At 73.0% G+C, this 47,885-nt stretch carries 49 protein-coding genes (1 of these 49 cut by a window edge); 32 read left to right on the top strand and 17 right to left on the bottom strand.

The features are described from left to right. Nucleotides 1–186 precede the first annotated feature (186 nt). From AB0P06_RS12720 to era, 12 genes are all read left to right on the top strand, one after another. Entirely contained in the window at nucleotides 187–936 is a 750-nt protein-coding gene (locus tag AB0P06_RS12720) for a 16S rRNA (uracil(1498)-N(3))-methyltransferase (RefSeq protein ID WP_363607246.1), read from the top strand. A gap of 116 nt (nucleotides 937–1,052) precedes the next feature. Continuing rightward, a complete protein-coding gene (locus tag AB0P06_RS12715) occupies nucleotides 1,053–4,301 on the top strand; it encodes a PDZ domain-containing protein (protein ID WP_363607245.1) in 3,249 nt (1,082 codons plus the stop codon). Between the two features lie 216 nt (nucleotides 4,302–4,517). Next, complete coding sequence (locus tag AB0P06_RS12710; protein ID WP_363607244.1) at nucleotides 4,518–4,871, top strand: histidine triad nucleotide-binding protein; 354 nt, start codon at nucleotides 4,518–4,520, stop codon at nucleotides 4,869–4,871. 4 nt (nucleotides 4,872–4,875) lie between these two features. Next, a complete protein-coding gene (locus tag AB0P06_RS12705) occupies nucleotides 4,876–5,799 on the top strand; it encodes a ribonuclease Z (protein WP_363607243.1) in 924 nt (307 codons plus the stop codon). A gap of 290 nt (nucleotides 5,800–6,089) precedes the next feature. Further along, nucleotides 6,090–7,109, top strand: coding sequence for a PhoH family protein (locus AB0P06_RS12700; protein ID WP_363607251.1), 1,020 nt, complete (start codon nucleotides 6,090–6,092; stop codon nucleotides 7,107–7,109). Between the two features lie 14 nt (nucleotides 7,110–7,123). Then, a complete protein-coding gene (gene ybeY, locus AB0P06_RS12695; protein WP_363439878.1) occupies nucleotides 7,124–7,618 on the top strand; it encodes an rRNA maturation RNase YbeY in 495 nt (164 codons plus the stop codon). Nucleotides 7,619–7,637: 19 nt separating this feature from the next. Next, nucleotides 7,638–8,963: a hemolysin family protein gene (locus AB0P06_RS12690; RefSeq protein WP_363607241.1), complete on the top strand. Its 1,326-nt coding sequence runs from the start codon at nucleotides 7,638–7,640 to the stop codon at nucleotides 8,961–8,963. Between the two features lie 32 nt (nucleotides 8,964–8,995). Next, on the top strand, nucleotides 8,996–9,232 hold the full coding sequence (locus AB0P06_RS12685) for a hypothetical protein (RefSeq protein WP_363607239.1): 237 nt from the start codon (nucleotides 8,996–8,998) through the stop codon (nucleotides 9,230–9,232). Between the two features lie 73 nt (nucleotides 9,233–9,305). Next, the gene (locus AB0P06_RS12680; RefSeq protein ID WP_363607238.1) at nucleotides 9,306–9,845 is read left to right on the top strand and encodes a DUF4383 domain-containing protein; all 540 of its coding nucleotides are present in this window, start codon (nucleotides 9,306–9,308) and stop codon (nucleotides 9,843–9,845) included. A gap of 51 nt (nucleotides 9,846–9,896) precedes the next feature. Next, nucleotides 9,897–10,250, top strand: coding sequence for a cytidine deaminase (locus AB0P06_RS12675; protein ID WP_363607236.1), 354 nt, complete (start codon nucleotides 9,897–9,899; stop codon nucleotides 10,248–10,250). Between the two features lie 143 nt (nucleotides 10,251–10,393). Next, the gene (locus AB0P06_RS12670) at nucleotides 10,394–10,555 is read left to right on the top strand and encodes a hypothetical protein (protein ID WP_363607234.1); all 162 of its coding nucleotides are present in this window, start codon (nucleotides 10,394–10,396) and stop codon (nucleotides 10,553–10,555) included. A gap of 61 nt (nucleotides 10,556–10,616) precedes the next feature. Next, the gene (era, locus tag AB0P06_RS12665; RefSeq protein WP_363607233.1) at nucleotides 10,617–11,546 is read left to right on the top strand and encodes a GTPase Era; all 930 of its coding nucleotides are present in this window, start codon (nucleotides 10,617–10,619) and stop codon (nucleotides 11,544–11,546) included. Between the two features lie 79 nt (nucleotides 11,547–11,625). Here era and AB0P06_RS12660 read toward each other — a convergent pair whose 3' ends face one another. Together AB0P06_RS12660 and AB0P06_RS12655 are read right to left on the bottom strand one after the other, a co-directional pair. After that, a complete protein-coding gene (locus AB0P06_RS12660; RefSeq protein ID WP_363607231.1) occupies nucleotides 11,626–11,892 on the bottom strand; it encodes a protealysin inhibitor emfourin in 267 nt (88 codons plus the stop codon). A gap of 79 nt (nucleotides 11,893–11,971) precedes the next feature. Beyond that, nucleotides 11,972–12,991, bottom strand: coding sequence for a M4 family metallopeptidase (locus AB0P06_RS12655; RefSeq protein ID WP_363607229.1), 1,020 nt, complete (start codon nucleotides 12,989–12,991; stop codon nucleotides 11,972–11,974). 327 nt (nucleotides 12,992–13,318) lie between these two features. Here AB0P06_RS12655 and leuA point away from each other — a divergent pair, with 327 nt between their 5' ends. The 4 genes from leuA to AB0P06_RS12635 all read left to right on the top strand — a co-directional run bounded on the left by leuA (nucleotide 13,319) and on the right by AB0P06_RS12635 (nucleotide 17,916). Next, complete coding sequence (leuA, locus tag AB0P06_RS12650; protein ID WP_363607228.1) at nucleotides 13,319–15,115, top strand: 2-isopropylmalate synthase; 1,797 nt, start codon at nucleotides 13,319–13,321, stop codon at nucleotides 15,113–15,115. Between the two features lie 251 nt (nucleotides 15,116–15,366). Beyond that, on the top strand, nucleotides 15,367–16,059 hold the full coding sequence (locus AB0P06_RS12645; RefSeq protein WP_363607226.1) for a TerB family tellurite resistance protein: 693 nt from the start codon (nucleotides 15,367–15,369) through the stop codon (nucleotides 16,057–16,059). 233 nt (nucleotides 16,060–16,292) lie between these two features. Continuing rightward, entirely contained in the window at nucleotides 16,293–17,039 is a 747-nt protein-coding gene (recO, locus tag AB0P06_RS12640) for a DNA repair protein RecO (protein ID WP_363607225.1), read from the top strand. A gap of 4 nt (nucleotides 17,040–17,043) precedes the next feature. Then, complete coding sequence (locus AB0P06_RS12635; protein WP_363607223.1) at nucleotides 17,044–17,916, top strand: isoprenyl transferase; 873 nt, start codon at nucleotides 17,044–17,046, stop codon at nucleotides 17,914–17,916. Between the two features lie 58 nt (nucleotides 17,917–17,974). On the opposite strand, the gene AB0P06_RS12630 is transcribed toward AB0P06_RS12635, so the two are convergent. The 4 genes from AB0P06_RS12630 to AB0P06_RS12615 are packed head-to-tail and all read right to left on the bottom strand — an operon-like array spanning nucleotide 17,975 to nucleotide 21,073. Further along, nucleotides 17,975–18,385 (bottom strand): Fur family transcriptional regulator, encoded by a 411-nt coding sequence (locus AB0P06_RS12630; protein WP_363607222.1) that lies wholly within the window; start codon nucleotides 18,383–18,385, stop codon nucleotides 17,975–17,977. Nucleotides 18,386–18,420: 35 nt separating this feature from the next. Next, on the bottom strand, nucleotides 18,421–19,341 hold the full coding sequence (locus AB0P06_RS12625) for a metal ABC transporter permease (protein ID WP_363607220.1): 921 nt from the start codon (nucleotides 19,339–19,341) through the stop codon (nucleotides 18,421–18,423). After that, a complete protein-coding gene (locus AB0P06_RS12620; RefSeq protein ID WP_363607219.1) occupies nucleotides 19,338–20,102 on the bottom strand; it encodes a metal ABC transporter ATP-binding protein in 765 nt (254 codons plus the stop codon). Before AB0P06_RS12620 ends, AB0P06_RS12625 begins: the two co-directional genes overlap by 4 nt. 17 nt (nucleotides 20,103–20,119) lie before the next feature. After that, nucleotides 20,120–21,073, bottom strand: a complete 954-nt coding sequence (locus AB0P06_RS12615) for a metal ABC transporter substrate-binding protein (protein ID WP_363607217.1) — start codon at nucleotides 21,071–21,073, stop codon at nucleotides 20,120–20,122. A gap of 200 nt (nucleotides 21,074–21,273) precedes the next feature. Here AB0P06_RS12615 and AB0P06_RS12610 point away from each other — a divergent pair, with 200 nt between their 5' ends. Next, nucleotides 21,274–22,656, top strand: a complete 1,383-nt coding sequence (locus tag AB0P06_RS12610; protein ID WP_363607215.1) for a glycine--tRNA ligase — start codon at nucleotides 21,274–21,276, stop codon at nucleotides 22,654–22,656. A gap of 78 nt (nucleotides 22,657–22,734) precedes the next feature. Here the strand turns inward: AB0P06_RS12610 and AB0P06_RS12605 are convergent, their stop codons facing one another. From AB0P06_RS12605 to AB0P06_RS12585, 5 genes are all read right to left on the bottom strand, one after another. Further along, complete coding sequence (locus tag AB0P06_RS12605) at nucleotides 22,735–24,063, bottom strand: hypothetical protein (RefSeq protein ID WP_363607214.1); 1,329 nt, start codon at nucleotides 24,061–24,063, stop codon at nucleotides 22,735–22,737. A 67-nt stretch (nucleotides 24,064–24,130) separates the two neighbouring features. Continuing rightward, complete coding sequence (locus AB0P06_RS12600; protein ID WP_363607212.1) at nucleotides 24,131–25,285, bottom strand: hypothetical protein; 1,155 nt, start codon at nucleotides 25,283–25,285, stop codon at nucleotides 24,131–24,133. Then, complete coding sequence (locus AB0P06_RS12595; protein ID WP_363607210.1) at nucleotides 25,282–25,860, bottom strand: NADAR family protein; 579 nt, start codon at nucleotides 25,858–25,860, stop codon at nucleotides 25,282–25,284. Before AB0P06_RS12595 ends, AB0P06_RS12600 begins: the two co-directional genes overlap by 4 nt. Nucleotides 25,861–26,198: 338 nt before the next feature. Next, entirely contained in the window at nucleotides 26,199–27,512 is a 1,314-nt protein-coding gene (locus AB0P06_RS12590; protein WP_363607209.1) for an ALF repeat-containing protein, read from the bottom strand. A gap of 170 nt (nucleotides 27,513–27,682) precedes the next feature. Further along, nucleotides 27,683–29,023 (bottom strand): hypothetical protein, encoded by a 1,341-nt coding sequence (locus AB0P06_RS12585; RefSeq protein WP_363607207.1) that lies wholly within the window; start codon nucleotides 29,021–29,023, stop codon nucleotides 27,683–27,685. A gap of 211 nt (nucleotides 29,024–29,234) precedes the next feature. Here AB0P06_RS12585 and AB0P06_RS12580 point away from each other — a divergent pair, with 211 nt between their 5' ends. Together AB0P06_RS12580 and AB0P06_RS12575 are read left to right on the top strand one after the other, a co-directional pair. Further along, nucleotides 29,235–29,726, top strand: a complete 492-nt coding sequence (locus AB0P06_RS12580) for an ATP-binding protein (protein ID WP_363607205.1) — start codon at nucleotides 29,235–29,237, stop codon at nucleotides 29,724–29,726. 63 nt (nucleotides 29,727–29,789) lie between these two features. Further along, complete coding sequence (locus tag AB0P06_RS12575) at nucleotides 29,790–30,017, top strand: hypothetical protein (RefSeq protein ID WP_363607204.1); 228 nt, start codon at nucleotides 29,790–29,792, stop codon at nucleotides 30,015–30,017. Nucleotides 30,018–30,100: 83 nt separating this feature from the next. Here AB0P06_RS12575 and AB0P06_RS12570 read toward each other — a convergent pair whose 3' ends face one another. Together AB0P06_RS12570 and AB0P06_RS12565 are read right to left on the bottom strand one after the other, a co-directional pair. Beyond that, nucleotides 30,101–30,574, bottom strand: a complete 474-nt coding sequence (locus tag AB0P06_RS12570) for a hypothetical protein (protein WP_363607203.1) — start codon at nucleotides 30,572–30,574, stop codon at nucleotides 30,101–30,103. Between the two features lie 22 nt (nucleotides 30,575–30,596). Beyond that, nucleotides 30,597–31,841: a helix-turn-helix transcriptional regulator gene (locus AB0P06_RS12565; RefSeq protein WP_363607202.1), complete on the bottom strand. Its 1,245-nt coding sequence runs from the start codon at nucleotides 31,839–31,841 to the stop codon at nucleotides 30,597–30,599. Here AB0P06_RS12565 and AB0P06_RS12560 point away from each other — a divergent pair. Further along, nucleotides 31,758–32,540, top strand: coding sequence for an ATP-binding protein (locus AB0P06_RS12560; protein ID WP_363607200.1), 783 nt, complete (start codon nucleotides 31,758–31,760; stop codon nucleotides 32,538–32,540). The two genes, AB0P06_RS12565 and AB0P06_RS12560, sit on opposite strands and share 84 nt — an antisense overlap. Before the next feature lie 149 nt (nucleotides 32,541–32,689). Further along, complete coding sequence (locus tag AB0P06_RS12555; RefSeq protein WP_363607199.1) at nucleotides 32,690–33,199, top strand: DUF3592 domain-containing protein; 510 nt, start codon at nucleotides 32,690–32,692, stop codon at nucleotides 33,197–33,199. 14 nt (nucleotides 33,200–33,213) lie between these two features. Here the strand turns inward: AB0P06_RS12555 and AB0P06_RS12550 are convergent, their stop codons facing one another. Next, on the bottom strand, nucleotides 33,214–34,704 hold the full coding sequence (locus tag AB0P06_RS12550; protein ID WP_363607198.1) for an MFS transporter: 1,491 nt from the start codon (nucleotides 34,702–34,704) through the stop codon (nucleotides 33,214–33,216). Between the two features lie 89 nt (nucleotides 34,705–34,793). On the opposite strand from AB0P06_RS12550, the gene AB0P06_RS12545 reads away from it, so the two are divergent. Next, nucleotides 34,794–35,678, top strand: a complete 885-nt coding sequence (locus AB0P06_RS12545) for a helix-turn-helix transcriptional regulator (RefSeq protein WP_363607197.1) — start codon at nucleotides 34,794–34,796, stop codon at nucleotides 35,676–35,678. Here the strand turns inward: AB0P06_RS12545 and AB0P06_RS12540 are convergent. After that, on the bottom strand, nucleotides 35,618–36,082 hold the full coding sequence (locus tag AB0P06_RS12540) for a hypothetical protein (protein ID WP_363607196.1): 465 nt from the start codon (nucleotides 36,080–36,082) through the stop codon (nucleotides 35,618–35,620). The two genes, AB0P06_RS12545 and AB0P06_RS12540, sit on opposite strands and share 61 nt — an antisense overlap. Further along, entirely contained in the window at nucleotides 36,079–36,792 is a 714-nt protein-coding gene (locus AB0P06_RS12535; protein WP_363607195.1) for a hypothetical protein, read from the bottom strand. Before AB0P06_RS12535 ends, AB0P06_RS12540 begins: the two co-directional genes overlap by 4 nt. 134 nt (nucleotides 36,793–36,926) lie before the next feature. On the opposite strand from AB0P06_RS12535, the gene AB0P06_RS12530 reads away from it, so the two are divergent. The 9 genes from AB0P06_RS12530 to AB0P06_RS12490 all read left to right on the top strand — a co-directional run bounded on the left by AB0P06_RS12530 (nucleotide 36,927) and on the right by AB0P06_RS12490 (nucleotide 46,733). After that, the gene (locus AB0P06_RS12530; RefSeq protein WP_363607193.1) at nucleotides 36,927–38,156 is read left to right on the top strand and encodes a sensor histidine kinase; all 1,230 of its coding nucleotides are present in this window, start codon (nucleotides 36,927–36,929) and stop codon (nucleotides 38,154–38,156) included. Beyond that, on the top strand, nucleotides 38,144–38,788 hold the full coding sequence (locus AB0P06_RS12525) for a response regulator transcription factor (RefSeq protein ID WP_363607192.1): 645 nt from the start codon (nucleotides 38,144–38,146) through the stop codon (nucleotides 38,786–38,788). Before AB0P06_RS12530 ends, AB0P06_RS12525 begins: the two co-directional genes overlap by 13 nt. Before the next feature lie 2 nt (nucleotides 38,789–38,790). Continuing rightward, nucleotides 38,791–39,567 carry a DUF4097 family beta strand repeat-containing protein gene (locus tag AB0P06_RS12520; protein ID WP_363607191.1) on the top strand — a complete coding sequence of 259 codons (777 nt, stop codon included), beginning with the start codon at nucleotides 38,791–38,793 and terminating at the stop codon, nucleotides 39,565–39,567. Between the two features lie 95 nt (nucleotides 39,568–39,662). Further along, the gene (gene dusB, locus AB0P06_RS12515) at nucleotides 39,663–40,832 is read left to right on the top strand and encodes a tRNA dihydrouridine synthase DusB (protein ID WP_363607189.1); all 1,170 of its coding nucleotides are present in this window, start codon (nucleotides 39,663–39,665) and stop codon (nucleotides 40,830–40,832) included. Nucleotides 40,833–41,395: 563 nt separating this feature from the next. After that, nucleotides 41,396–44,104 carry a pyruvate, phosphate dikinase gene (ppdK, locus tag AB0P06_RS12510; RefSeq protein ID WP_363607188.1) on the top strand — a complete coding sequence of 903 codons (2,709 nt, stop codon included), beginning with the start codon at nucleotides 41,396–41,398 and terminating at the stop codon, nucleotides 44,102–44,104. A 210-nt stretch (nucleotides 44,105–44,314) separates the two neighbouring features. Further along, nucleotides 44,315–44,866, top strand: coding sequence for a ribonuclease (locus AB0P06_RS12505; protein ID WP_363607187.1), 552 nt, complete (start codon nucleotides 44,315–44,317; stop codon nucleotides 44,864–44,866). A gap of 71 nt (nucleotides 44,867–44,937) precedes the next feature. Next, a complete protein-coding gene (locus tag AB0P06_RS12500; protein ID WP_363607185.1) occupies nucleotides 44,938–45,408 on the top strand; it encodes a hypothetical protein in 471 nt (156 codons plus the stop codon). After that, a complete protein-coding gene (locus tag AB0P06_RS12495) occupies nucleotides 45,408–45,761 on the top strand; it encodes a transcriptional regulator (protein WP_363607184.1) in 354 nt (117 codons plus the stop codon). The genes AB0P06_RS12500 and AB0P06_RS12495 overlap by 1 nt, the downstream gene beginning before the upstream one ends. A 54-nt stretch (nucleotides 45,762–45,815) precedes the next feature. Further along, entirely contained in the window at nucleotides 45,816–46,733 is a 918-nt protein-coding gene (locus AB0P06_RS12490; RefSeq protein ID WP_363607183.1) for a hypothetical protein, read from the top strand. On the opposite strand, the gene AB0P06_RS12485 is transcribed toward AB0P06_RS12490, so the two are convergent. Next, nucleotides 46,675–47,691, bottom strand: a complete 1,017-nt coding sequence (locus tag AB0P06_RS12485) for a hypothetical protein (protein WP_363607181.1) — start codon at nucleotides 47,689–47,691, stop codon at nucleotides 46,675–46,677. The genes AB0P06_RS12490 and AB0P06_RS12485 overlap by 59 nt on opposite strands. A 109-nt stretch (nucleotides 47,692–47,800) precedes the next feature. Between AB0P06_RS12485 and AB0P06_RS12480 the strand changes: the two genes are divergently transcribed. Further along, nucleotides 47,801–47,885, top strand: partial view of an ADP-ribosylglycohydrolase family protein gene (locus AB0P06_RS12480; RefSeq protein WP_363607180.1) — the 5' portion only. It continues 1,175 nt past the right edge of the window; 85 of the gene's 1,260 nt are visible here — the first part of the coding sequence; it begins with the start codon at nucleotides 47,801–47,803; its stop codon lies beyond the right edge, outside the window.

Below are 47,885 nucleotides of genomic sequence, written 5' to 3'. Positions count from 1 at the left end.
GCCGACCAGGGCTGGTGCCAGACCGCGGCCACGGGCGGCCAGCCGGTCGGCGCTCCAGCCCCCGCCGGGGGCGGCCGGCCTGCCGGTCCGCGCGCTCCCCGCGCCCCGTTCGCGGCCGCCGGCCCGCGCGGGGTCTCCCGCGCCGGCCGTCCGCCGGCCCCGTACCAGTCCCGGAGGGAAAGCCCCATGACCGCGCCCGTGTTCGTCGTCGAGACCGAGCGGATCGCCGCCGCCGTGCCCGGTGCGGTGGTCCGGCTGGACGGTCCCGAGGGGCGGCACGCCGCCGCCGTGAAGCGGCTGGAGCCGGGGGAGGCGGTGACGCTCGCGGACGGGCTGGGGCTCGGCGTGGACGGCACCGTCGCGGCGGTGCACGGCAAGGACGCCATCGAGGTGACCGTGGCCGCCGTCCGCCGGGAGCCCGAGCCGGCGCCGCGGATCGTCGTCGTCCAGGCGCTGCCCAAGGGCGACCGCGGCGAGCTGGCGGTGGAGACCATGACCGAGGTCGGTGTCGACGTGGTGATCCCGTGGGCCGCCTCCCGCTGCATCACCCAGTGGAAGGGCGACCGCGGCGCCAAGGCGCTCGCCAAGTGGCGGGCCACCGCCCGGGAGGCCGGCAAGCAGTCCCGCCGGCTGCGCTTCCCCGAGGTCCGCGACCCGATGACCACCCGGCAGCTGGCCCCCGTCCTGGCCGGCGCCGCGCTCGCCGCCGTGCTGCACGAGGAGGGCGCCCAGCCGCTGGCCGCGGCCGCGCTGCCCGCCGCCGGGGACATCGTGCTGGTGGTCGGCCCCGAGGGCGGCGTCTCGCCGGAGGAGCTGGCCGCCTTCGCCGAGGCCGGGGCCGCGCCCTACCGGCTCGGCCCGTCGGTGCTGCGCACCTCCACCGCCGGGGTCGCCGCCGGGGCCCTGCTGCTCGGCCGCAGCGGCCGCTGGGGCTGACCGGCGGGATCCGCCGGGCGGGTCGCGGAGGGTCGTGGCGGACCCGGTGGGTCGCGGCGGGTCGTGGTCCGTAAAAACCGGGGCGCGATGCCAGGGTCGGTGCCTAGGCTGACCGCGTGAGCGAACCTCGGAGCACCCCAGCGGGCGCGTACCTGCGCCACCCTCATCTGCACGGTGACCTGATCACCTTCGTCGCCGAGAACGACGTCTGGCTGGCCCCGCTGGACGGCGGCCGGGCCTGGCGGCTGACGGCCGATCACGTTCCGGTCCGCCGGCCGCGGTTCTCCCCGGACGGGCGGCACATCGCCTTCACCTCCACCCGGGACGGCGCGCCCGAGGTGCACGTCGCGCCGGTGGACGGCGGCCCGTCGCGCCGGCTGACGTACTGGGGCAGCGGCCAGACCCAGGTCCAGGGCTGGACGGCCGACGGCCGCCCGGTCGCCACCACCACCGCCGGGCAGGCCACCCTGCGCCGCACCTGGGCGCACGCGGTGCCGCTGGACGGCGGCGAGCCGGTCCGGCTGCCGTACGGGCCGATCGGCGGCCTGGCCCAGGAGCCGGGCGGGGAGCGGACGCTGCTGGTCTCGGCGTTCGGCGCGGAGCCCGCCTGGTGGAAGCGGTACCGGGGCGGCCGGGTCGGCAAGCTCTGGATCGGCCGGGACGAGTTCGCCCGGGTGCACGAGGCCCTGGACGGGCACATCGAGTCCCCGCTCTGGGTCGGCGGGCCGGACGGCTCCCGGATCGCCTTCCTCTCCGACCACGAGGGCGTCGGAGCGCTGTACTCCAGCCTTCCGGACGGCGGCGACCTGCGCCGCCACACCACCTCCCCGGACGGCTTCTACGCGCGCGGCGCCGCCACCGACGGCAGCCGGGTGGTCTGGCACAGCGCGGGCGACCTCTGGCTGCTGGACGACCTCGAAGGCGCCGAGCCGCGCCGCCTGGACATCCGGCTGGCCGGGCCGCGGGCCGGCCGCCGCCCCCGCCCGGTGGCGGCCGCGCACTGGCTGGAGAGCGCCGCCCCGGACCGCACCGGCCGGGCCGGCGCCGTGGTGGTGCGCGGCAGCGTGCACTGGCTGACCCACCGCGAGGGCCCGGCCCGGGTGCTGGCCGAGACGCCCGGGGTCCGCGGCCGGCTGGCCCGGGTGGTGCCGGGCGAGGACGGCGGGCAGGGCGTGCTCTGGGTGACGGACGCCGAGGGCGAGGACGCCCTCGAGTACGCCCCGGCGGTACTGGGCACCGAGCGCCGCAGGCTGGCCGCCGGGCGGCTGGGCCGGGTGCTCGGGCTGGAGGTCTCGCCGGACGGCAAGCAGGCGGCGGTCGCCGCGCACGACGGCCGGGTGCTGCTGGTCACGCTCGCCGACGGCACCGTGCACGAGCTGGCCCACAGCCGGGACGGCGAGGTCAGCGGGCTGGTGTTCAGCCCGGACTCGGCCTGGCTGGCCTGGTCCCGGCCGGTCCCCGGCCTGGGGTCGTGGTCGCTGCGGCAGATCGCGCTGGCCAACCTGGCCACCCGGACGGTCGGCGAGGTCACCCAGCAGCGGTTCGTCGACACCTCGCCGGCCTTCACCGCCGACGGGAAGCACCTGGCGTTCCTCTCGGTGCGCAGCTTCGACCCGGTCTACGACTCGCACGCCTTCGACCTGTCCTTCCCGAACGGCTGCCGCCCGTACCTGGTCACGCTGGCCGCCGACACACCGTCGCCGTTCGGGCCGCAGCGGGCCGGCCGCCCGGTCGGAGGCGAGGAGGAGGAGCCCAAGGGAAAGAAGGCGGACGGCGAGGAGGGCGCCGCCGACGCACCGCCCGCCACCCGGGTCGACCTGGACGGCATCGCCGACCGGATCGTGCCCTTCCCGGTCGAGGGCGGCCGGTTCGGCGACCTGAAGGCCGCCAAGGACGGCGTGCTCTGGACCAGGGTCCCGCTGATCGGTGAACTCGGCGACGAGGCGGCTTCGCTGGAGGACGAGCGGCCGCGCCCCACGCTGGAGCGGTTCGACTTCCGCAAGCGCCGCGCCGAGCAGCTGGTGGACGGCCTCGACTCCTTCGAGGTCAGCGGCGACGGCACCCGGCTGGCCGTCCTGGACGAGGGCGAGCTGCGGATCCTGCCCGCCGACCACAAGGCGTCCGGCGAGGACGACGAGATCGGCGTCGACCTCGCCCGGCTGCGGGTGACCGTCGATCCGGCGGCCGAGTGGCGGCAGATGTACGAGGAGAACGGCCGCCTGATGCGGGACAACTTCTGGCGTCCGGACCTCGGCGGGGTCGACTGGGCCGGCGTGCTGGAGCGCTACCGGCCGCTGCTGGACCGGCTCGGTTCGCACGACGACCTGGTGGACCTGCTCTGGGAGGTGCACGGCGAACTGGGCACCTCGCACGCCTACGTCCTGCCGCGCGGCATCCACGCCGAAGCCGCCCGCTGGCAGGGGCAGCTGGGCGCCGACCTGGTCAAGGACGGGGACGTCTGGCGGATCGCCCGCATCCTGCCCGGCGAGTCCTCCGACCCGCGGGCCCGCTCGCCGCTGGCCGCGCCGGGCGCCGCCGTCCGCCCGGGGGACGCCGTCCTGGCCGTCAACGGCCGCCCGGTGGACGCGGTCACCGGGCCCGCACCGCTGCTGGCCGGCACCGCCGGGCAGCCGGTCGAGCTCACCGTGGCGGGCAAGGACGGCACCGACCAGCGCCACCCGGTGATCGTCCCGCTCACCGACGAGGAGCCGCTGCGCTACCACGACTGGGTGGCCGGGCGGCGGGCCGCGGTGCGCGAGCTGTCCGGCGGGCGGCTCGGCTATCTGCACATCCCCGACATGCAGAGCGCCGGCTGGGCCCAGATCCACCGCGATCTGCGGTCGGAGATGGCCAAGGAGGGCGTGATCGTCGACATCCGGGAGAACCGCGGCGGCCACACCTCGCAGCTGGTGATCGAGAAGCTGGCCCGCCGGATCGTCGGCTGGGACGTCGCCCGGGACATCGCCAGCCCGGTGCCGTACCCGGGCGACGCCCCGCGCGGACCGATCGTGGCGCTGGCCAACGAGTTCTCCGGTTCGGACGGCGATGTCGTCAACGCCGCCATCCAGGCGCTCGGGCTCGGTCCGGTGGTCGGCACCCGGACCTGGGGCGGTGTGATCGGCATCGACAGCCAGTACAGCCTGGTCGACGGCACCCTGGTGACCCAGCCCAAGTACGCGTTCTGGACGGAGGGTTACGGCTGGGGCGTGGAGAACCACGGGGTCGACCCGGACGTCGAGGTGCCGATCGCCCCGCACCAGTGGGCGGCGGGGGAGGACCCGCAGCTGGCCGAGGGCGTGCGGATCGCCCTGGCCGCGCTGGCCGAGACCCCGGCGAGGACCGCGCCGCCGCTGCCCTGGGAGTGACCGCCGGGCGGCTCCGGCGGGGGACCGGCCCGGTCGGTCCCCCGCCGGGGGCGGTGCGGCCGCAGGACTACCAGCAGGCGACCGGGCGGCTCGGCTAGCATGCGGCCGTACGCCCGGACGGCGAACGCCCCGACGGCGCACCCGCCGGCGGCGGACGCCCCGACACCGCAAGCCCCGACACCGCAAGCCCCGACCTGCGAACACGAGGAGACCCCGATGGCCGGCGAGCCGCAGCCCGACTGCCTGTTCTGCAAGATCGTGGCGGGCGAGATCCCGGCCACCGTGGTGCGCAAGACCGAGCGCACCCTCGCCTTCCGGGACATCAGCCCGAAGGCCCCGACCCACGTCCTGGTCATCCCGCACGTCCACTACCCGAACGCCGCCGCCCTGGCCGCCGCCGAGCCGGAGATCGCCGGTGAACTGCTCGCCGAGGCCGGCGAGGTGGCCAGGGAGGAGGGCATCGAGGACTACCGGCTGATCTTCAACACCGGTGCGGGCGCGGGCCAGACCGTCTTCCACGCCCACGTCCACGTGCTCGGCGGCAAGCCGATGACCGAGCGCATGGTCTGACGACGTGTCGCAGCGCGAACTCGTCGTCCTCGGCACCGCTAGCCAGGTGCCCACCCGGCACCGCAACCACAACGGCTACCTGCTGCGCTGGGACGGCGAGGGCCTGCTGTTCGACCCCGGCGAGGGCACCCAGCGCCAGATGCTGCACGCCGGGGTCTCCGCCACCCAGCTCACCCGGATCGCCGTCACGCACTTCCACGGCGACCACAGCCTGGGCCTCGCCGGGGTCATCCAGCGGATCAACCTGGACCGCGTCCCGCACCCGGTGGACGTCTACTTCCCGGCCTCCGGCGAGGTCTACTTCGAGCGGCTGCGGTACTCCACCGCCTTCCACGAGACGGCCGTGCTGCGCCCCCGCCCGATCGAGGAGTCCGGCCCGCTGCCCGCGCCCGGTGCCCGCTTCGCGCTGGACGCCGTCCGGCTCTCGCACCCCGTCGAGTCCTTCGGCTACCGGCTCACCGAGCCCGACGGCCGCCGGCTCGTCCCCGAGCGGCTCGCCGCCTTCGGCATCGCCGGCCCGGACGTCGGCCGGCTCCAGCACCACGGCGTGATCGAGGCGGACGGCCGGCGGATCACCCTGGACCAGGTCAGCGAACCCCGGCCCGGGCAGCGGTTCGCCTTCGTGATGGACACCCGGCTCTGCGAGGGCGTCCACGAACTCGCCGAGGGCGCCGACCTGCTGGTCATCGAGTCGACCTTCACCGACGCCGACACCCGGCTCGCCGAGGACCACGGCCATCTCACCGCGGGCCAGGCCGCCAAGGTCGCCGCCGAGGCCGGGGTCCAGACCCTCGTCCTGACCCACTTCTCGCAGCGCTACCCCGACCTCGGACAGCATCTCGCCGACGCCCGCAAGCACTTCGACGGCACCGTGGTGCTCGCCGAGGACCTCACCCGGGTACCCGTACCGGCCAGACGCCGGCCGTGACCGGACGCGAGCGGGCCCGGGCCCGGCCGGAAAACCGCTCGCGCCGTCCCCCGATCTGCCGCAGCATCGACGCGTGCGGCCCCGCCGCCCGCCGCAGCGATCACGCTCGCGGCGTACCCTGGTGCCCCGGAGAGACCGAGCGGCACCACGAGACACGGATGGGATGAGGCAGGCCCCAGCGCCGACCTATGAGTGACACATCGCAGACCCGTACGAACGGACTGTCGCGCCCCGAACCGGCCGACGACGACCGCACCAGCGCCCGGATCGTCATCCCCGAGAAGCATCCGATGGTCACCCTGCTCGGCACCGCGGACTCGCTGCTGCGCGTGATCGAGCGGGGCTTCCCCGCCGCCGACATCCACGTCCGCGGCAACGAGGTGACCGCCACCGGGGAGCGCGCCGAGGTCGCCCTCGTCCAGCAGCTCTTCAGCGAGATGATGCTGGTGCTGCGCACCGGCCAGCCCCTGACGGAGGACTCGGTGGAGCGTTCCATCGCCATGCTCCGGAGCGCCGTGGACAATCCGGACAGCCCGGCGCCGTCCCAGGTGTTCACCGCGAACATCCTGTCCAACCGCGGCCGCACCATCCGCCCCAAGACCCTCAACCAGCAGCGTTACGTCGAGGCGATCGACCGGCACACCATCGTCTTCGGCCTCGGCCCGGCCGGTACCGGCAAGACCTACCTCGCGATGGCCAAGGCCGTCCAGGCCCTCCAGGCCAAGGAGGTCAACCGGATCATCCTGACCCGCCCGGCCGTCGAGGCGGGGGAGCGGCTGGGCTTCCTGCCCGGCACCCTCTTCGAGAAGATCGACCCGTACCTGCGCCCGCTCTACGACGCGCTGCACGACATGATGGACCCGGACTCCATCCCCCGCCTGATGGCCGCCGGGACGATCGAGGTCGCCCCGCTCGCCTACATGCGCGGCCGTACCCTCAACGACGCCTTCATCATCCTGGACGAGGCCCAGAACACCTCGCCCGAGCAGATGAAGATGTTCCTCACCCGCCTCGGGTTCAACTCCCGGGTGGTGGTCACCGGCGACACCAGCCAGATCGACCTCCCGGGCGGCACCCGCAGCGGCCTCAAGGTCGTCCAGGAGATCCTGGCCGACGTGCCCGACATCCACTTCTCCGTCCTCACCAGCACCGACGTGGTCCGCCACAAGCTGGTCGGCCGGATCGTGGACGCGTACGAGCGCTGGGACGCCCGGCAGGAGACCGACGAGAACGTTCCGTCGGCCCCCCGCAAGCCCACCCAGCGGCGCGGCTCACGCGCACCCCGACAGTCCCATCGCACCGAAAGCTGAGTAACCAGCCCGTCATGTCGATCGACATCGCCAACGAGTCCGGTTGGGACGCTGACGAGGAAGCCATCCTCGACGTCGCCCGCTACGCACTGGACAAGATGCGGATCCACCCGCAGTCCGAACTGTCCGTGATCCTGGTGGACGGTGCGGCGATGGAGGAGCTGCACATCCAGTGGATGGATCTCCCGGGCCCCACCGATGTGATGTCCTTCCCCATGGACGAGCTGCGCCCCGGCAAGGAGGGCGAGGAGCTGCCGCAGGGCCTGCTCGGCGACATCGTGCTCTGCCCCGAGGTCGCCGAGCAGCAGGGCAAGGCGGCCCCGTCCAAGCACTCGATGGACGAGGAGCTGCAGCTGCTCACCGTCCACGGGGTGCTGCACGTCCTCGGTTACGACCACGAGGAGCCCGAGGAGGAGGAGGAGATGTTCGCCCTCCAGAAGCGGATCCTGGACGACTGGCGGGCGGGCCGCGGCCTCGGCGGCATCTCGCCGGCCCCCACCACCCACTGAGCGGGGAGCCCGAACCCCTGTGAGTGGTGAGAGTACGAGCTTCATCATCGGTGCCGTGCTGCTCGTCGTCCTCGGCTGGCTGGCCGCGTGCGCCGAGGCGGGCATCTCCCGGGTCTCCCGGTTCCGGGCCGAGGAGGCCGTCCGGGCCGGGCGGCGCGGCTCGGCCCGGCTGCTGACCCTGGCCTCCGACCCGATCCGCTACCTCAACCTGGCCACCCTGATCCGGGTGGCCAGCGAGATGGCCGCGGCCGTCCTGGTCACCGTGGTCTGCGTGCGCAACCTGGAGACCACCTGGCAGGCCGTGCTGCTGGCGTTCGGTGTGATGGTGCTGGTGTCCTTCGTGGCGGTCGGCGTCTCGCCGCGCACGATCGGGCGCCAGCACCCGCTGACCACCGCCACCGCGGCCTCCTTCGTGCTGCTGCCGCTGGCCGGCGTCCTCGGCCCGATCCCGCGGCTGCTGATCCTGCTCGGCAACGCGCTCACCCCGGGCAAGGGGTACCGGGAGGGGCCGTTCGCCTCCGAGGCGGAGCTGCGGGCGCTGGTGGACCTCGCCGAGAAGAACGACGTGATCGAGGACGAGGAGCGCCGGATGGTGCACTCCGTCTTCGAGCTCGGTGACACCATCGTGCGCGAGGTGATGGTGCCGCGCACCGACCTGGTGATGATCGAGCGGCACAAGACCGTCCGGCAGGCGCTCACCCTGGCGCTGCGCTCCGGCTTCTCGCGCATCCCGGTGGTCGGCGACAACGAGGACGACGTGGTCGGCATCGTCTACCTCAAGGACCTCGTGCGGCGCACCCACATCAACCGGGACGCCGAGTCCGAGGAGGTCGGCGACGCGATGCGGCCGGCCGTCTTCGTCCCGGACTCCAAGCCGGCCGCCGACCTGCTGCGCGAGATGCAGCAGCGGCGCTCGCACGTGGCGATCGTGATCGACGAGTACGGCGGCACGGCCGGGCTGGTCACCATCGAGGACATCCTGGAGGAGATCGTCGGCGAGATCACCGACGAGTACGACCGGGAGATCGCGCCGGTCGAGGACCTCGGGGACGGCTCGTACCGGATCACCGCCCGCCTGCTGGTCGAGGACCTCGGCGAGCTGTTCGGCATCGAGCTGGAGGACGAGGACGTCGAGACCGTCGGCGGCCTGCTGGCCAAGCACCTCGGCCGGGTGCCGATCCCGGGCTCGTCCTGCGAGATCCCGCTGCCCGAGGACGCGGCCACCGGCCTCACCGCGATCAGGCTCACCGCCGAGAGCTCGGCCGGGCGCCGCAACCGCATCGGCTCCATGGTCGCCATCCCGGTCCGCGGGGCGGGCGAGGGCACCCCGGAGGCCGGCGAGTAGCGGGGGTGCCGCAGCGGGGCGACGATGGCGTCATGACTCATCTACTGCGTGCGGAGTACGGCCCGCAGGGGCGGTCGGCCGGGGCGAGGTCCTGGCACGTCGTCCGGGCCGCCGAACCCGCGACGGCCCTCTGCGGCCGCACGATGGACACCGACGCCGAGACGCGGCCGGAGGAGGAGTGGGGTACCGGCCTGCGGTGCTGCCAGCAGTGCGGCTCGCTGTACATGCACGAGGTGCCGCACATGCAGGGGGAAAACCCGTACAGCTAGGCCCGCCGTGCGCGGCTCCGGGAGCGGAGTAGCGTGGAGTGCGGCCGTCTGACGTCCCATGGTGGAGGTCACCATGAAGCTGCAAGACGAACTGCCCGTCGACCACCGGCTCGCCGTGGTCTGGCGGATCGGCGCGGGGCTCGGCGGGATCTTCCTGATCGTGTTCGGGATCCTGGGGCTGCTGAACCATCCGGGCTTCCTGTCCACCCACGGCAACGAGGTGGCCGGGCTGTCGACCAACGGGGCGCTGAGCATCCTCTCCATCGTGATGGGCGGTGTCCTGCTCGCCGGTGCGATGATCGGCGGGAACTTCGCCTCCAACCTGAACATGGCGGTCGGCGGGCTCTTCGTGCTCTCCGGCTTCTACGGTCTGACGGTGCTCGGCCGGCCGGAGGCCAACATCCTCAACTTCCGCATGTCCAACGTGCTGTTCGCGTTCATCTTCGGGCTGGTCGTGCTGAGCTTCGGCATGTACGGCAGGGTCAGCAGTCATCTGCCGCACGACAACCCGTACTGGCGCCGGCGCAGTGACGAGGAGGAGCCGATGCCGTCCGGGCCGAAGACCTTCGTCAAGGTCATGAAGCCGGGGCCGTCCAACCCGATCGGCCACTGACGGCCGGGAGCGGCGGGTTTCCGCCGGGGGCCACGCCCTATGCTCGGCGGCATGAGTGACATCGTCGAGCTCGACCCCGAAGACAAGAAGATCATCACCCTGGCCCGCTCCGCCCGCGCCCGCAACGGCGTCCCGGAGGGGGCCGCGGTGCGCGACGAGACCGGCCGCACCTATGTGGCCGGGACGGTGGCGCTGGAGTCGCTGCGGCTCAGCGCGCTCCAGACGGCGGTGGCGATGGCGGTGGCCAGCGGCGCGAAGTCGCTGGAGGCGGCGGCCGTGGTGAGCGCGGCGGAGCAGCCCGCCGAGGCCGACCTGGCCGCCGTGCGGGACCTCGGCGGCGCCGGGACGCCGGTGCTGCTGGCCGGGCTGGACGGGGCGCTGAAGGTGGCGGCCGAGGCCCGCTGAGCGGCGTTGCCGAAAGGCGCCCGGGTGGGGACCCGGGCGCCTTTCGCATGAGCGGTGGCACCGGCCGAAGGCCCACCAAATTCGGCGGATAATCTCACCGGGGACGGGGTCGGGGTGAGGGTCGTGCCGAGGGGGCTGGGGAGATGGGGCCGTTCGCGTTCTTCGCGGGGCTGCTGCTGGGCGTGATGGGGATGGGCAAGTGGCAGGAGACCGGCTCGCCGTACTGGCTCTGGGGCTCGGTCGCGTTCCTGTCGCTCGTGCTGATCATGGGATTGGCCTCGCTGCGCGGCGGCAGGAAGGGCTGACCGCGGGCCCGGCGGGGCGGCCGGTCCGTTCCGGTCCCGGTGATCAGGGAGAATGGAGCGCATGAGTGCCCCTTCCTCCTCGTACCGCTCCGGCTTCGCGTGCTTCGTCGGCCGGCCCAACGCGGGCAAGTCGACCCTGACCAACGCCCTGGTGGGGACGAAGGTCGCGATCACCTCCGACCGCCCGCAGACCACCCGGCACACCGTTCGCGGCATCGTGCACCGCCCGGACGCCCAGCTGATCCTGGTCGACACGCCCGGCCTGCACAAGCCCCGCACCCTGCTCGGCGAGCGGCTCAACGACCTCGTCCGCAGCACCTGGGCCGAGGTCGACGTGATCGGCTTCTGCCTCCCCGCCGACCAGAAGCTCGGCCCCGGCGACAAGTTCATCGCCAAGGAACTCGCCGAGATCAAGAAGACCCCCAAGGTGGCCATCGTCACCAAGACCGACCTGGTCGACTCCAAGCGCCTGGCCGAGCAGCTGATCGCCGTCCACCAGCTCGGCGAGGAGCTGGGCATCGAGTGGGCCGAGATCATCCCGGTCTCGGCAGTCGGCGGCAAGCAGGTGGAGCTGGTCGCCGACCTGCTCACCAAGCTGCTCCCGGAGGGCATGCCGCTCTACCCGGACGGCGACCTCACCGACGAGCCCGAGCAGATCATGGTCGCCGAGCTGATCCGGGAGGCCGCGCTGGAGGGCGTCCGGGACGAACTGCCGCACTCGCTGGCCGTGGTGGTCGAGGAGATGCTCCCGCGCGAGGACCGCCCGGCGGACCGCCCGCTGCTGGACATCCACGCCAACGTCTACGTCGAGCGGCAGAGCCAGAAGGCGATCGTGATCGGCGCCAAGGGCTCGCGACTCAAGCACGTCGGCACCACCGCCCGCAAGCACATCGAGGCGCTGCTCGGCACGCCCGTCTACCTGGACCTGCACGTCAAGGTGGCCAAGGACTGGCAGCGCGACCCGAAGCAGCTGCGCAAGCTGGGCTTCTGAGCCACCGGCCGTGAGGGCCCGTCCGGACACCGTCCGGGCGGGCCCTTCGCATGGCGGAACGATGGTCGCCGCGCCGGTGCTACGCGCCCTCGCGCAGCACCAGCGAGACCAGCTCGCGTTGCGACTCGGTGAGTTTCGGGTCGGCGCAGTGCACCGTCCGGCCGTCGACGGTGATCTCGTAGTGGAAGCCGTCCGGCACCCCGTACGAGGGCGACCGCAGCCCGCCCGCGACGGCCTCGCGGGCGAGCGCGTGGACGTGCGGGGCGTCCGTACGCTCGGTGGTGTCGAGCTCCGCGCGGCGGACGTGTCCCGCGAAGCCGCCGGTCCGGGTCACCTGGATACGCATGGTGTCCATGGTGCTACGCAGGGATGGCGTTTGCCGGGCTTTTCCCGGACCGTGACCTTAGGGAGAACCTAAGCGCGGCTCAACCCGTGCTGATGCCGACCTGCGCCCAGGCCGCCGTCACGGTGTCGGCCACCGAGTGGTCGGGATAACGGCTCGCGGCGGCCGCGACGGTGGCCCGGGCGAAGGTGGCGAAGTCGGCGTCGGCGGGCAGGTGCCCGCCGGTCAGCGTGTCGTACCAGATCCGCCCGGCGCGCTCCCAGGCCGGGCCGCCGAGGGCGGTGGCGAGCAGGTAGAAGGCGTGGTTGGGGATGCCGGAGTTGATGTGCACGCCGCCGTTGTCCCCGGCGGTGTGGACGTAGTCGCGGAAGTGGGCCGGCTGCGGGTCCTTGCCGAGCCGGGGGTCGTCGTACGCGGTGCCGGGCGCCCTCATCGAGCGCAGCGCCACGCCCTGGACACCGGGCGCGAGCAGCCCGGCGCCGATCAGCCAGTCCGCGGCGGCCGCGTCCTGGTGCAGCGCGTACTGCTTGACCAGCGAGCCGAACACGTCGGAGACGGACTCGTTGAGCGCGCCGGGCTGGTCCTGGTAGTCCAGGCCGGCGGTGAACTGGGTGACACCGTGGGTGAGTTCGTGGCCGATCACGTCGACGCAGGCGGTGAAGTCGCCGAAGATCACGTTGTCGCCGTCGCCGAACACCATCCGGTGCCCGTCCCAGAAGGCGTTGTCGTAGTCCCTGCCGTAGTGCACGGTGGCGTCCAGGCGCAGGCCCTGGTCGTCGATCGAGCGGCGGCCGTAGACGTCGGCGTACAGCGCGAAGGTGGCGCCGAGGCCGTCGTAGGCGTGGTTGACGGACTGGTCGGAGACGGGGCTCTGGCCCTCCCGGCGGACGGTGCGGCCGGGCAGTCGCTCGGCGTGCCCGGCGTCCGCGATCACCCGCTCCAGGCGGGCCGGGCCGGGTTGCGCCGGAAGGGCGGTGAGGCGGGCCGTGCGGTGCACGGCGTCCAGGGCGAGTGAGCGGGCGGCGGGGGCGTGACCGTCCTCGGCGAGGCGGTCCAGGACGTACGGCGGCACGATCGCGCAGAGCGGCGCTATACCTGTCATGTGACCAAGGGTGAGGCAACAGTGACGTGTTGTCACCGGTGTGGACGAAAATACCCGCCGTCTCAAGGGGTGGAAAGGTGGGTGGGCTCGCTTCGGGGGCGCGCGGCCCTGGGTTACGCTGGGGAACATCATGCGCAACGGGCTGCTCCTTCTTAGCTGCCGCGTCGAGGGCCTGTAGTCCACTGGGGCCGGCTCCCTCGCCGCGGGGATGTGCTGCGCGTTGAATCGGTCGGCCCGACGAGGGGCCGCGAGCGGCAGCAGGCCGGCCAGTCGGGTGTTCATCCACCCCGACCAGCCCCGCACCACAGGAAGCCGAGAGTCACCTCCATGACCGAGCAGAACTCCACCGCGTCCGTCCCCGCCGCCCGCGCCTTCGCCGGCCGCCCGACCCCGATCACCGCCGCCACCGCGCGCCAGCGGCCGTCGGGCATGCGCCACGGCCGCTACCTGCCGTTCGGCACCGTCGACCTGCCGGACCGCACCTGGCCGTCGAAGGTGATCACCAAGGCGCCGCGCTGGCTCTCCACCGACCTGCGGGACGGCAACCAGGCGCTGATCGACCCGATGTCCCCGGCCCGCAAGCGCAAGATGTTCGACCTGCTGGTCGCGATGGGCTACAAGGAGATCGAGGTCGGCTTCCCGTCCTCCGGCGCCACCGACCACGCCTTCGTCCGCTCGCTGATCGAGGAGGGGGCGATCCCCGAGGACGTCACCATCTCGGTGCTGACGCAGGCCCGCGAGGAACTGATCGAGAAGACCGTCGAGTCGCTGGTCGGCGCCCCCCGGGCGACCGTCCACCTGTACAACGCGACCGCGCCGCTCTTCCGCCGGGTGGTGTTCCGCAACGACAAGGCGGCCACCAGGGCGATCGCCACCGACGGCACCCGGCTGGTGATGGAGTACGCGGAGAAGCTGCTGGGCGACGACACCGTCTTCGGCTACCAGTACTCGCCGGAGATCTTCGTCGACACCGAGCTGGACTTCGCGCTGGAGGTCTGTGAGGCGGTCATGGACGTCTGGCAGCCCGGCGAGGGCCGCGAGATCATCCTGAACCTGCCGGCCACCATCGAGCGGGCCACCCCGAACGTCCAGGCCGACCAGTTCGAGTGGATGTCGCGCAACCTGTCGCGCCGCGAGCACGTCTGCCTGTCGGTGCACCCGCACAACGACCGCGGCACCGCCGTCGCCTCCGCCGAACTGGCCTACATGGCGGGCGCCGACCGCATCGAGGGCTGCCTGTTCGGCCAGGGCGAGCGCACCGGCAACGTCGACCTGGTCACCCTGGGCATGAACCTGTTCTCCCAGGGCGTCGACCCGCAGATCGACTTCTCCGACATCGACGAGGTGCGCCGCACCGCCGAGTACTGCAACCAGATGGAGGTGCACCCGCGCCACCCGTACGCCGGCGACCTGGTGTACACCTCCTTCTCCGGCTCGCACCAGGACGCCATCAAGAAGGGCTTCGACACCCTGGAGGCGGACGCCAGGGCGGCCGGCGTGCCGGTGGAGGAGCACACCTGGGGCGTGCCGTACCTGCCGATCGACCCGAAGGACGTCGGCCGCACCTACGAGGCGGTCATCCGGGTCAACAGCCAGTCCGGCAAGGGCGGGGTGGCGTACGTCCTGAAGAACGACCACAAGCTGGACCTGCCGCGCCGGATGCAGATCGAGTTCTCCCGGATCATCCAGGCCAAGACCGACGCCGAGGGCGGCGAGGTCACCCCGGCCGCGATCTGGGCGGTCTTCCAGGACGAGTACCTGCCGACCACCGACAACCCGTGGGGCCGGATCGCGCTGAGCGGCTCGCGCAGCCTGACCACCGAGGACGGCCGGGACGCGCTGAGCGCCGAGGCCCAGGTGGACGGTGCGCCCGTCACCCTGACCGGTACCGGCAACGGCCCGGTCTCCGCCTTCGCCGACGCGCTGGCCCAGATCGGCGTGGACGTACGGGTGCTGGACTACGCCGAGCACGCGCTGAGCGAGGGCGGCGACGCCCAGGCCGCCGCGTACGTCGAGTGCGCCGTGGACGGCAAGGTGCTGTGGGGCGTGGGCATCGACGGCAACACCGTGCTGGCCTCGCTGAAGGCGATGATCAGCGCCGTCAACCGGGCGCAGCGCGGGTAGTTCGTACGAGTGGTAGTCGACGGGCCGTCCTCCGGGGCGGCCCGTCGCCGTCGAGGTCCGGGCTCCGGCGGGCGGTTGTGTCCTGCACCACATTTTTTCGTGACGGAAGCCGTTCGGGGTACTGACACGTGCCGGTAACCATGGCAGCATCGATCCACCGGAAAACCGGGTCGGTGGGACGGCCTCGGTGTCCGGTCGCGTGACCTGCCCATTGTTGAGCAGGCCGCCTGCCATGTCTGGGGAGTGGCGCCGTGACAGGGTTGTGGGGAGTCCGCCCGCGGTGGCGGACCGACGTTCTCGGTGACTTCTTCTGTCCAGGCTGCGGCGGGGACCGCAACTACCGCCGGCAGCACGGCCGGCGGTGGCTGCGGCTGCTGGGTACACCGGTGCTCCCGCTCGGCCCGGTCGTCGGCAGTGTGCAGTGCACCTCCTGCCGTGGCCGGTACGGGGTGGAGAGCCTCGAACAGCCCACCTGCGTCCGGCTCGGCGGGATGCTGCGGGACGCCCAGTACACGATCGCGCTCGCCCTGCTGGCGGCCGGCGGCACCGCGCACCGGGCGGCCCGCGAGGCGGCCTGTGCGGCCGTCCGGGAGGCCGGCTTCGAGGACTGCGGCGAGGCCCAGGTGCTGGCCGCGCTCGCCGCGCTCTCCGGCCTCGGCGGCGAACTCTCCGAGGCCCACGACCTGGGGGCACCGCCCGGCCGGGGGCTGGGGGAGGTCGGCGGCCTGGCCGCGGAACTGCACGCGGTGCTCGAACCGCTCGCCCCGTACCTGGCCCACCAGGGCCGGGAACGGCTGCTGCTGCAGGGCGCGGCGATCGCCCTGGCCGACGGGCGCTACCTGCCGCACGAGCGCGACGCGCTGGCCGCGGTCGGGCGCTGCCTCGACCTGCCGCAGGCGCGCGTCGGGGCGCTGCTGGAGGCGGCCACCCGCGCTCCGTACTAGGGCCCGGCGCCGCCCCGGCGCCGCCGCACGTGCGGCACCCCGAAGACGAGACCCTCGGCACCAGTCACCCTCAGACCCCCACAAACCGGGCCCACCCCCCCTCCGGGCCCGCCGTGTCCCGCACCGACCGGTCACCCCCCCCACGACCGCGGTGCGGGCACACGGCTGCCGTCGTTCCTGGGGGACAATGGGGGGATGTCCACACTGTTCGACGGCCGCGGCGAGGCCGTGGCATGAGCCTGTTCCGGGACGACGGCGTGGTGTTGCGGGCCCAGAAGCTCGGCGAGGCCGACCGGATCATCACCCTGCTCACCCGCCAGCACGGCAAGGTGCGCGCGGTGGCGCGCGGGGTGCGCAGGACCAAGTCCAAGTTCGGCGCCCGGCTGGAGCCGTTCTCGCACGTGGACGTCCAGTTCTTCAGCCGGGGGAGTGAGCTGATCGGCCGCGGGTTGCCGCTCTGCACCCAGGTGGAGACGATCGCCCCGTACGGCGGCTCGATCGTCACCGACTACGGCCGCTACACGGCCGGGACGGCCATGCTGGAGACGGCGGAACGGTTCGCCGAGAACGAGGGCGAACCGGCCGTCCAGCAGTATCTGCTGCTGGTCGGGGGGCTGCGGACGCTCGCCGCCGGGCTGCACGAGTCGCACCTGGTGCTGGACGCCTTCCTGCTGCGCTCGCTGGCCGTCAACGGCTACGGCGCGAGCTTCACCGACTGTGCCAAGTGCGGCCTGGACGGCCCGAACCGGTTCTTCTCGCTCCAGGCGGGCGGCGTGCTCTGCGGGGACTGCCGGGTCCCCGGATGTGCCGTACCCTCCCCTGAGACACTGGTACTGCTCGGGGCGCTGTTGTCAGGGGACTGGCAGACGGCCGACACCTGCGAGCCGAGGTACTGGCGGGAGGGCAGCGGCCTGGTCGCGGCCTATCTGCAGTGGCACCTGGAGCGGGGCATCCGCTCGATGAGATACGTGGAGAAGTGAGCACATGGCAGCGCGACGGCTCTTCGGCGGCGGCAAGCAGAGGGACTACCTCCCCCCGACCCCGCATCCCAGTGGAGCCCAGCCCCCCAAGATCCCCGGTGAGCTGGTCCCGGGCCACGTCGCCATCGTGATGGACGGCAACGGCCGCTGGGCCAAGGAGCGCGGGCTGCCGCGCACCGAGGGCCACAAGGTCGGCGAGTCCGTGGTGCTGGACGTGCTCAAGGGCGCGATCGAGCTGGGCGTGAAGAACATCTCGCTGTACGCGTTCTCCACCGAGAACTGGAAGCGCTCGCCCGACGAGGTGAAGTTCCTGATGAACTTCAACCGGGACGTCATCCACCGCCGCCGCGACGAGATGGACGCGATGGGCGTCCGGGTCCGCTGGGCCGGCCGGATGCCCAAGCTGTGGAAGAGCGTCGTCCAGGAGCTCCAGGTCGCCGAGGAGCAGACCAAGGACAACGACGCCGTGACGCTCTACATGTGCGTCAACTACGGCGGCCGGGCCGAGATCGCGGATGCCGCGGCGGCCATCGCGGCCGATGTCGCGGCCGGGAAGCTGGACCCGAAGAAGGTCAACGAGAAGACCCTCGCCAAGTACATGTACCACTCGGACATGCCGGACGTGGACCTCTTCCTGCGCCCCAGCGGCGAGCAGCGCACCTCCAACTTCCTGCTCTGGCAGTCCGCGTACGCCGAGTTCGTGTTCCAGGACGTGCTCTGGCCGGACTTCGACCGCCGCGACCTCTGGCGGGCCTGCGAGCAGTACGCGATGCGCGACCGCCGCTTCGGCGGCGCGCAGCCCAACGAGCTCCCGGCCGACGGAACGGCCGACGAGACGGCCGACGAGACGGCCGCCGGGCTGCCCGCCCAGCGCTGACGCGGTACGCCGAAGGGCCCGTGGGACGTGTCCCACGGGCCCTTCGGCGTGGTGCGGATCAGATCTTCTTGGCGCACTCCGAGCAGGTGCCGAAGATCTCCAGGGTGTGCGCGATGTCGCTGAAACCGTGCTCCGCGGCGACCGAGTTGGCCCAGCGCTCCACGGCCGGCCCCTCGACCTCGACGGTCGCGCCGCACTGCCGGCAGACCAGGTGGTGGTGGTGCCCGCTGCTGCACCGCCGGTAGACCGCCTCGCCGTCCGCGGTGCGCAGCACGTCCACCTCGCCCGCGTCGGCGAGCGACTGGAGGGTGCGGTAGACCGTGGTCAGACCGACCGAGTCACCGCGGTGCTTCAGCATGTCGTGGAGCTCCTGCGCGCTGCGGAAATCCTCGATCTCGTCCAGGGCCGCCGAGACGGCGGCACGCTGCCGGGTCGATCGGGCGCGCGGCGACGGGCCTGCGGTGGTCACCGTGGGTCCTCCTGGGGGTGTGGGCGTCGAACACCTCATTGTGCCAGCCCCGCCCCCCGGTCAGGACTGGTCGCGTCGGACGTACCGGGCCCGGGCAGTTGGACGTCGCAGACCTCCGGTCCGCGGTCGGCGGCGGTCCGGTGCCGGCGGCGGGCGAGCGGGGCGGCGATCACGCTGAACACCGCGAACACCGCGATGGCGAGCAGCACGATGGCCGGACCCGAGGGGACGTCCAGCTGGTAGGAGCCGGTGACGCCGGCCAGGGCGACCACCACGCCGAGCCCGATCGAGGCGGCCTGGGTGGCGGCGAACGAGCGGGTGAGCTGCTGGGCGGCCACCACCGGCACCACCATCAGGGCGCTGACCAGCAGCAGCCCGACCACGCGCATGGCGACGGTGACGGTGACCGCGGCCATCACCGCGAGCAGCAGGTTGAGGAAGCGCACCGGGAGGCCGGTCACCCGCGCGAAGTCCTCGTCCTGGCAGATCGCGAAGAGCTGGCGGCGCAGGCCCACGGTGACGGCGATGACCACGGCGCCGAGCGCCGCGATGGTGGCGAGGTCGGCGGGGGCGACGGTCAGGATGGAGCCCCAGAGGTAGCTCTCCAGGCTGCCGGCGCCGGCCTGGGCGGACATCGAGACCAGCAGCTTGCCGCAGGCCATGCCGCCGTAGAAGAGCATCGCCAGGGCGATGTCGCCGCGCTGGTTGCCGCGCGAGCGGACCAGCTCCATGGTGACGGCGCCGAGCACGCAGACCAGCACGGCCATCCAGACCGGGCTGGTCTGGAAGATGAAGCCGAGGCCGACACCGGTCATCGCGACGTGGCCCATGCCGTCACCCATCAGCGCCTGCCGCCGCTGCACCAGGTAGATGCCGACGGCGGGCGCGGTGACACCGACCAGGACGGCGGCGAGCAGGGCGCGCTGCATGAAGTCGTAGGAGAGCATCTCGGTCATGCGAGCAGCCTCGGCGGGGTGTGGTCGGCGTGCGGGTGGACGTGGTCGTGGCCGGGCAGGGCGTGCAGCCCGGTGTTCGGGACCGGCGGGCCGTCGTGTGCGACGCAGCCGTCGCGCAGCACCACCGCGCGGTCGATAAGCGGCTCCAGCGGCCCGAGTTCGTGCAGGACCAGCAGGACGGCGGCGCCGCGGCCGACCTCGGCGCGCAGCGTCTCGGCGAGCACCTGCTGGCTGGCGGCGTCCACCCCGGCCATCGGCTCGTCCATGATCAGCAGGTCGGGGGTGCCGACCAGGGCGCGGGCGATCAGCACCCGCTGCTGCTGGCCGCCGGAGAGGTCGGCGACGCCGTCGCCGGCCCGGTCCAGCATGCCGACGGCGGTGAGCGCGCGGTCCACCGCCTCGCGGTCCCGGCGGCGGAACGGCAGCAGCCGGTGCTGCGGCAGCCGTCCGGTGGAGACCACCTCGCGCACGGTGGCGGGGACGCCGGAGGCGGCGGTGGTGCGCTGCGGCACGTAGCCGATCCGGTGCCAGGCGCGGAACCTGGCGAACGGGGTGCCGAACAGCTCCAGGTCGCCGCGCTCCAGCGGGACGGAGCCGATCACGGTCTTGACGGTGGTGGACTTGCCGGAGCCGTTGGCGCCGAGCAGGGCGACCACCTCGCCGGGCCGCACCGTGAGGTCGATGCCGCGCAGTACGGGCCGGCCGCCGCGCGAGGCGACGGCGTCGCGGAGGCGGACGGCCGGGGGTATCGGGTCGTTCATGGCGTGCTGTCGTCCCGTCAGCCGGTGGTGGTGCCGAGCGCGGCCCGCAGGTTGGCGAGGTTCTGCCGCATCACCGTCAGGTAGTCGTCCTTCGAGGGGTCCTTGACGCCCTCCAGCGGGTCCAGGACGGCGGTCTTGAGTCCGAGGTCCTTCGCCACCGTCTCGGCGAGCTTGGGGCTGACCAGGGTCTCGAAGAAGATCGTGGTGACGCCGTTCTCCCCGGCGGCCTTCTGCACCTCGGCCAGCCGGGCCGGGGTGGGCTCGGACTCCGGGTCCACGCCGTTGATGGCGACCTGGGTGAGGCCGTAGTGCTCGGCGAGGTAGCCGAAGGCGGCGTGGCTGGTGACGAAGGTCCTGGTCTTCGCGTCCTTCAGGCCGTCCCGGAACTCCTGGTCCAGGGTGGTCAGCCTGCCGACCAGCTCGTCGGTGTTCTTCTGGTAGTCGGCCGCGTGCGCCGGGTCGGCCTTGGCGAACTCGGCGCCGACGCTCTTGGCGACCGCCGCGTAGCGGGTCGGGTCGAGCCAGATGTGCGGATCCCCGGCCGGGCCCTCGTGGTGGTGGCCGTCGGCCTCCTCGGTGTCCTCGTCGAGGTGGTGGTCGACCAGCGGGGCGGCGGCGGTGGCGTCGACCACGTGCTTGGCCTTGGACTGGTCGACGGCCTGGTCCACGGTGGGCTGGAGGCCCTTGAGGTAGACGATCGCGTCGGCCTTCTGGACGGCGCCGACCTGCTTGGCGGTGAGCTCCAGGTCGTGCGGCTCGACGCCGGCCGCGGTCAGATCGGTGACCTTGACGTGCTCGCCGCCGATCTGCGCGGCGAGGAACTCCATCGGGTAGAAGGAGGCGACGACATCCAGCTTGCCGTCCGTCCCCTTGGCGCTGCTGCTTCCGCCACAGGCCGTGAGCAGGAGGGTGGCGGAGAGGGCGGTGGCGGTCAGGGCTATGGAGCCGCGGGCATGTCGTCGGATCATCATGACAACCATTCTCATCTTCAGTGGAAATGATTGTCAACTCACTCGGGCGGCGTAGCGCCCGGGCCGCCGGACGCGGCGCGCCGCTGGTCGGGACGGCGATACCGAGTTGAACCCGGTACCCGTTCGGCCGGTAACCTGAGGTATTCGGGTACGCGCAACCAGCCGTGCCCTGACCGTGCCGTCGTACTGAAGAGAGCACTGTGGCCGCCGACAAGATCGAGACGATCGTCAGCCTGAGCAAGCGCCGTGGCTTCGTCTACCCCTGCAGCGAGATCTATGGCGGCACGCGTGCCGCCTGGGACTACGGACCGCTGGGTGTCGAGCTGAAGGAGAACATCAAGCGCCAGTGGTGGCGCGCGATGGTCCAGGCTCGGGAGGACGTCGTCGGACTCGACTCCTCGGTGATCCTCGCCCGTGAGGTCTGGGAGGCATCCGGCCACGTCGCCACCTTCAACGACCCGCTGACCGAGTGCCTCTCCTGCCACAAGCGCCACCGGGCCGACCACCTGGAGGAGAAGTACGAGGCCAAGCACGGCCACCTGCCGGCCAACGGCCTCAAGGACATCAACTGCCCCGACTGCGGCACCAAGGGCTCCTTCACCGAGCCCAAGGAGTTCTCGGGCATGCTGAAGACCCACCTCGGCGTCACCGAGGAGGCCGGCAGCCTGGCGTACCTGCGCCCGGAGACGGCCCAGGGCATCTTCACCAACTTCAAGGCCGTCCAGACCACCTCGCGCAAGAAGCCGCCGTTCGGCATCGCCCAGACCGGCAAGAGCTTCCGCAACGAGATCACCCCCGGCAACTTCATCTTCCGCACCCGCGAGTTCGAGCAGATGGAGATGGAGTTCTTCGTCAAGCCGGGCGAGGACGAGCAGTGGCACGAGTACTGGCTCCAGCAGCGCTGGGACTGGTACGTCGACCTCGGCCTGCGGACCGAGAACATGCGCTTCTTCGAGCACCCGAAGGAGAAGCTCTCCCACTACGCCAAGCGCACGGTGGACATCGAGTACCGCTTCAACTTCGGCGGCCAGGAGTTCTCCGAGCTGGAGGGCCTCGCCAACCGCACCGACTACGACCTGCGGGTGCACAGCGAGGCCTCCGGCCAGGACCTGAAGTACTTCGACCAGGAGTCCGGCGAGCGGTACTTCCCGTACGTCATCGAGCCGGCGGCGGGCCTCAACCGCGCCATGCTGGCCTTCCTGCTCGACGCCTACTTCGAGGACGAGGCGCCGAACGCCAAGGGCGTCCTGGAGAAGCGCGTCGGCATGCGGCTCGACCCGCGGCTGGCCCCGGTCAAGGTGGCCGTGCTGCCGCTGTCGCGCAACGCCGACCTCTCGCCGAAGGCCCGCGGCCTGGCCGCCGACCTGCGCACCGCGTGGAACGTCGAGTTCGACGACGCGGGCGCGATCGGCAAGCGCTACCGCCGCCAGGACGAGATCGGCACGCCGTTCTGCGTCACCGTCGACTTCGACACCCTTGAGGACAACGCGGTGACCGTGCGCGAGCGCGACACCATGTCGCAGGAGCGCGTCTCGCTCGACCAGGTGAAGTCCTACCTGGCCGCCCGCCTGATCGGCTGCTGACGACCGTCGGCTCCGGGAGCCCCCGTTCGCCCTCGGGCGGACGGGGGCTTCCTCGTGCGGCGGCCTGGCCCCGCGGGCTCAGCCGTGGCGGCGGCCCCAGCGGAAGCGCCGCGGTTCGGCGGGGGTGGTGGGCAGACCGGCCGTGCGGAGCGCGGCGAGGGTGGTCCGGTGGCGGTCCACATCGGCGGTCAGGGCGGCCAGCAGCTCGCCGTACAGCTCCGGGCGGCCGTCCAGCGCGGCCGCGAGCCGGACCAGTTCGCCCGGCGGGCGCGCCGCCGCGAGCTCGCGCAGCAGGACGGCGGGCAGGGGGCCGGCCAGCGAGACCGCCAGCGCGGCGAGGTCGGCGGTGGGCCGGCCGGCGGCCTGGCGGAGCAGGGTGCGGGCGTCGGCGGACCGGCCGGACCCCTGCAGCGCGGCGGCCAGCGCGGCGACCTCGGCGGTGGGAGCGGAGCCCCACTCCCAGAGCAGGGTGGCGCCGTCGGCGAGCTGCCCGGCGCGCTCCAGCGCGGCCAGCAGGGCGGGCAGGGCGTCGGCCGGGTAGGACCAGAGGGCGTGGAACAGCTCGGCCGCCTCCTCGGCCAGCCCGGCCCGGCGCAGCTCGGCGAGGGTGCCGACGGCCTGCTCCGGGGTGCCCCGGGCGGCGCCGCGGGCCAGCCGGACGGAGGCGCCGGGCGGGCCGCCCCGGGCGAGCAGCCCGGCCAGCCGGGTGGTGTCGGGCGGGGGCAGCAGGACGGCGGCCTGGGCGACCAGGTCGGCCGACTCCTCGGTGGCGCCCCGGCGGTGCAGGGCGGTGATCCGCTCGGCGAGGGCGGTGAGTTCGGCGGGGGAGCGGCGGCGGGGCGGCTCGGGCGGGGGTGGCGGTGTCGGCGGGATCGGTGCCGATGGTGGCGCTGGTGGTGTGGCGGGAGCGTGCGCGTCGTCGAAGCGCGCCCCCATGGGCTGCCGAGGCATGGGCTGCCGGGGCATGGAGTGCCGGGGGCCGGGGTGCTGCTCCGGTCGCTGCGGGTCTGGTCGCTGCGGGCCGGGCAGCGGGGTGTCGGATTGCCCGGGAACGGATTGCCCGGGAACGGATTGCCGGGGAACGGACTGGCCGGGGGCGGGTTGCCTGGGGGCGGGTTGCCGCAGCCGGTCCTCCAGCGCCTGGAGCTGCTCGCTCAGTTCCAGGCACCGCGCGCCGAGCCCCTCGCGCAACGTCCGGGCCTGGGCGAGCTGCCGCAGCAGCTCCGGGTCCGGGTACTGCCGCTCCGGGACGGCCCGGACCGCCTCGGTCAGCCGCCGTTCGCGCTGACCGGCGTACTGTCTCGCCCGTAGCAACTCGTCCAGTTCGGAGCGGAGTTCGATCGCCTGTTGCTCGTCCTCCCCGTCCTGGGCCGCAGCCGTGGGTTCTGTCGTCCGCCGAATCCGCATGGTCGCCCCGCCTTGTCATCTGGACCCTGACTGGGGGTCATCCTGGCGTCGGTATGCGGCCGCCGCGTTACGGCAGTGCGTCCACTGGTTTGCGACTGGCGTCCAGGAGCGCACAGACGGCGATCGTGACGAGGAGCGCGGCGGTCGCGCCCCGGAGGAGGGCCGCCTCGTAGTAGGGGTCGACCGCCCACCGGACGGCGAGGCCGCCGGCCACCGCCCCGGCCGCGGCGGCGGGCACCAGCCGGAGCAGGACGCGCGGGCCGTGCCGCCGCAGGAGACCGGCCGCCGCACCCAGGAGGACCACGCCCCCGGCGGCCGCGGCGAGTTCCGGGGTGCCGAAGCTCCCGGCGTACCGGATCGCGAGCGCGGGGACGAGGAACAGCGTGAGCCCGTCGCGCAGTGCGTCGCCGACCGCCGTCACAGCCGGTCCGGCCGGGCCCCCGGGCGAACGCCCCGCCGCGTACCCCGTGGCGACCAGCACGGCCAGGGCGAACGCCGCCCCCGGCAGCCGCTCGCCCAGCCGCGCCAGGTTGTAGAGCAGCGCGGTGTCGTACAGGACCAGCATCAGGTGGCCGATGGCCCACAGCTCGACCGTGAAGACGAGCAACCCGCGTGCGGTGACCGGCCGTTCCTCCGCCTTCCCGTCGCGCGCCGCGATCCCGGCGAGGGCGATCGGGGTGACGACCGCCGAGACCGCCCTGAGCGCGATGTCGTCCACCGTGTACGGGTTGCGCAAGTCCCATTCGACCGCGCAGAACGCCACCGTGTACGACGCGGCCGCCAGCGCCGGGAGGGGCGAGCGGGCCACCCTGCGGTACAGCCCCCGGTCCAGTCGGCGCAGCACGGTGAGGAACGCCAGCAGCACCAACGGAAGTTCGAGGAAGGCCTGCACCCGCAGCACGGACGGCGCGAGCAGTTCCGACGCGGGCGTGTGCGCCGCCAGCCAGTCGATCACCGGGTTGCCGCGCGGTACGGCGAACCACCCCGGCGGCAGATGGCGGGCGACGAACGAGGTGTCCCCGCCGTGCGCCCGCTGGACGTACACGGCGAACAGCACCTGGTTGAGGTAGATCAGGGCGACCACGACGGCCAGCGCCGCCTCCGGCCCGAAGCCCCCACGCCCGGGCCGCCCCTTTCGCCTCAACACCCTTGGTGCGGCGGCCAGTCCCGCGCCGACCGAGACCAGGACCGTGCCGTCCAGCACGGGTGCGATCCCGCTCATCGCGCCAGTCGGGCCCGGGCCTCCATCAGGGCGAAGCCGAGCAGGTTCTCCCCGCGCCACTCCGCCGGCCGCTGCGCCCGCTCGTCGTCCGCCGCGAGCCCGATGCCCCAGACCCGGTCCACCGGGCTGGCCTCCACCAGGACCCGCTTCCGGGTGCTGAGGAGATACGCGCAGAGCGCCTCGTCCTGCCCGAACTTGGCGACGTTGCCCGCCACCACCAGCTCGAACCGCCCGGCCACCCAGGCGGCTTCGTCGAACCCCTTGACCAGCCGCCCCAGCTTCTTCGCCTCGGCGGGCGTGCGGGCGGCCAGGATCCTCGGCACGATCGCCTCGTCCTCGAACATCCGGGCCTTCCCCGCCATCATCCAGTGCTCGGCGGTCGGGTAGGTCACCCCGTCCACGGTGAACCCGCCCGGCCACCACTGACTCAGCGCGCCCGCCCCGACGGACCCGTCCCGTTGTGCCCGATGCCCCCAGAACAGCAGCCACTTCGGCTCGGCGCCGGCCGCGACCAGCGCCGCCAGCTCGGCCCGGCTGCGTGTCCCGGAGGGGTCCCCCATCTCGGTCTTCGTCATATCGTCATCCTGACATGAAGGGTTCTGGAGGCACCAGCGGTTTACCCGGGGCCGTCGGACGCGACGGTCGGGCGGCCGCTGTGGTCGAGGGCGGTATCCCTCACGACCGGTGGCTGACGGCGATTTGATCGATGCCGGCGATCCGACGTCCGCTCATGCACGGTAGGGCGCCGGGCTTGTCCGACCCTGCGCACCTGGTGATCTCGTCGGGCTGCGCCTCGACGGCGTGGCAGCCACCGGGTAGCCGACCGGTCGGACCGGCCGGGCGCCCAAAGCAGGGTGCCCCGGCCGAACGGCCGGGGCACCAGGTCGTGCTGGGAGCGGAGCAGGCGTCGCCGTCAGCTCTCGGCGGAGCGACGACGGCGGGAGGCGGCGACCAGGGCCGCACCCGCGGCGACGGCCGCGGCGGCGCCGCCGGCCTCCCAGCCGAGCCCGTCGTCCACGCCGGTGGCGGCGAGCTGGCCGGACGTCGCGGCCGTGGTGCCGGTGGTGGTGACCGGAGCCGACACCGAGCCCGTGGTGCTCACGACGTTGGCGGCCTGGACGGCCTGGCCGGTCGACTGGTCCTGCCCGGTACCGGTGTTCTGGGTCTGGGCCGGCGGGGTGGGCTTGGCGGCGGCCGCCGCGTTGGCCTCGTCCTCGGCGCGGGCCGTGTACTGGCCCTCCTTGAGGAACTTGAGGATGTCGGCGTAGGTGCCGTCGAGTGCGGCGTTGGCGGCCTTCTTGACGGCGGGGCCGCCGGAGCTCATGAGCTTGCTGACCTCCACGCGGTCGTCGTCCTCGCGCTGCTTCGCCAGTTCGACCTCCAGGAAGTGGCGGAGGTCGGCGGCGGTGCCGTCGAGTGCCTTCTGGGCGGCTTCGCGAACGCCGGGTCCGGACGCCTTGTCGGCGAGGATCCGCTGCACCTCGGCGCGGTCGTCCTCGGCGCGGGCCGTGTACTGGCCCTCCTTGAGGAACTTGAGGATGTCCTCGTAGGTGCCGTTGAGTGCGGCGCGAGCTGCCTTCTGGACGGCGGGGCCGCCGGTGCTGAGGATCTGGGCGACCTTCACCCGGTTGTCGATCTGGCGCTGCTCCGCCAGTTCGACCTCCAGGAAGTGGCGGAGGTCGGCGGCGGTGCCGTCGAGTGCCTTCTGGGCGGCTTCGCGAACGCCGCGTCCCGACTCCTTGTCGGCCAGGATCCGCTGCACCTCGGCGCGGTCGTCGTCCTCGGCGCGGGCGGTGTACTGGCCCTCCTTGAGGAACTTGAGGATGTCCTCGTGGGTGCCGCCGAACGCGGCGTTGGCGGCCTTCTGGACGGCGGGGCCGCCGGCGCTGAGGATCTGGGCGACCTTCACCCGGTCGTCGTGCTCGCGCCGATTCGGCAGTTCGACCTCCAGGAAGTGGCGGAGGTCGGCGGCGGTGCCGTCGAGTGCCTTCTGGGCGGCTTCGCGAACGCCGGGCCCCGACTCCTTGTCGGCCAGGATCCGCTGCACCTCGGCGCGGTCCTGCGCCTCCTGGGCCGAGTCGTGGTCCGCCGCGGCGTCGGACGCCGTGTCCGGACCGGAGACACCGGTGGGCTTCGGCTGCTCGGCAGCGGAGGCCATCGACGGGAACAGGACGGTGGGCGCCAGCGCAGCCGCAGCGAGGACTGCGGACACCTTGGGCAACTTCATCAAGCAAACCTGCTTCTCAAGCGGAGATCACGGAGAGAGTTCGTGAACCCGGTCAGCATAGATCGTTTTGCATGATTGGCATATCGACTTTCTTTGCCTGGAGAGCGCCGCCGGACCGGCCAACTCGACGCCCCGCCGTCGTTCTGTTTCCAGGAGTGAGAGGCCACCGGTCAGGCCGCCTTCTGCCGGGCCACCTCGCCGGTGCGCTGGTGGAGCTGGCGCACCGTCCGGTTGCCCAGGTGGGCGGGGAGAGCGGCGTCGAGGGCGCGGAAGTGCTCGTCGCCGCGGACCGAGCTGATCGTCACGTAGTCGTCCAGGAAGGTGTCCCAGGTCGCGCAGGCGGCCTCGATGTGGCCGAGCTCCATCTGGCGCCGCGCGAGCAGCCCGTTGGCGTGGACCCGGCCCTGTTTCCCGTTGGCGGGCCGGGCCCGGTTGGAGAACTGGAGTTCTCTGATGGCCCCGGGGAGGTCGCCGAGTTCGTACAGGACGTGTGCGACGTGGAAGTGGTAGGAGGACTGGTCGTAGCCGCCGACGGCGTCGTTGCGGCCGTCGGCCCTGGAGAGCGCCGTCTCGGTCTCCGCCAGCCGGGCGAAGGCCTGTCTGCGGTCCTTCACCATGGCCGCGCCGTGTGCCTGCTGACCGGTCAGGAAGGCCCGCAGGCGCGGGCCCGCGACGGGGGCCGCCTGGGCGGCCGAGTCGGCGAACTCCAGGGCCTTCGAGCCGTAGCCGAGGTTGGCGGCCTGGAGGGCCATGCCGCGCAGGGTGCGGCAGTAGGTCACATGGTCCTGGGCCTCGCGGGCGAGCCTGAGGGCCTGGACGTAGTACTGCTGGCCGAGCCCGTGCGCGGTCTCGTACATCGCCATCCACCCGGTGAGATAGGTGAGATCGGCCGCGGCCGCGAGCAGGTCGGCCTTCACCCGGTCACTGCCGGACGCCTGGAGCCAGGGCCCGACCGAGTTGACCAGGAACGCCGCCGCCATCGGCCGGGCGTGGGCCGCGCCGAGCTCGTCGAGGATGCCGGCGATCCGTTCGGTCACCGCCCGGACGGTCTCGACCTCGCCCTGGCCGATGCGGACGGTGCGGCCCGCCGCCGCGCGGTCGACCGGTTCGGCCGCGCCGTCGAAGCCCGGCAGCGTCAACGCGACCGAGTACAGCCCGGCGGCGAGGACGCCCCGGCGGGACGGGTCCATGTCGGCCCGGCCGATCGACATCAGCTCGGACAGGACGCCCTTCCTGCCGCTGGGCTGGGCGGCGTCACCGAGGCCGGTCTCCTCGGGCGTCACCGGGCGGCCGAGCCTGCGCGACAGCGTCTCCCGGATCACCTCCTGGACCTCGGCACGCGGCCGGGCTCCCGAAAGCCAGTGTGAGACGGACGACTTGTCGTAGGTCAGATGGAGGCCCGCCTCGTTCCCGACGCGGTTCACCGCCCGCGCGAGCTGGTCGTTCCCCCAGGTCGCCTCGTGCATGAGCGAGGCGAGTTCGGTGTTCGGTGTGCGCGGTCGTTGCGCCATCGCGACCCCCGTTCTTCGTTCAACCGGTTCAACGCGGGCACCAGCATCGCCGGTTCTCTCAGGCTCTGTACCCGCGTTGAATCAATGTCAGGCTCCCGGGTGACGCGGCTGTGTTCGCACGATCGTGGTGGGCGGGGGCCGGGTGCTGACGCGGCAGACGAGTCCCGGGCCTCGGCCGGCGGACACAGGCTCACCATCGGATGGAGAAGCAGTGATCACGCGCAGTCCACTCAACACCGCGAGGTTCCCGGTGCCGTACGCCTGGGAGGTCGCGCCGGACGCGGCCGCGGTGCCGTCGGCGCGGAGGCGGGTGGTGGAGGTCGTCCGGGCCTGGGACGCCCCCCTCTCGGACGAGGCGCTACGGGAGGTGGAGCTGTGCGCGGACGAGGTGATCGCCAACGCCGTGGAGCACACCGGCGGCCGCTGCACGGTGACCCTCCGGTGGAGCGACGGCCGGCTCCGGGTGGAGGTCGCCGACCTGTGTTCGGAGCTTCGCGACCGCCAGGACGAGACGGATCCGACCGGCGGTCGCGGTCTGCTGCTGGTGGCGGGGCTGGCGCACGGCTGGGGCTGGCACCCGTCCGGTGCGGGCAAGGTGGTCTGGTTCGAGTACGCGGCCGATCGCGAGCCGGACGGCTCCCCGCGCCCCGCACACGGGTGGGGTGCGGGGGAGGACCTCCGGCCCCTGTGGCAGGTGGCGTGATGGGGGCACCTCCCGCCCGCGCGCGCACCGTCCTCGTCGGACTTCTCCGGAAGGGACGTCCCGATGAGCGGCGGGAAGCTGCCGACCAGGGCTGAACTGGGCTGCACCGCCCTGACCTTCACGCTCTCCGGGGGCGTCGCGTTCGCGGCCGCGAGCCTGATCGACGCCGACCAGCCGGAGGTCGGCCGCCTGGTCTGGTGGATGTTCTTCGCCGCCGCCCTGATAACCGGGACGAACTGGTCCGCCGCCTGGCTCCAACGCCGCGACGCCGACCGGCACCGCGACCACTGACCCCTGACGAAGGCCCCTGCGAGGAGGAGGACCAGCGATCCTCCTCCTCGTACCATGCGTGGAGGACTTCCGTCGACGTGCGGCTACCTGGCCGCCCCGTGCGGCCAGAGCACCTGAACCGGCACTCCGCGCCGTTCCGCGTATGCCACCACGTCGGCCGTCCCGCCGTAGCCCCGGGCCGGCAGGCCGTCCCAGACAGCGAGGAGTCGCTCCGCCAGGCCGACCACCAGCTCACTCCCGGCCATGTGGGCGGCCTCGTCGGACGGCACCATGCCGGTGCGGTGGACGGCCGAGGCGCCGCGCAGCAGCCGGTCGTAGACCGGGTGGTGCCACACGGGCAGGCTGTTCCGGTACTCCTCGGCCGGGATCACGACCTCGAGCCGTCCGCCGCGCTCGAGGACGGTCCCGGCGAGCCAGCTGTCCGGCCCGTCGGCGATACACGACACGACGGTCAGCCCGGCCGGGTCCTGGTCCCGGACGGCGTTCTCCAGCAGCCGTCGGACCTGCTGCTCGATCTCGGCCGTCAGCCCCCGGTGCCCGGTGATCCCGATACGCATCGCGTCCCCTCCCTGGAGATCCCTACAGATACACGCCGTGCAGATGCTCGTCGAAGTCCCTCACGACCTTGGGCGGTGAGGAGGTGGTGAGCGAACGTCGCAGAGCGCGGGCTCGTTCGACGATTCGCCCCGAACGGTAGTGGAGCCCGGTGTCCATGGCCCGTGAAGCGAGCGCAAAGGCCGCTTCAATCCTTCCCGCCGCAAGGTGCCCCGCGGCGATGTCCAGGACCAGCAGCGCGCGCTGCTTCGCATGGCCGGTGGCGAGAGCGGCCGCATCAGCGGTGACGGCCCATTCCGGAAGACCGAGCTTGGCGCCACAGGTCACCCTGAACGAGGCGACCTTGGCTTCGTCGAACGCGAACACCCAGGGCCAGGGCGGCGGTTCATCGCGGGTGTGGGTCTCCGCCGCAGCCCGGCTCCGTGTCAGTGCGCGGTCGGCGCTGCGCTGGTCGCCCCTGGCGGCGTGCCCAAGAGCCTCGACCGAAGACAACCACGCATCGGCGATCGCAGGACGAGTCGGCCCCAGGAACCGGCGCGCCGCGGCTGCGAGGCCGAGTGCTTGTGCGGCATTGCCCGCGTGGGCTTCGAACTGCGCAAGGCTGCCGGCCTGGTAGGCGGCCAGGAGGGGATCCCCTGCCGATCGGGCAGCCTTGACGGCGGACCCGTAGAACGAGCGCGCCGATCCGTTGTCGCCCATGTCCCAGGCCAGCCATGCGGCAAGGCCGGCTGCCTCGCTGGCGACGGCGGCGAGCTTCGTCCGATGGCCGGGGGTCGGGGCTGAACCCACCAGCCCCTGAATCAGCCGCATATGGGAGTGCACCGCACCGGACAGTTCCCGCGAGGGGGTCGATCCGTCCAGGCGGCGGTACGAGGTCGTGCCGAGCCGGAGTGCCGCAGCCTGTTGCCCGGACTCGTCGGGCAGCTCTGGTATGGCTGCGAGTACAGGGGTCGCAGCCATCGCTGCGACCCCTCCGAGGAATTGCCGTCGTTCCACGTGTTCAGTCCCGTTTCCGGCCCGCACGCCCGTGTCGGCGAGGCCGAGCAAGGCCGCTGGGATTCCGAGGTGCGCCGATACGCGGATGAGCACATCCATGGTGTACGGACTGCTGCCGCGCTTTTCCAGGCGGGAGATTGCCGACTGGGAGAGCCCGCACGCCTCGCCCAGCTGGAGCTGTGTCATGCGATGGTGCGTCCTGGCCAGCTCGATGATCTTGCCGTGGTTCCGCGCCCGGGACGCGTCCCGGAGCGCTGTCGAATTCCAGTTCAACAGCCCACTCCACACTACGAGTTTCGACCGGCCCAACCATGCATTCGAATGCGCCTCACGCATATCCGTATGCGAGCACCGCATGCCCGATGGTCCCACGAGCGTGATCGGGCATTCACTGAATGTCATCAAGGGTTTGTTGTCGGACTCGGTGAAGGTGGCCGGGGCGGCAGTGCCGCGGTTCCTGAGGGCGGCCGGGCAGCCCGGCTCCGACGAAGGGTGTTCGTAGTGATCAGTCCGCTCAATACCGCGCGGTTCCCGGTCCTTTCGGAGTGGGGTGTCGCTCCGGATGCGGCTGCCGTGTCGTCGGCGCGCAGGCTGGTGGTGGAGGTGGCCAGGGTGTGGGGAGTCCCGTTCTCGGACGAGGCGCTGCGGGAGGTGGAGCTGTGTGCGGACGAGGTGATCGCCAACGCCGTGGAGCACACGGGGGAACGCTGCACGGTGACCCTCCGGTGGAGCGACGGCCGGCTCCGGGTGGAGGTCGCCGACCTGTGTTCGGAGCTCCGCGACCGGCAGGACGAGACGGATCCGACCGGCGGTCGCGGTCTGCTGCTTGTGGCGGGGCTGGCGCACGGCTGGGGCTGGCACCCGTCAGGTGCGGGCAAGGTGGTCTGGTTCGAGTACGCGGCCGACGCCCTGCTCCCCACGCATGGATGGGGAGCAGGGCGCGACCTCAGACCCCAGGGCCAGATGGCGTGACGGATTCGCCCTCCGCCCGAGTGACCGTTGGGTATTGGCGTGCCGCCGACCAGGGCTGAACTGGGCTGCACCGCCCTGACCTTCACGCTGTCCGCGGGCGCGGCTAGCGTGAGCGCGCGTGGGCCGCCGCGCCGACACCAGGGGGAACGATGGAGAGCCTGCCGGACCATGGCCGGACGGTGCGGAACGGCTCTCTGGCGATGATCGCCCTGGGGGTCCTGCTGTTCGTCCTCGGCGTCGTCTACCTGATACCGCACGACATGGGCGTGACGTCGGTCCTGCGGAGCCGCGGCGTCCACACCCGGGCGGTCGTCACCGAATGCACCGCGGTGAGCGGGCCGGAGGACAACCCCGCAGGAAACTCCGACTGCCGGGTGCGGTTCACGGCGTCCGACGGGACGTCCGTCGAGACCCGACTGGCCTATGTCACCGGGACCGCCCGAGTACGTGACACCGTGGCCGTGGTGTACGACCCCCGGCACACCGGCACCGCCGCCCTCGAGTCGAGCATCGGCGTCCGGGACTCGCTGGTCCGGAACGCGCTCGACGTGGTCGCGCTGATCGCGTCGGTCGTCATGACGCTGCTGGGCCTCGCGGTCCACCTCGCCTACCGCTGGGTCACCCGGGCACGTTCACGGCCGGGGCCGTCCGGAACCTGAGGCCCGGCGGCCGGTCAGCCGATGGAGCGGGGCAGGCGGGTGGTGAGGTAGAGGATGGTGAAGGAGCCGAGCAGCTGGATGCCGAGGACCAGGGCGAGGGCGCGGTCCATGCCCAGGGCCGGGGAGAGCGCCAGGTAGAGGGTGCCGAGGGTGGCGACGCCGAGGGCGAGGCTGGACTGCTGGCTGGTGGCGAGGACACCGCTGCCGACGCCGGCGCGGTCGGCGGGGACCTTGGAGAGAACGACGCGGAACAGCGGGGTGCCGATCAGACCCTGGCCGATGCCGGCGAGCGCGACGCCGGGGGCCATCCGCAGCGGCGAGAAGTGCTGCCAGTCGGCCAGGACGGTGAGGGCCAGCGTGGCCAGGCCGACGGCCTGGACGACGGCGCCCGCGGTGAGCACCCGGCTGCCGAAGCGGCCGATCAGGCGGGGGCCGGCGAGCGAGGCCCCGAAGTAGCCGACGGCCATCGGGACGAGCGCCCAGCCGGCCGCCACCGGGCCGAGGTGCAGGCCCTGCTGGAGGGCGACCGCCACCACGAACATGAAGCCGCCGAAGCCGGCGAAGTAGGGGAGCGCGATACCGAGCCCGCGTCGCATCTCGGGGATCCGCAGCAGGGACGGCGGCACCAGCGGGGTGCCGCCGCGCAGTTCGGTGCGGCGCTCGACGACCGCGAAGGCGGCGGTGAACACCGGGAAGAGCGCGAGCAGCAGCCAGGACCAGAGCGGCCAGCCGGCCGCGCGCCCCTCCATCAGCGGGACCAGCAGCGAGACCAGCGCGGCGGCGAGCAGGACGGTGCCGGGGACGTCCACCCGGGCGGCCCTCGGGGCGCGGCTCTCCGGGACGTAGCGGACCGCGAGGACGACGGCGAGCAGCGCGAACGGGACGTTCAGCAGGAAGACCGAGCGCCAGCCGGTGCCGAACAGGTCGGCGGCGACCAGCATGCCGCCGAGCACCTGCCCGATCACCACCGAGATGCCGGCCACCGCGCCGTAGACGCTGAGCGCGCGGCCGCGCCGGGCGCCGTGGGTGGCGGCGGTGATGGTGCCGAGCACCTGGGGGATCAGCAGGGCCGCCGAGGCGCCCTGCGCGGCGCGGGCGGCGACCAGGCTCCACGCGCCGGGGGCGAGTCCGCAGGCGAGCGAGGTCAGGGCGAAGGCGACGGCGCCGACGACGAACAGCCGGCGGCGGCCGAAGATGTCGCCGAGCCGGCCGCCGAGCACCAGCAGGACGGCGAAGGCGACGCCGTACCCGGCGGCGACCAGTTCCAGGACGGCGGGCCCGGCGGCCAGGTCGTGGTCGATGGTGGGCAGGGCGACGTTGACGATGAAGAAGTCCAGCATCGGCAGGAACGCCCCGAGCAGGACGGTGACCAGCCCGGCGGTGCCGAGCGCGGCGGTACCGCCGGAAGCGGTGCCGGGGGTGGTGGCGGCCGCTCCGGCGGGTCGGGGTGGAACGGTGACGGTGGTCTTGGCGACGGCGAGTTGTTGGGTCACGGGTCCTACCATCCAGGCCACCACACCCTGGTACCAGAGTGTGCTTATCCGGGTATAAGAAGTACCTGGCAACAGGCTCCCGGGTGGCGCATGCTGGGGTGATGAGCCTGACCACCGCCGCCACCGCTCCCGTCGCGAGCGCCGCCCACACCCCCCTCGCGCCCGCCGAGGCCCGGCGGCACGAGCTGGCCGCCTTCCTGCGCAGCCGCCGCGAGCGGATCGCGCCCGACCAGGTGGGCCTGCCGATGACCGGCCGGCGCCGGACGCCGGGGCTGCGCCGCGAGGAGGTGGCGCAGCTCGCCGCGGTCGGGGTCACCTGGTACACGTGGCTTGAGCAGGGGCGTGACATCCAGGTCTCCACCCAGGTGCTGGACGCGGTGGCCCGCGCGCTGCTGCTCGACCCGAGCGAGCGCGCCCACCTGTTCACCCTCGCCGCGGCGGAGGACCCGGCACCGGTGGTGGAGTGCCCGACGATCACCCCGAGCGTCCGGCTGGTGCTGGACCGGATGGCGCCGTACCCGGCGGGGGTCGTCAACTCCCGCTACGACGTGCTGGCGTACAACCCGCAGTACACCGGGATCGTCGGCGACCTCGACGCACTGCCGTACGAGGACCGCAACCTGCTCTGGCTGGCGTTCACGCCCTCGCGCTTCCGCGAGGTCCTCGTGGACCACGAGAGCGAACGCGAGCTGATGGTGGCCCGGTTCCGCTCGGCGATGGCCGACCACAGTGCCGAACCGGCCTGGAAGGCGCTGCTCTGCCGGCTGCGCAAGGCCTCGCCGGACTTCGAGGCGGCCTGGCAGCGGCACGACGTCCAGCGGCCGGGCAACGGGCTCAAGCGCTTTCACGTCCCGGGCGTCGGTCTGCTGCGCTGCGACTACACCAGCTTCTGGCTGGGCCCGCGTCAGGGACCGCGGCTGATCGCCTACACCCCCAGGGACGAGGAGACCCGTGAGCTGATGAACCGGCTGCCGACTCGGCTCTGAGCGGCGCGACCGGCGGTGGAGCAACCGGCGGCGCGCGCGGCGGCGGCGCGGCCGAGCACCAGGCAGAGGGCGGCCAGCGGCAGTTCGACGCAGCAGGCCATCACCAGGGCGGCGAGCAGCGGCAGACCCGATTCGGCGGTGCCGATGTCGGCGAGGGCGTCGGCGGCGAGCAGCAGCGCCACCGCGACGGCGGGCCGGAGCGCGGCCGGGCTGCGGCGGCGCAGCAGCGCGTCCAGCCGGAGCAGGGCGGACAGCTCCAGCAGATCGAGGACGACCCAGGCGGTCTCGTGACAGACGGCCAGCACCGCCAGCCAGGGCAGCAGCGCCAGCGCGGCCAGGGCGGGCACCTTCTCCGCGCGGGCCGGCAGCGCGGCGGGGCGGGCGGTCAGAACGGCGGTGCTCATGCGGCACCACCGGTCACGCCGCCGTTCACACCGTCGGTCACGTCATCGGCCGTGCCGGTGTCGGCGGTCGTGCCGGTACCGACGCGGGTGGCGTGGCGGCGGATCCGCTTCAGCGGCCGCCGCTCGCGCACGCCCTCGCCCGAATGCTCCACCAGGACGCCGTCGAACGAGCCCTCAGCCCAGGCCAGCCAGAACTCCCCGGCCACCGCGACGACATGTCCGGCCGCGGTGATCCGGGCCGGGCGGCCCAGCCACCGCAGCCGTCCGGCGGTGAACCCCACGGTGGGCGCCGTGCCGTCCTGCGGCAGCCGGCCCCAGGCGATGCCATGGGCCCGCCGCCCGTTCCCGCCCGAGCCCGGGTCCGCGTCGTCGGCCACGCAGCGCCGGGCCGCGCACAACAGCTGCGAGGTGAGCCGCGCGGCGACCAGGACATCCACCAACTCGCCGTGCTCGTACACCTCCAGGGCGGCCCGGCCCCGTCCGGCCCGGACGGTGCGCACCGACCACGGGCCGCGCGGCCCGACGGGCAGCCGCCCGTCGCCGTCCCCAGCCGCCCAGGAGGCCGCCCAGGAGGTCGCGGCGGAGCCGGCGCCGGACGCCGCCGGGCCGGGCACCGAGGCCCGGCCGTGTGCCGTCCCGTCTGCCGTCCCGTCTGCCGGTCCGGGCCGCCCGGGCGGCGGGGCGGCGGAGTGCGATGCGGTGCTCGTCATGCCGTCAAGCCTTCCGCGCACCACGCCCGGTGTCGGTAGTGCGCCGCTCCCGACCGGGGGTGTACCCAGCTGCACCCCCGGCCTGTACACCCCTTCATGGCAGCGGCCGATGATCACGCTCTACGCTGTCGGCCATGCCCTCCACCACGCTGCGCCGAGCGCTCGCCAGGGGCGCCGGTCGGCCTCCGTGGTCGGCGGACGTCTGGCGCGACACCCGTTTCACCGCCGCGGGCATCCCGATGGCACTGCCGGTCTGGATGGCCTTCACCCAGTCCAAGCTGTTCGTGCCGGTGGTCCTCCTGCTCCTGGCCTGTCTCCGCCCGCTGACGGCCGTTCAGCGCGGTCGCCTGCGCACCCTGCGCGGGGTCGAGGTGCCCCTGCTGCTGCGGCCGGCCGACGCCCCGTCCGGCCTGCTGCTCCGGCTGCGGACCGGCGTGAACTGGCGTCAGGTCGGCTACCACCTCCTCGTCGGCCCGGTGCTCGCGATCGGCGCGGTGGCGCTGCTGTACGCGTGGGGCGCCGGTCTGGTGATGGCCACCGTCTACGGCTGGGCCTGGCTCATGCCGCACTCCAGCCCGGTGCGGACGGAGTGGCTCACCCTGAACATCCCGGTCACCTTCGGCGGCGTGGCGCTGCTGGCCGTGCTGCCCGGGGCGACGGCCCTGCTGGCGTGGCTGGAGGAGCGCACGGCCCGCCGGCTGCTCGGGCCGGGCCTGGCGGAGACCCTGGAGCGCCGGGTCGAGGAGATCGCCGAGAGCCGGGCCGGTGTGGTGGACGCCGCGGACGCCGAGCGCCGCCGGATCGAGCGTGACCTGCACGACGGCGCCCAGCAGCGGCTCACCTCGCTCGCGATGAACCTGGGGCTGGCCCGGCGGACCCTCAAGGACGTCCCGCCCGAGGCCATGCAGGTGATCATCGACGCGCACGAGGAGGCCCAGGCGGCCATCGACGAGCTGCGCGACCTGGTCCGCGGCCTGCACCCGGCCGTCCTGGAGGACCGCGGTCTGGACGCGGCGCTGTCCGGTATCGCGGCCCGGGCCCCGCTGCCGGTGCGGCTCGACGTCGACCTCGCCGAGCGGATCGCCCCGACCGTCGAGGCGGTCGCCTACTTCACCGTCTCCGAGGCGCTGGCCAATGTGGCCAAGCACGCCCGCGCGTCCCGGGTCGACCTCTCGGTCCGGACGGTCGGCGGCCGGCTGCGGCTGGTCATCAGGGACGACGGTGTGGGCGGTGCGGACCCTTCGCGCGGTACCGGGCTGACCGGTCTGCGCAAGCGCACCGCCTCGGTCGACGGCACGCTGTCCGTTCTCAGCCCCCTCGGGGGCCCCACCACCATCACCGTGGAGTTGCCGTGCGCGCTGTGATCGCCGAGGACTCGGTCCTGCTGAGGGTCGGCCTGGTCAAGGTCCTGGAGGCGGTGGGCTTCGAGGTCGCCGCCGCGGTGGGGGACGCCGAGGCGCTGCTCGCCGCGGTCGAGGAGCACCGGCCCCGGGTGGTGGTGGCGGACGTCCGGATGCCGCCCGGTTTCACCGACGAGGGCGTCCGGGCCGCGCTGATGATCCGCCGGCAGTGGCCCGAGGTGGCGGTCCTGCTGCTCTCCCAGTTCGTCGAGGAGCGCTACGCCGCCGATCTGCTGGCCACCAACACCAGCGGGGTCGGCTATCTGCTCAAGCAGCGGGTGGCCAATGTGGACGATTTCGTGGACGCCCTGCAGCGGGTCGCCGAGGGCGGGACCGCGCTGGACCCGGAGGTGGTCGCCCAGCTGCTGCTGCGCCGCCACCGCGACCCGCTGGAGCGGCTGACCCCGCGCGAGCGGGACGTGCTCGGGCTGATGGCGGAGGGCCGGTCGAACGCCGCGATCGCCGCCGCCCTGGTGGTCAGCGACAGCGCGGTGGCCAAGCACATCAACTCGATCTTCACCAAGCTGGACCTGCCGCCGGCCGACGACAGCCACCGCCGGGTGCTCGCGGTGCTGCGCTTCCTGGAGGTCGGGTAGCCGTGCGGGAACGTCGTGGCTGGCAGGTCACCGGAACGCTGGCGCTGGCGCTCGTCATGGCGTTCGGCGTCGTGCAGACCTGGGCGATGGTGGTGCAGCAGCGGACGGTGTCGGAGCGCTCGTACGACGTCGCGGTGACGAAGGTGCAGCTGGACACCGGCAGCGCGGCGGTCCGGATCAGGCCCGGTCCCGAGGGCCGGGTGGTGGTGCACCAGAACCTGGACTGGATGGTGCGCGCGCCGGTCGTCTCGACCAGTTTCGAGGGCACCGTGCTCACCGTCCGGATGCGCTGCAACCAGGTGCTGCCGATGGCGGACCTCGGCTGCGGCGCGATGATCGACCTGGAGGTGCCGGCCGCGGCCTCGGTGGCCGGCGAGGGGACCTCGGGCAGCGTGGAGATCGCGGACCTCCGCGGGGACGTCCGGCTGAGCCTGACCTCCGGCGCGATACACCTGACCGGGCTCTCCGGCCAGGTGTACGCGAGCACCACCTCCGGGATGGTCCAGGCGAAGGGGCTGAGCTCCGCGCGGGCGGAGGTGAGTGTCGCCTCGGGGTCGGTCGAGCTGGAGTTCTCCGCGGCGCCGCGGTCGGTGGACGTGAGCACCAGGTCCGGTTCGCTGGAGCTGACCCTGCCGCGTGACGCGCACTACAACTTCACCGGGGACATCGGCTCGGGCAGCCGCCACATCGACCCGACCCTGGCCGACTCCTCCAGCCCCAACAGCGTCCGGGTCTCGGTGGGCTCCGGTGTGGTGAGCATCGACGCCGCCGGGAACTGAGCGGCGGACGGCCCGGCCACGGGCCCGGGAGGGCGCCCGCCCGGGTGGGGGACAATGAAGAGTCCCGACCCCCCCGTCCCCGAGGTCAGCCGCGCATGACAGTCCCGTCCGCACCCACCGCGACCACCGCCGAGTTCGCGCCGCTGACCATCGGCCCGATGCAGGTGTGGCCGCCCGTCGTGCTGGCACCGATGGCCGGCATCACCAACGCCCCCTTCCGCACCCTCTGCCGCGAGCAGAGCGGCGGGAAGGGGCTGTACGTCTCCGAGATGATCACCACCCGGGCCCTGGTCGAGCGCAACGCCAAGACCATGCAGCTGATCAAGTTCGACCCGACCGAGAAGCCGCGCTCGATCCAGCTGTACGGCGTGGACCCGGTGACCGTGGGCAAGGCCGCCCGGATGATCGCCGAGGAGGACCTGGCCGACCACATCGACCTCAACTTCGGCTGCCCCGTCCCGAAGGTCACCCGCAAGGGCGGCGGCTCGGCGCTGCCGTACAAGCGCAACCTGCTGCGCGGGATCCTGCGCGAGGCGGTGGCCAACGCGGGGGACCTCCCGGTCACCATGAAGATGCGCAAGGGCATCGACGACGACCACCTCACCTTCCTGGACGCCGGCCGGATCGGCGCCGAGGAGGGCGTGGCCGCGATCGCCCTGCACGGGCGCACCGCCGCCCAGCACTACGGCGGCACCGCCGACTGGTCGGCGATCGCCCGGCTGCGAGAGTCCGTCCCGGCGCACATCCCGGTGCTCGGCAACGGGGACATCTGGTCGGCGCCCGACGCGGTGCGGATGATGCGCGAGACCGGCTGCGACGGCGTGGTGGTCGGGCGCGGCTGCCTGGGCCGGCCGTGGCTGTTCAAGGACCTGGTCTCGATCTTCGAGGGCGAGGTGGACTACGCCCGCCCGGCCTTCGCCGACGTGGCGCGGGCGATGGTGCGGCACGCGCAGCTGCTCGGTGAGTGGCTGGGCGACGAGACCCGCGGCGTGATCGACTTCCGCAAGCACGTCGCCTGGTACACCAAGGGCTTCTCGGTCGGCTCCGAGCTGCGGGTGAGGCTCGCCAACTCCTCCTCGCTGGCCGAGTTGGCCGAAACCCTCTCCCTGGTGGAGCAGTCCCAGCTCTGGCCGGCCGGTGCGGACGGCCCGCGCGGGCGGACCAGTGGCAACAACCGGGTGGTCCTGCCGGAGGGCTGGTTGGACGATCCGTATGACTGCGCCCTCCCCAGTGCGGACGCCGAATCGGACACCTCCGGCGGATGACCTGTCCGATGTGGCGAAAATTCCCCTCGGGGGGTGCTGGCCGCTACGTCGGAGCCCTCTTGGCCCATCTGGCCAAGAGGGCTCCCTTTTGGCGCATCGATGTCACGGAACGAGCACGATTCTGGACGCAGTGCGACGATTGGCGGAGGCCGACTACGTTCGGCCGGTGAGGCGCGCTCGTGACGCTTGCCACACGCGGTGGCGACTGGCGGCCGGTCAGGTGACGAAATGGACAGGTCGGCGGTGAATCGCTTCCCGAAGGGGGCGGCGGGCGATCGGCCGCTCCGGGTGCAGGAAATCAAGCCGGGGCGGCGCGGTGGGCCGTCGGCCGCTACCGTCCGTCTCGCTCGTATGATCTTCAGGTTTCCATGTCTTCAAGAGTTGAAGGCTGGCTAGCGTCAGCCGGACGATTTCACCAACAGAGGTGAACGCCTTTATGCGCATTCGATCTGTTGGGTTACCGGTCGGTACTGGCCTCGTACGGCCTATTGGCGGCGCGGAAGTGCCTTTGAAATGGGTATGTTCTCCGGCGTCAGGGCAACCGTGTGCGAGGAGACAGACCCGTGTCGTCCCAGCAGAAGTTTGTTTACTCCTTCACCGAAGGAAACAAGGACCTCAAGGATCTTCTTGGCGGCAAGGGCGCGAACCTGGCCGAGATGACCAACCTGGGTCTCCCCGTCCCTCCGGGGTTCACCATCACGACCGAGGCCTGCAAGGTCTTCCTGGAGACCGGCAGCGAGCCGGCCTCGCTGCACAAGGAGATCAGCTCCCACCTGGACGCCCTCGAGCGGGAGATGGGCAAGCAGCTCGGCCAGGCGGACAACCCGCTGCTGGTCTCGGTCCGTTCCGGTGCCAAGTTCTCCATGCCCGGCATGATGGACACCGTCCTGAACATCGGCCTCTCCGACGCCTCGGTGACCGGCCTGGTCGCGCAGTCCGGCAACGAGCGCTTCGCCTGGGACTCCTACCGCCGCCTGGTCCAGATGTTCGGCAAGACCGTGCTGGGCGTGGACGGCGAGCTGTTCGAGGAGGCCCTGGACGAGGCCAAGCACGCCAAGGGCACCACCAACGACCTGGACCTGGACGCCGCCGACCTCCGCGAGCTGGTCGAGGTGTTCAAGGGCATCGTCCAGCGTGAGACCGGCCGGGCCTTCCCGCAGGACCCGCGCGAGCAGATGGACCTCGCCATCCACGCCGTCTTCCACTCCTGGAACGGCGACCGGGCCCGCCTCTACCGCCGCCAGGAGCGCATCCCCAACGACCTGGGCACCGCGGTCAACGTCTGCAGCATGGTCTTCGGCAACCTCGGCGAGGACTCCGGCACCGGCGTCGCCTTCACCCGTGACCCCTCCACGGGCGCCCAGGGCGTCTACGGCGACTACCTCTCCAACGCCCAGGGCGAGGACGTCGTCGCCGGCATCCGCAACACCCTGCCGCTGGCCGACCTGGAGCAGCTCGACAAGAAGTCGTACGACCAGCTGATGGCGATCATGCGGACGCTGGAGAACCACTACCGCGACCTCTGCGACATCGAGTTCACCATCGAGCGAGGCAAGCTCTGGATGCTCCAGACCCGGGTCGGCAAGCGCACCGCCGCCGCGGCCTTCCGGATCGCCGTCCAGCTGGTGGACCAGGGCCTGATCGACCTGGACGAGGCCCTGATGCGGGTCACCGGCGGCCAGCTCTCCCAGCTGATGTTCCCGCGCTTCGCCCCCGACGCCACCTCCCGGCAGGTCGCCTGGGGCCTCGCCGCCTCGCCCGGCGCCGCGATCGGCAAGGTGGTCTTCGACTCCTACACCGCCGTCAAGTGGTCCCGCTCCGGTGAGAAGGTCATCCTGGTCCGCCGGGAGACCAACCCGGACGACCTGGACGGCATGATCGCCGCCGAGGGCATCCTCACCTCGCGCGGCGGCAAGACCTCGCACGCGGCCGTGGTCGCCCGCGGCATGGGCAAGACCTGTGTCTGCGGCGCCGAGGAGCTGGAGGTCGACACCAAGCGCCGCCGCTTCACCACCCCCGACGGGCAGGTGGTCGAGGAGGGCGACATCGTCTCCATCGACGGCGCGACGGGCAAGGTCTACCTCGGTGAGGTACCGGTCCTGCCGTCCCCGGTGGTGGAGTACTTCGAGGGCACCCTGCACGCCGGTGCCGACGTCCAGGGCGGGCTCGTCCAGGCCGTCCACCGGCTGATGTCGCACGCCGACGTCCGCCGCCGGCTCGCCGTCCGGGCGAACGCCGACAACGCCGAGGACGGCGGCCGCGCCCGCCGGTACGGCGCCCAGGGCATCGGCCTGTGCCGCACCGAGCACATGTTCCTCGGCGAGGAGCGCCGCAAGGAGGTCGAGCACCTGATCCTGGCGGACAACGACAAGGACCGGGAGCTGGCCCTCTCCACCCTGCTGCCGCTGCAGAAGGCCGACTTCCTGGAGCTGTTCCAGGCGATGGACGGCCTGCCGGTCACGGTCCGCCTGCTCGACCCGCCGCTGCACGAGTTCCTGCCCGACATCACCGAGCTGTCGGTGCGCGTCGCCCTCGCCGAGGCCCGCAAGGACCCGAACGAGAACGACCTGCGCCTGCTCCAGGCCGTGCACAAGCTGCACGAGCAGAACCCGATGCTCGGCCTGCGCGGCGTCCGCCTCGGCCTGGTCATCCCCGGTCTGTTCGGCATGCAGGTCCGCGCCATCGCCGAGGCCGCCGCCGAGCGGAGGCTGGCCGGCGGGGACCCGCGTCCCGAGGTGATGATCCCGCTGGTCGGGACCGTCCAGGAGCTGGAGCTGGTCCGCGACGAGTGCGAGCGGGTGCTGGCCGAGGTCGCCGTCTCGACCGGCGTCCGGCTGGACATCAAGCTCGGCACCATGATCGAGCTGCCGCGCGCGGCCCTGACGGCCGGCCAGATCGCCGAGGCCGCCGAGTTCTTCTCGTTCGGCACCAACGACCTCACCCAGACCGTCTGGGGCTTCTCCCGGGACGACGTGGAGGCCTCGTTCTTCACCGCGTACCTGGAGAAGGGCATCTTCGGGGTCTCCCCGTTCGAGACCATCGACCGCGACGGCGTCGGCGCGCTGGTCAAGCACGCCGTCGAGGCCGGCCGGGCCACCCGCCCCGACCTCAAGCTCGGCGTCTGCGGCGAGCACGGCGGCGACCCGGACTCGGTGCACTTCTTCCACGAGGCGGGGCTGGACTACGTCTCCTGCTCCCCCTTCCGGATCCCGGTGGCGCGTCTGGAGGCCGGCCGCGCCGCCATCGAGACGGCGGGCAGCGACTCGCGCTGAGGAGGCATCCCTCGGCGCGGCTCGGCTGACCGCTCCCCCTCCCGTCGGGAGGGCGTACACCGGAGCTCGGCGCAGGAGACCCGGCGTACGTAGCGCGGCCGGGGCAGGAACGGACAATGGCGTCCGTCCCCGCCCCGGCCGCACGCGTGTGTCCGCGACCACAGCGGCGGCTGCCCGGCCGGGGTCCGGCCGCCTGCCAAGCTGGAGCGCATGACCAGCAGAAACCGCCTGTCCGTCCTCGTGGCCGTCCTGATCTGCGTGCTCGCCGCCGCGGCCGGGTACGTCCTCTCGGGCACCGACGGCGGCCACCCCAGGGCCGTCTCCTCCTCGTCCGCCACGGCGACCGCGGCCTCCTCGACGGCCTCCTCCGCGGCCGCCCAGACGGCCTCCACAGCGCCGAAGCCGTCCGCCCCCAAGCCGTCCCCGCCGGCCGGCACCACTCCCGCCCCGGCCGGTACCTGGGTGCCCGCCGACCCGGCGCTGGCCGACGTCTGCCGGACCAAGCTGCCCGACCAGGCCGTCGACACCCTCGGCCTGATCGCCAAGGGCGGCCCGTACCCCTACCGCTCGGACGGCATCGTCTTCGAGAACCGCGAGAACCGCCTCCCGCGCAAGGCGAGCGGCTACTACCACGAGTTCACCGTGGTCACCCCCGGCTCCGGCGACCGGGGCGCCCGACGGGTCGTCACCGGCGACTCGGGCGAGCAGTACTGGACGGCCGACCACTACGCCTCCTTCCAGGAGATCGACCCGCGCTGCTGAAAGTACTTTCCAAGTCGGAAAGTAGATGCCATAGTGGAATCTCCGAGAGCGCGAACACTCCAGGGGATCCCATGAGCAGCTCCGAACCCGTCCACCTGCCCGCCGCCGAGGCCCTGCGCCTCGTCGAACGGGCCAAGGCCGCCGCGCAGGGGCCGGGCCGACTGCCCTCGTGGTACGGCCCGGCCTTCGCGGTGGCCTTCGCCGTCTACGGAACGGCGCTCGGCCAGGCCATCGGGGCGGGCGTGCCGTGGCTGAGCGGCGTGTTCGGCGTGGCCTTCGCGGTGCTGACCGGCAGCCTGGCCGCGGTTGCCAGCCGCAGCGGCGGCATCGTGCGGCGGATGTCACCGGGCCTCGGCCGCCCGGTGGTGCTGGCCGTCCTCCAGGTCCTCGCGGCGGCCCTGGCCGGCCTGCTGCTGGCCTGGGCGGCCGGCGGCGGCGCGCGCTGGATGGGCGCCGCCGCCGGGGTCGCGGCGGGCGCGGCGTTCTGGGTCGCCTCCCGGTGGCTGAACACCCACGTCCGCCGGTTGCTGGAGGAGCGCTGATGCCCGCGCTCGACCCGCTGCTCCAGCATCCGACCAGGCTGACCGTGCTGGCCTTCCTGAGCGCCTGCACCGAGGCCGAGTTCGCCGCCGTCCGGGATCACTGCGAGGTCTCCGACTCGGTGCTCAGCAAGGCCGCGACCGCCCTGGAGGAGGCCGGCTACCTGGTCGTCAGAAAGGGCTACGTCGGCAAGCGCCCCCGCACCTGGCTCGCCGCCACCCGGGCCGGCCACCGGGCGCTGGCCGCCCACCTCGCCGAACTCCAGCGCCTGGTCGCCGCCGCCGAGGCCGCCGGCGCCCTGCGCGCGAGGCTGTCGGCCGACCCGGTGTCCGGTGAGGCTCCGGCCGCCAAGTAGCCTGCGAGCCTGAGTGGTTCGGTCGACAGCGGACGGGTTGCGGGGGCGGGGTCGATGGGTGTGCGCAGAAGGCTCCACGGGGTGGTCGCGGCCACCGTCCTGGCGGCCCTCGCGGTGGGTTGCGGCGGCGCGGAGAAGCCGGGCGGAGCGGACCGGGAGGCCGTCGCCGAGCCGCCGATCGCCCGGACCGCCGCGGCGCCCGCCGACGGCGCCCCGGTCGCCCTGCCGCTCGACGGCTACTCCGTCGGTGCCGACGAGTCCGCGCTGATCTTCCGTGCGATGGGGCAGGCCACCCGGAGCTGCATGGCGGCGAAGGGGTTCGACTACGACCCGGGCGAGGTGCCCGCCGCGCCCCCGGCGACCCCCGTCGACCCGGGCACCCTCGGGCTGCTCTCCGCGACGGCGGCGCGGCAGACCGGCTACCACCGCCCGCCGCGCCCGGCCGGCGGCGTCAGCGGGACGTCCGGGAACGGACCGGCGCGGAGCGCGGAGTTCCAGCGGGCGCTCCAGGGCGAGGCCGACCGGAAGGCCGGCCTGGCGGATTCCGGGGCCGATCGCGGCTGCATGGGGGAGTTCGAGCGGCAGTTGCAGGCGGCCGGCGTGAAGAGCACCGCGTCGGACCTGGTCGGGACGCTGCGGACGAAGGCGTACGACCGCACGTCGTCGGACAGCAGGGTGACGGCCGCCCTGTCCGCGTGGCACTCCTGCATGGCCGCGCTCGGCTACGGCTACGCGAATCCGGTGCAGGCCAGTTCGGCGGCCTGGCCCGACCCGGTCTCCCAGCAGGAGAAGGACACCGCGACCGCCGACATGGACTGCAAGGCGCGGACGGGGCTGCTGGAGACCTGGTACGCGGTGCAGACCGCGTACCAGCAGCAGTACATCGCCGGGAACGAAGCCGCGCTGGAGGCGGTCAGGGAGACGTCCGGGCGGCGCGTCGCCGCGGCGAAGAAGGCGCTCGGCCGGCTCTGAGAGCGGCGTCGCCGATGCCCGGTCCGGCCAGCTCCCGCAGCACCGGGGCCGGGTCGCGACGGAGCTGGACGGGGGTGGTGCGGACGACCGGGAGGCCGGCGGCGGTGAGGCGGTTGGCCCGGGCCAGGCCCCGCTCGTGGTCGGCCGGGCGCAGGTGCCAGGCGCGGGAGTCGATCTCCAGGGCCACACAGGCCTGCGGCCAGTAGGCGTCCGGCACGGCGAGGAAGCGGCCGTCCAGGAACAGTACGGCGTTCCAGAGCGGCTCGGGCAGACCGGCCTCCCGCAGCAGCGCGCGGGCCTCGCCCTCGACCACCGAGCGCACCCCGGCCGTCAGGTCCTCCACCACCTGCGCGACCTGCGGCAGCCCGAGCGCGCCCGGCCGGGCGAGCAGTTGGTCCAGCAGCTCGCCGAGCGCGCAGTGGCGCCGCTGCACCGCCTCCGCGCAGAGCGCCCGGAACCGCCGCTGCCCGGTCTCCCGGGGCGCGAGGTCGGCCAGCGCCCGGGCGACCGTGGTGCTCCAGAGCCCGTCGTCCCGTTCGAAGCCGCCCGGCATCGACCCGGCCGCCCGGTGGATCCGGACGAACCCCCGGTCCGCGACCCGGCGCGCGCCCGGGATCAGCACATCGACCTCCGCCAGGTCGGCCGGGTGCCCGGCGCTCGGCAGCCCGGCGTCGGCGAGCACCGCCACCCCGGTCAGCAGCACCTCCCCGGCCAGCGGCGCGCGGCCCTTCGGGCCCGCGTACGCCAGCGCCGCGCGCAGCCGCTGATGCGGGCTCAGCCGCCCGGTCTGCAGGCAGATCACCCGGGGCAGCACCTGCTGCCAGGGGCCGCCCGGCCGCAGCCGGTGGGCGATGGTGCCGGGCGGCACACCGAGCCGCCGCAGCTGGGCCCGGGTGGCGATGTGCTGCTGGTCGGCGCCCAGCAGCAGCAGTGGGTCGATCTGGTCCGCACAGGTCATGCCCCGGGTCCTTCCCGCCCGGATAGGGTGTATGCGAAACATCGCCCGCCCGGGGAGCCGCGGTAAAGATGTTGACGGAGCGTCGGCCGGGCCGCCGAGCTTGGCCGTGATGACCACTTTCCCGAGCAGCCCCGCACTCGACGTGCTGCACGCGCTCAACGGCCTGTCCGTCGGCGACGCCCTCGGCGCCCAGT

This window comes from Kitasatospora sp. NPDC088351 (assembly GCF_040685575.1).
Taxonomy (GTDB): Bacteria; Actinomycetota; Actinomycetes; order Streptomycetales; family Streptomycetaceae; genus Kitasatospora.
This window is presented reverse-complemented; position numbering and strand designations above follow the sequence as displayed.

Coding starts and splice junctions, on each gene's coding strand:
- AB0P06_RS12720 (WP_363607246.1), top strand. CDS start 187: ATGACCGCGCCCGTGTTCGTCGTCGAGACCGAGCGGATCGCCGCCGCC.
- AB0P06_RS12710 (WP_363607244.1), top strand. CDS start 4,518: ATGGCCGGCGAGCCGCAGCCCGACTGCCTGTTCTGCAAGATCGTGGCG.
- AB0P06_RS12700 (WP_363607251.1), top strand. CDS start 6,090: ATGGTCACCCTGCTCGGCACCGCGGACTCGCTGCTGCGCGTGATCGAG.
- ybeY (WP_363439878.1), top strand. CDS start 7,124: ATGTCGATCGACATCGCCAACGAGTCCGGTTGGGACGCTGACGAGGAA.
- AB0P06_RS12685 (WP_363607239.1), top strand. CDS start 8,996: ATGACTCATCTACTGCGTGCGGAGTACGGCCCGCAGGGGCGGTCGGCC.
- AB0P06_RS12680 (WP_363607238.1), top strand. CDS start 9,306: ATGAAGCTGCAAGACGAACTGCCCGTCGACCACCGGCTCGCCGTGGTC.
- AB0P06_RS12675 (WP_363607236.1), top strand. CDS start 9,897: ATGAGTGACATCGTCGAGCTCGACCCCGAAGACAAGAAGATCATCACC.
- AB0P06_RS12670 (WP_363607234.1), top strand. CDS start 10,394: ATGGGGCCGTTCGCGTTCTTCGCGGGGCTGCTGCTGGGCGTGATGGGG.
- era (WP_363607233.1), top strand. CDS start 10,617: ATGAGTGCCCCTTCCTCCTCGTACCGCTCCGGCTTCGCGTGCTTCGTC.
- AB0P06_RS12660 (WP_363607231.1), bottom strand. CDS start 11,892: ATGCGTATCCAGGTGACCCGGACCGGCGGCTTCGCGGGACACGTCCGC.
- AB0P06_RS12655 (WP_363607229.1), bottom strand. CDS start 12,991: ATGACAGGTATAGCGCCGCTCTGCGCGATCGTGCCGCCGTACGTCCTG.
- leuA (WP_363607228.1), top strand. CDS start 13,319: ATGACCGAGCAGAACTCCACCGCGTCCGTCCCCGCCGCCCGCGCCTTC.
- recO (WP_363607225.1), top strand. CDS start 16,293: ATGAGCCTGTTCCGGGACGACGGCGTGGTGTTGCGGGCCCAGAAGCTC.
- AB0P06_RS12635 (WP_363607223.1), top strand. CDS start 17,044: ATGGCAGCGCGACGGCTCTTCGGCGGCGGCAAGCAGAGGGACTACCTC.
- AB0P06_RS12625 (WP_363607220.1), bottom strand. CDS start 19,341: ATGACCGAGATGCTCTCCTACGACTTCATGCAGCGCGCCCTGCTCGCC.
- AB0P06_RS12620 (WP_363607219.1), bottom strand. CDS start 20,102: ATGAACGACCCGATACCCCCGGCCGTCCGCCTCCGCGACGCCGTCGCC.
- AB0P06_RS12615 (WP_363607217.1), bottom strand. CDS start 21,073: ATGATGATCCGACGACATGCCCGCGGCTCCATAGCCCTGACCGCCACC.
- AB0P06_RS12605 (WP_363607214.1), bottom strand. CDS start 24,063: ATGCGGATTCGGCGGACGACAGAACCCACGGCTGCGGCCCAGGACGGG.
- AB0P06_RS12600 (WP_363607212.1), bottom strand. CDS start 25,285: ATGAGCGGGATCGCACCCGTGCTGGACGGCACGGTCCTGGTCTCGGTC.
- AB0P06_RS12595 (WP_363607210.1), bottom strand. CDS start 25,860: ATGACGAAGACCGAGATGGGGGACCCCTCCGGGACACGCAGCCGGGCC.
- AB0P06_RS12590 (WP_363607209.1), bottom strand. CDS start 27,512: ATGAAGTTGCCCAAGGTGTCCGCAGTCCTCGCTGCGGCTGCGCTGGCG.
- AB0P06_RS12585 (WP_363607207.1), bottom strand. CDS start 29,023: ATGGCGCAACGACCGCGCACACCGAACACCGAACTCGCCTCGCTCATG.
- AB0P06_RS12575 (WP_363607204.1), top strand. CDS start 29,790: ATGAGCGGCGGGAAGCTGCCGACCAGGGCTGAACTGGGCTGCACCGCC.
- AB0P06_RS12570 (WP_363607203.1), bottom strand. CDS start 30,574: ATGCGTATCGGGATCACCGGGCACCGGGGGCTGACGGCCGAGATCGAG.
- AB0P06_RS12560 (WP_363607200.1), top strand. CDS start 31,758: ATGGTGCGTCCTGGCCAGCTCGATGATCTTGCCGTGGTTCCGCGCCCG.
- AB0P06_RS12555 (WP_363607199.1), top strand. CDS start 32,690: ATGGAGAGCCTGCCGGACCATGGCCGGACGGTGCGGAACGGCTCTCTG.
- AB0P06_RS12550 (WP_363607198.1), bottom strand. CDS start 34,704: ATGGTAGGACCCGTGACCCAACAACTCGCCGTCGCCAAGACCACCGTC.
- AB0P06_RS12545 (WP_363607197.1), top strand. CDS start 34,794: ATGAGCCTGACCACCGCCGCCACCGCTCCCGTCGCGAGCGCCGCCCAC.
- AB0P06_RS12540 (WP_363607196.1), bottom strand. CDS start 36,082: ATGAGCACCGCCGTTCTGACCGCCCGCCCCGCCGCGCTGCCGGCCCGC.
- AB0P06_RS12535 (WP_363607195.1), bottom strand. CDS start 36,792: ATGACGAGCACCGCATCGCACTCCGCCGCCCCGCCGCCCGGGCGGCCC.
- AB0P06_RS12530 (WP_363607193.1), top strand. CDS start 36,927: ATGCCCTCCACCACGCTGCGCCGAGCGCTCGCCAGGGGCGCCGGTCGG.
- dusB (WP_363607189.1), top strand. CDS start 39,663: ATGACAGTCCCGTCCGCACCCACCGCGACCACCGCCGAGTTCGCGCCG.
- AB0P06_RS12505 (WP_363607187.1), top strand. CDS start 44,315: ATGACCAGCAGAAACCGCCTGTCCGTCCTCGTGGCCGTCCTGATCTGC.
- AB0P06_RS12500 (WP_363607185.1), top strand. CDS start 44,938: ATGAGCAGCTCCGAACCCGTCCACCTGCCCGCCGCCGAGGCCCTGCGC.
- AB0P06_RS12495 (WP_363607184.1), top strand. CDS start 45,408: ATGCCCGCGCTCGACCCGCTGCTCCAGCATCCGACCAGGCTGACCGTG.
- AB0P06_RS12490 (WP_363607183.1), top strand. CDS start 45,816: ATGGGTGTGCGCAGAAGGCTCCACGGGGTGGTCGCGGCCACCGTCCTG.
- AB0P06_RS12485 (WP_363607181.1), bottom strand. CDS start 47,691: ATGACCTGTGCGGACCAGATCGACCCACTGCTGCTGCTGGGCGCCGAC.